This is a genomic window from Arthrobacter sp. fls2-241-R2A-172, from assembly GCF_030208885.1.
GTDB lineage: Bacteria > Actinomycetota > Actinomycetes > Actinomycetales > Micrococcaceae > Arthrobacter.
Window position 1 is genome coordinate 1 of sequence record NZ_JARVTB010000010.1, and the last position, 57,671, is coordinate 57,671.

The 57,671-nt window shown below is 61.6% G+C and carries 51 protein-coding genes and 3 tRNA genes (1 of these 54 running past the window's edge); 22 read left to right on the forward strand and 32 right to left on the reverse strand.

What is annotated here, in order from left to right; all coding sequences use genetic code 11:
• Positions 1-5,232: 5,232 nt before the first annotated feature.
• From QRM57_RS14735 to rpmH, 8 genes are all read right to left on the reverse strand, one after another.
• A complete protein-coding gene (locus QRM57_RS14735) occupies positions 5,233-6,441 on the reverse strand; it encodes a ParB/RepB/Spo0J family partition protein (protein ID WP_284987133.1) in 1,209 nt (402 codons plus the stop codon).
• Positions 6,442-6,507: 66 nt separating this feature from the next.
• Positions 6,508-7,560, reverse strand: coding sequence for a ParA family protein (locus QRM57_RS14740; protein WP_284987135.1), 1,053 nt, complete (start codon positions 7,558-7,560; stop codon positions 6,508-6,510).
• Positions 7,561-7,647: 87 nt separating this feature from the next.
• On the reverse strand, positions 7,648-8,298 hold the full coding sequence (gene rsmG, locus QRM57_RS14745) for a 16S rRNA (guanine(527)-N(7))-methyltransferase RsmG (RefSeq protein ID WP_257369970.1): 651 nt from the start codon (positions 8,296-8,298) through the stop codon (positions 7,648-7,650).
• Positions 8,299-8,304: 6 nt separating this feature from the next.
• Positions 8,305-8,856, reverse strand: coding sequence for a Jag family protein (locus QRM57_RS14750; protein WP_284987136.1), 552 nt, complete (start codon positions 8,854-8,856; stop codon positions 8,305-8,307).
• The gene (gene yidC, locus QRM57_RS14755; protein ID WP_235518111.1) at positions 8,856-9,836 is read right to left on the reverse strand and encodes a membrane protein insertase YidC; all 981 of its coding nucleotides are present in this window, start codon (positions 9,834-9,836) and stop codon (positions 8,856-8,858) included. The genes QRM57_RS14750 and yidC overlap by 1 nt, the downstream gene beginning before the upstream one ends.
• A gap of 16 nt (positions 9,837-9,852) precedes the next feature.
• The gene (yidD, locus tag QRM57_RS14760; protein WP_502868653.1) at positions 9,853-10,263 is read right to left on the reverse strand and encodes a membrane protein insertion efficiency factor YidD; all 411 of its coding nucleotides are present in this window, start codon (positions 10,261-10,263) and stop codon (positions 9,853-9,855) included.
• A complete protein-coding gene (gene rnpA / locus QRM57_RS14765; RefSeq protein ID WP_257369972.1) occupies positions 10,256-10,666 on the reverse strand; it encodes a ribonuclease P protein component in 411 nt (136 codons plus the stop codon). The genes yidD and rnpA overlap by 8 nt, the downstream gene beginning before the upstream one ends.
• A gap of 41 nt (positions 10,667-10,707) precedes the next feature.
• Positions 10,708-10,845 carry a 50S ribosomal protein L34 gene (gene rpmH / locus QRM57_RS14770; protein ID WP_011776797.1) on the reverse strand — a complete coding sequence of 46 codons (138 nt, stop codon included), beginning with the start codon at positions 10,843-10,845 and terminating at the stop codon, positions 10,708-10,710.
• Positions 10,846-11,310: 465 nt separating this feature from the next.
• Between rpmH and dnaA the strand changes: the two genes are divergently transcribed.
• The 11 genes from dnaA to QRM57_RS14825 all read left to right on the forward strand — a co-directional run bounded on the left by dnaA (position 11,311) and on the right by QRM57_RS14825 (position 23,472).
• Positions 11,311-12,729 (forward strand): chromosomal replication initiator protein DnaA, encoded by a 1,419-nt coding sequence (gene dnaA, locus QRM57_RS14775; RefSeq protein WP_211710336.1) that lies wholly within the window; start codon positions 11,311-11,313, stop codon positions 12,727-12,729.
• Positions 12,730-13,292: 563 nt separating this feature from the next.
• Positions 13,293-14,417 (forward strand): DNA polymerase III subunit beta, encoded by a 1,125-nt coding sequence (gene dnaN, locus QRM57_RS14780; RefSeq protein WP_011772783.1) that lies wholly within the window; start codon positions 13,293-13,295, stop codon positions 14,415-14,417.
• Positions 14,418-14,433: 16 nt separating this feature from the next.
• Complete coding sequence (gene gnd, locus QRM57_RS14785) at positions 14,434-15,351, forward strand: phosphogluconate dehydrogenase (NAD(+)-dependent, decarboxylating) (RefSeq protein WP_257370076.1); 918 nt, start codon at positions 14,434-14,436, stop codon at positions 15,349-15,351.
• 23 nt (positions 15,352-15,374) lie between these two features.
• Entirely contained in the window at positions 15,375-16,568 is a 1,194-nt protein-coding gene (gene recF / locus QRM57_RS14790; RefSeq protein ID WP_284987138.1) for a DNA replication/repair protein RecF, read from the forward strand.
• Complete coding sequence (locus QRM57_RS14795) at positions 16,555-17,109, forward strand: DciA family protein (protein ID WP_284987139.1); 555 nt, start codon at positions 16,555-16,557, stop codon at positions 17,107-17,109. The genes recF and QRM57_RS14795 overlap by 14 nt, the downstream gene beginning before the upstream one ends.
• 337 nt (positions 17,110-17,446) lie before the next feature.
• A complete protein-coding gene (gene gyrB, locus QRM57_RS14800) occupies positions 17,447-19,525 on the forward strand; it encodes a DNA topoisomerase (ATP-hydrolyzing) subunit B (protein WP_257369975.1) in 2,079 nt (692 codons plus the stop codon).
• Between the two features lie 61 nt (positions 19,526-19,586).
• Entirely contained in the window at positions 19,587-22,256 is a 2,670-nt protein-coding gene (gene gyrA, locus QRM57_RS14805) for a DNA gyrase subunit A (RefSeq protein WP_284987140.1), read from the forward strand.
• Positions 22,253-22,972 (forward strand): DUF3566 domain-containing protein, encoded by a 720-nt coding sequence (locus QRM57_RS14810; protein ID WP_284987141.1) that lies wholly within the window; start codon positions 22,253-22,255, stop codon positions 22,970-22,972. The genes gyrA and QRM57_RS14810 overlap by 4 nt, the downstream gene beginning before the upstream one ends.
• Positions 22,973-23,085: 113 nt before the next feature.
• Positions 23,086-23,159 (forward strand) — tRNA-Ile (locus QRM57_RS14815).
• 47 nt (positions 23,160-23,206) lie between these two features.
• Positions 23,207-23,326, forward strand: a complete 120-nt coding sequence (locus QRM57_RS14820) for a DLW-39 family protein (RefSeq protein ID WP_284987142.1) — start codon at positions 23,207-23,209, stop codon at positions 23,324-23,326.
• Positions 23,327-23,396: 70 nt separating this feature from the next.
• Positions 23,397-23,472: transfer RNA gene (locus QRM57_RS14825), tRNA-Ala, on the forward strand.
• 77 nt (positions 23,473-23,549) lie between these two features.
• Here QRM57_RS14825 and QRM57_RS14830 read toward each other — a convergent pair.
• Entirely contained in the window at positions 23,550-25,538 is a 1,989-nt protein-coding gene (locus tag QRM57_RS14830; RefSeq protein ID WP_284987143.1) for a glycoside hydrolase family 84 protein, read from the reverse strand.
• Positions 25,539-25,655: 117 nt separating this feature from the next.
• Here QRM57_RS14830 and QRM57_RS14835 point away from each other — a divergent pair, with 117 nt between their 5' ends.
• Positions 25,656-26,564: a DMT family transporter gene (locus tag QRM57_RS14835; protein ID WP_284987144.1), complete on the forward strand. Its 909-nt coding sequence runs from the start codon at positions 25,656-25,658 to the stop codon at positions 26,562-26,564.
• A gap of 17 nt (positions 26,565-26,581) precedes the next feature.
• Here the strand turns inward: QRM57_RS14835 and QRM57_RS14840 are convergent, their stop codons facing one another.
• Together QRM57_RS14840 and QRM57_RS14845 are read right to left on the reverse strand one after the other, a co-directional pair.
• On the reverse strand, positions 26,582-27,457 hold the full coding sequence (locus QRM57_RS14840) for a glycosyltransferase family 2 protein (protein WP_235518098.1): 876 nt from the start codon (positions 27,455-27,457) through the stop codon (positions 26,582-26,584).
• A 121-nt stretch (positions 27,458-27,578) separates the two neighbouring features.
• The gene (locus tag QRM57_RS14845; RefSeq protein WP_284987145.1) at positions 27,579-28,523 is read right to left on the reverse strand and encodes a hypothetical protein; all 945 of its coding nucleotides are present in this window, start codon (positions 28,521-28,523) and stop codon (positions 27,579-27,581) included.
• 153 nt (positions 28,524-28,676) lie between these two features.
• Here QRM57_RS14845 and QRM57_RS14850 point away from each other — a divergent pair, with 153 nt between their 5' ends.
• Together QRM57_RS14850 and QRM57_RS14855 are read left to right on the forward strand one after the other, a co-directional pair.
• Positions 28,677-29,219, forward strand: coding sequence for a peptidylprolyl isomerase (locus QRM57_RS14850; RefSeq protein WP_257369980.1), 543 nt, complete (start codon positions 28,677-28,679; stop codon positions 29,217-29,219).
• Positions 29,220-29,228: 9 nt separating this feature from the next.
• Positions 29,229-30,083 carry a rhomboid family intramembrane serine protease gene (locus QRM57_RS14855; RefSeq protein ID WP_235518093.1) on the forward strand — a complete coding sequence of 285 codons (855 nt, stop codon included), beginning with the start codon at positions 29,229-29,231 and terminating at the stop codon, positions 30,081-30,083.
• 1,051 nt (positions 30,084-31,134) lie between these two features.
• Here QRM57_RS14855 and QRM57_RS14860 read toward each other — a convergent pair.
• The 6 genes from QRM57_RS14860 to QRM57_RS14885 form a co-directional block, all read right to left on the reverse strand.
• Positions 31,135-31,734: a DNA-3-methyladenine glycosylase I gene (locus QRM57_RS14860; RefSeq protein WP_284987146.1), complete on the reverse strand. Its 600-nt coding sequence runs from the start codon at positions 31,732-31,734 to the stop codon at positions 31,135-31,137.
• Positions 31,735-31,841: 107 nt separating this feature from the next.
• Positions 31,842-32,528, reverse strand: a complete 687-nt coding sequence (locus QRM57_RS14865; protein ID WP_284987218.1) for an alpha-ketoglutarate-dependent dioxygenase AlkB family protein — start codon at positions 32,526-32,528, stop codon at positions 31,842-31,844.
• A gap of 23 nt (positions 32,529-32,551) precedes the next feature.
• A complete protein-coding gene (locus tag QRM57_RS14870; RefSeq protein WP_284987147.1) occupies positions 32,552-33,178 on the reverse strand; it encodes a methylated-DNA--[protein]-cysteine S-methyltransferase in 627 nt (208 codons plus the stop codon).
• Positions 33,175-33,705 carry an RNA polymerase sigma factor gene (locus QRM57_RS14875; protein WP_284987148.1) on the reverse strand — a complete coding sequence of 177 codons (531 nt, stop codon included), beginning with the start codon at positions 33,703-33,705 and terminating at the stop codon, positions 33,175-33,177. Before QRM57_RS14875 ends, QRM57_RS14870 begins: the two co-directional genes overlap by 4 nt.
• Positions 33,705-34,214 (reverse strand): methylated-DNA--[protein]-cysteine S-methyltransferase, encoded by a 510-nt coding sequence (locus QRM57_RS14880; protein WP_284987149.1) that lies wholly within the window; start codon positions 34,212-34,214, stop codon positions 33,705-33,707. The genes QRM57_RS14875 and QRM57_RS14880 overlap by 1 nt, the downstream gene beginning before the upstream one ends.
• A gap of 44 nt (positions 34,215-34,258) precedes the next feature.
• Complete coding sequence (locus tag QRM57_RS14885; protein WP_235518085.1) at positions 34,259-34,513, reverse strand: cell division protein CrgA; 255 nt, start codon at positions 34,511-34,513, stop codon at positions 34,259-34,261.
• 156 nt (positions 34,514-34,669) lie between these two features.
• Here QRM57_RS14885 and QRM57_RS14890 point away from each other — a divergent pair, with 156 nt between their 5' ends.
• Both QRM57_RS14890 and QRM57_RS14895 read left to right on the forward strand, forming a co-directional pair.
• On the forward strand, positions 34,670-35,497 hold the full coding sequence (locus QRM57_RS14890) for a class E sortase (RefSeq protein WP_416404072.1): 828 nt from the start codon (positions 34,670-34,672) through the stop codon (positions 35,495-35,497).
• Between the two features lie 170 nt (positions 35,498-35,667).
• The gene (locus QRM57_RS14895) at positions 35,668-36,309 is read left to right on the forward strand and encodes an aminodeoxychorismate/anthranilate synthase component II (RefSeq protein WP_284987150.1); all 642 of its coding nucleotides are present in this window, start codon (positions 35,668-35,670) and stop codon (positions 36,307-36,309) included.
• 97 nt (positions 36,310-36,406) lie between these two features.
• Here QRM57_RS14895 and pknB read toward each other — a convergent pair whose 3' ends face one another.
• Genes pknB through QRM57_RS14930 form a run of 7 tightly spaced genes read right to left on the reverse strand, consistent with a single transcriptional unit; the run spans position 36,407 to position 45,985 of the window.
• On the reverse strand, positions 36,407-38,317 hold the full coding sequence (gene pknB, locus QRM57_RS14900; protein ID WP_284987151.1) for a Stk1 family PASTA domain-containing Ser/Thr kinase: 1,911 nt from the start codon (positions 38,315-38,317) through the stop codon (positions 36,407-36,409).
• A gap of 10 nt (positions 38,318-38,327) precedes the next feature.
• A complete protein-coding gene (locus QRM57_RS14905; RefSeq protein WP_284987152.1) occupies positions 38,328-40,181 on the reverse strand; it encodes a protein kinase domain-containing protein in 1,854 nt (617 codons plus the stop codon).
• Positions 40,178-41,635: a penicillin-binding transpeptidase domain-containing protein gene (locus tag QRM57_RS14910; protein WP_257369988.1), complete on the reverse strand. Its 1,458-nt coding sequence runs from the start codon at positions 41,633-41,635 to the stop codon at positions 40,178-40,180. The genes QRM57_RS14905 and QRM57_RS14910 overlap by 4 nt, the downstream gene beginning before the upstream one ends.
• Positions 41,632-43,062, reverse strand: a complete 1,431-nt coding sequence (locus QRM57_RS14915; RefSeq protein WP_257369989.1) for an FtsW/RodA/SpoVE family cell cycle protein — start codon at positions 43,060-43,062, stop codon at positions 41,632-41,634. The genes QRM57_RS14910 and QRM57_RS14915 overlap by 4 nt, the downstream gene beginning before the upstream one ends.
• Positions 43,059-44,747 (reverse strand): PP2C family protein-serine/threonine phosphatase, encoded by a 1,689-nt coding sequence (locus QRM57_RS14920; protein ID WP_284987153.1) that lies wholly within the window; start codon positions 44,745-44,747, stop codon positions 43,059-43,061. Before QRM57_RS14920 ends, QRM57_RS14915 begins: the two co-directional genes overlap by 4 nt.
• Positions 44,748-44,750: 3 nt before the next feature.
• Positions 44,751-45,230 (reverse strand): FHA domain-containing protein FhaB/FipA, encoded by a 480-nt coding sequence (locus QRM57_RS14925; RefSeq protein ID WP_235518677.1) that lies wholly within the window; start codon positions 45,228-45,230, stop codon positions 44,751-44,753.
• A 5-nt stretch (positions 45,231-45,235) separates the two neighbouring features.
• A complete protein-coding gene (locus QRM57_RS14930; protein WP_257369991.1) occupies positions 45,236-45,985 on the reverse strand; it encodes an FHA domain-containing protein in 750 nt (249 codons plus the stop codon).
• A gap of 372 nt (positions 45,986-46,357) precedes the next feature.
• Between QRM57_RS14930 and QRM57_RS14935 the strand changes: the two genes are divergently transcribed.
• A tRNA-Leu gene (locus tag QRM57_RS14935) sits at positions 46,358-46,440 on the forward strand.
• A 215-nt stretch (positions 46,441-46,655) separates the two neighbouring features.
• Here QRM57_RS14935 and QRM57_RS14940 read toward each other — a convergent pair.
• From QRM57_RS14940 to QRM57_RS14960, 5 genes are all read right to left on the reverse strand, one after another.
• Positions 46,656-47,354 carry a FadR/GntR family transcriptional regulator gene (locus QRM57_RS14940; protein ID WP_284987154.1) on the reverse strand — a complete coding sequence of 233 codons (699 nt, stop codon included), beginning with the start codon at positions 47,352-47,354 and terminating at the stop codon, positions 46,656-46,658.
• A gap of 10 nt (positions 47,355-47,364) precedes the next feature.
• Positions 47,365-48,492 carry an L-talarate/galactarate dehydratase gene (locus tag QRM57_RS14945; RefSeq protein ID WP_284987155.1) on the reverse strand — a complete coding sequence of 376 codons (1,128 nt, stop codon included), beginning with the start codon at positions 48,490-48,492 and terminating at the stop codon, positions 47,365-47,367.
• 109 nt (positions 48,493-48,601) lie between these two features.
• Complete coding sequence (locus QRM57_RS14950; RefSeq protein WP_284987156.1) at positions 48,602-49,510, reverse strand: EamA family transporter; 909 nt, start codon at positions 49,508-49,510, stop codon at positions 48,602-48,604.
• Positions 49,503-50,108 (reverse strand): helix-turn-helix domain-containing protein, encoded by a 606-nt coding sequence (locus QRM57_RS14955; RefSeq protein WP_284987157.1) that lies wholly within the window; start codon positions 50,106-50,108, stop codon positions 49,503-49,505. Before QRM57_RS14955 ends, QRM57_RS14950 begins: the two co-directional genes overlap by 8 nt.
• Positions 50,109-50,184: 76 nt before the next feature.
• Positions 50,185-50,901, reverse strand: coding sequence for a TetR/AcrR family transcriptional regulator (locus tag QRM57_RS14960; protein ID WP_257369996.1), 717 nt, complete (start codon positions 50,899-50,901; stop codon positions 50,185-50,187).
• Positions 50,902-51,009: 108 nt separating this feature from the next.
• Between QRM57_RS14960 and QRM57_RS14965 the strand changes: the two genes are divergently transcribed.
• The 3 genes from QRM57_RS14965 (at position 51,010) to QRM57_RS14975 (ending at position 54,875) form a co-directional block, all read left to right on the forward strand.
• Positions 51,010-52,383 carry a flavin monoamine oxidase family protein gene (locus QRM57_RS14965; RefSeq protein WP_284987158.1) on the forward strand — a complete coding sequence of 458 codons (1,374 nt, stop codon included), beginning with the start codon at positions 51,010-51,012 and terminating at the stop codon, positions 52,381-52,383.
• Between the two features lie 90 nt (positions 52,384-52,473).
• Positions 52,474-53,340, forward strand: coding sequence for a universal stress protein (locus tag QRM57_RS14970; protein WP_257369998.1), 867 nt, complete (start codon positions 52,474-52,476; stop codon positions 53,338-53,340).
• 23 nt (positions 53,341-53,363) lie between these two features.
• On the forward strand, positions 53,364-54,875 hold the full coding sequence (locus tag QRM57_RS14975) for an APC family permease (protein ID WP_284987159.1): 1,512 nt from the start codon (positions 53,364-53,366) through the stop codon (positions 54,873-54,875).
• Positions 54,876-54,958: 83 nt separating this feature from the next.
• Here the strand turns inward: QRM57_RS14975 and QRM57_RS14980 are convergent, their stop codons facing one another.
• Positions 54,959-55,510: a hypothetical protein gene (locus QRM57_RS14980; protein WP_284987160.1), complete on the reverse strand. Its 552-nt coding sequence runs from the start codon at positions 55,508-55,510 to the stop codon at positions 54,959-54,961.
• 105 nt (positions 55,511-55,615) lie between these two features.
• On the opposite strand from QRM57_RS14980, the gene QRM57_RS14985 reads away from it, so the two are divergent.
• Positions 55,616-55,999, forward strand: coding sequence for a VOC family protein (locus tag QRM57_RS14985; RefSeq protein WP_284987161.1), 384 nt, complete (start codon positions 55,616-55,618; stop codon positions 55,997-55,999).
• 71 nt (positions 56,000-56,070) lie between these two features.
• Here QRM57_RS14985 and QRM57_RS14990 read toward each other — a convergent pair whose 3' ends face one another.
• Positions 56,071-56,520, reverse strand: coding sequence for a DUF5997 family protein (locus QRM57_RS14990; RefSeq protein ID WP_211710371.1), 450 nt, complete (start codon positions 56,518-56,520; stop codon positions 56,071-56,073).
• 33 nt (positions 56,521-56,553) lie between these two features.
• Here QRM57_RS14990 and QRM57_RS14995 point away from each other — a divergent pair, with 33 nt between their 5' ends.
• Positions 56,554-57,279: a LysR family substrate-binding domain-containing protein gene (locus tag QRM57_RS14995; RefSeq protein WP_284987162.1), complete on the forward strand. Its 726-nt coding sequence runs from the start codon at positions 56,554-56,556 to the stop codon at positions 57,277-57,279.
• On the opposite strand, the gene QRM57_RS15000 is transcribed toward QRM57_RS14995, so the two are convergent.
• Positions 57,280-57,671 carry the 3' portion of a GntR family transcriptional regulator gene (locus QRM57_RS15000; RefSeq protein WP_284987163.1) on the reverse strand. 307 nt of this gene lie beyond the right edge of the window, so the window shows 392 of its 699 coding nt (coding positions 308-699); the start codon falls outside the window, past its right edge — the gene reads right to left on this strand; it ends in the stop codon at positions 57,280-57,282.

The following is a 57,671-nucleotide window of genomic DNA, read 5'->3' on the forward strand; positions in this document are numbered from 1 at the left end:
GGCCCCTTCCCGCCAACCCTCACCCACATCCCGGCCCCTTCCCGCCAACCCTCACCCACATCCCGGCCCCTTCCCGCCAACCCTCACTCACGTCCCGGCCCCTAGGATGCGATACCGATCCTAGAAGGGTGATGACTGCTGGACCCAGAGGCAACTTCTTCTGCTTCCGCTTCTCTGCTGTTTGACGCACCCGATGTGGGCACAACCAAGGGTTAGCGTAGGTCGTGTGGGGGATTGCTGAGAGTGCTGGTGGCAGAACGGTACGGGCCTGGCAATCTCGCGATCGTCGGCCCGTTGTCCTCGGCGTCGAAGGATGTTTCACGTGAAACCGATCCATCCATCCGTGACTCGGGGCGGAACCCGTCGGGGCCAGATCTAACCGGCGGCGCTCCCAGACTCTGTTTCAGGGATTCGACTCGTTTCGCGTGGCAGCCACCGACGCGGCCCGAGAAACCCCTGAAGAGGGTGATCAACACGCTAGCAAGCTCACCAAATTGCTTCTTGCGTTTGTCAGCTAAGAAGTAGTGCGCGGAGTCCTGCACGTACTAACCATCCTTCGGCGCTCGTAGTTTCGAAGAACGGTAAAGGCCACTCTGCTGTATCGAGTGCCCTGGCTAGGCTTCGGTCTACTGGTTAGGGCGTTTGTGCCCCTCCAGCACTCCCTAGGCATTGCGAAACATAAAACTCGCCAGATACCGCGAGGAGAATCCGACGACTTATGCGCCTCCCGTACAACGTAAATCTAGTGGTCCGTTCCGTCTGTAACCGTAACGCTCGAGGACCTTCCACCTACGACACGCGACACCTACCGCAGACGCGGGGCGGGGGTGTCCCGGCCTCAAGCAAGCCCATAAAGACAGTGATGGCCCGTGAACCTACTCCACGATGATTGCTGAACCCTGGCAGCACTTTACCTGCTGCCTGGCCCTCCCCGTCCCTCACAGACCGCCGCAGAATCATCAGCAGCTCCGGTCCGGGCGGGTGTCCAAAGGCAAAGGAGCGTCAAACATCCATGTTTCACGTGAAACAGACCCCTAATGAAACTTCAGCGGGCCCTCCCCAGGGCAAGTACAGTGAACTCCGCATAGGTCTGCGACTCACCGAAAGCTCAATGGGGCATCCGGCAAACTCCCGAAGGTACGCATCGTGCATGTCACCCACAAGGAGCCGTGGGAAGCGAACTGTTGTGTCGTTCCGCCCGCGGGCGAGCCCCTTTACGATACATCGACAGAATCGGGTGGCTCATAACCACAGTTCTCCGTCGTTCCGTCGGTAGTCGGCTCCCGGCCGATCCGGACTGCACTACAGCCGACTCTCACAATTCCTGTCGACCACCCGCCACGATGCCAGCTTTTGGACTGCTGGAGGAGGACTCACGACCCCTGTAATGCGCGTTTGGCTCAGGGATCTCATCGGAGTTTGGCTGAGCTGTAACTGCGGGAGACAAGGCCCTGACTCGTACGACGCTGCCGCACTTCTACCTTCGTTTCGTGCCCGTATCCTCGACTAGGAAACTGCTATCGTACTCAGCGGGGGCAGGTTCACGATCATGGGAAAGTAGGGGCAAACAACAGATCAGCGGACTTTCTTCGGTCGGTAACGTCCTCGGCGGATTGCAGCGGATAAATTGATCCTCCATGGTCATATCGGCGCCACCGCCAACCCTAAGCCGCCCAGCCGAACCTTTGAACGTGCGCTCGGAGAGCGACACCGTGTCTTTCCATGACTCGTCCTTCTGACCAAGACAGACACGTCAACTCACAGCAGGCATGCACAGCAACCGGAGCGGCCAGGTCAGGTACCTCACCAGAGGCCTTGCCAATCAAGACATCAAGTCGGGTCCCTTAGACATGCCTTCCGGAAGGATAGTCGCGGTGAGACGTTCTAGGCGACCTGTCGGCCATGCAGCCCAGATAGAGTCGACCAACGGAGGTCTTCCGGTCAGGACGGGCCGGTTGTTTCGCTCAAGGCGGCTCCCGGTCGGGGCATGAGCACGACGACCACGTGAATGTTTCACGTGAAACGGGGCAGCCCGAGGGCGCGTGACCCACGTAGCCCGGGGAGAGCCGCCAGCTGCCCGGCTACCGTACTAGCTCCGAGCACAGCTCCTTCGGTCGGCGGGCTAAGAATCACCCGCCTAGCACCTACACTCTAGGGAACCGTCTACACACTGTGGCGCTTAGGAGAGCCCTCTCCATGTAGGTGCTCGTCGCCAATTCATGCCATATGCCCGCAGGACCTGTAATGCGGCCTATCGCGGACCGACTGGCAACGCCCTATCAGGTTCAAGCAGACCGGCTAGCGATTCACTCGCATGGTACTTACCGATTTCACTGCTGGCGGCCAGAAACGAACTACCCTCCCCGCCGCCGCAGCCCGGAGCACGAACCCAAGACAAAACTCCGGCCTCTCAAGACATCCGATCAATAGGCTTCGATCTGCACCCAAACATCAGGCCACAACGCTGGAGGCCCCATGTATCTGAAACCTTCGTATCTACCCCCGGAATTGCGAGACCTAACGTCAGGCCTCATGTAGGGACCTGGGCCACGTGGCATCTAGCAATGGCGCTCAGATGCCACGACGCTCTGAAGAGAAGTTTCTGTTCTGCCTGGACAATCGCAAGGCTAGGGAGCCGCGGCGTGGGACCCGAATGCCTGCGCGAAGGGGTAAGTTGTTCACAAGGTTATCCACAGGCTTTTCCACCGTCCATGAGATTGCCCACAGCATGCTCGGAGCATCATGCTGAACGTTGGAAGGAAGCGCCTCGACGCAGGAAAGTCGATGACGCTTCCCTGCCGATTTCAAGGTACCGACCTTCAGTCCGAAATCCCCAGATTCAATACAAATTGGGCCAATTTGGTCCGCTGTAGGGGTACACGATCTTCAGCAAGAGGGTACTGATAGGTTCTGTGGTGTGTACGGATCCACCGCACTGCAAGTAGAGAATCCGGCGCCCTGAGCCCAGGCTCCTGAATTGCTAATGCTGCACTTGGATGGGTAAGTTATCCCCAAAGTTATCCACAGCGATATCCACCGGCTTTTCCACATGATGTATCCCTAGTTTGAATTGCTCCGGGCGAACGCCTCGACCACACTGCGGCAGCGTTTCACGTGAAACACCACGGTAGCCCATCGCGGTCCGGTGCCCTTGCTTGGGCTACTGGGCGCCTAGGGTTCACCCCACCCAGGGCCGAAGGTCCTAGGGGGCCCTGACGGTGGCAGTGTAGCTTTGAAAAGCACAGACTGGCACCGACCCCAACATCGGATCAATCCGACCGTGGACCAAGCCAGGGGAGAGCGCCCAAGTTGCTTGTGACCTACGAGCAATGGCCTCGCCGGGCAGAGTTGTTAGGCCTGAGGTACGGATAATTTTGTCCTCGTGTCTGGATAACCAGGCATATTCAGGGGATCCACCATGGGAGCCATTGGTACCAGATGCCCGCTTAGGACCGAGAAGCTGCACTCCGCAGGTCTTTGTCCCCAGCATCACATCAACCGCACACTTGGCCAGTCACGAATCTCATTCATTGGCAGGCAGTCATGGTGGCTGCTGGATGGGTGAACAAGAGCTGACAGGATTTGAGCGCCACATTGCCCTCCACCGCGTCTCAGTCCCGTTGGCCTCCATCCCGACTCTGGCCACAAGTGTAGATAAGGCGATAGCACGAGCACCAAATTGCCCGGACCACAATCGGCAACACGGCCACACGGTGCCCCTCATGCGGTTTCCTACGCTGTCCACGGTCCAAACACTGACCAACGCAGAACCTGGGCCTTGTACGTCGGTGCCAACCCTACCGTGGGACTTTCGGCTTCAAACTTTACCAATGCGTTGGGATTCAATAGTTGACTCTCTGATTCACCTGCCGAGAGCAGTGAAACCTTTGATTGATTCCGATGTGCGCATCGTCGCGCAGTCGTCTGTACGTTGCTTCCATCTAGACAGCCATCCGCACCCTGGTTCCACTTCGAGGACTGCCTCTTGGACATCACACCCGGCCCTACTGACCGGTACATTCCTGCCCATTTATGGTCTCTTCGGAAGGCTGTGACTGTTCCCTTATATTTGGTCTTGGTGCTGTCCGCCAGCGGGTCTTGTAACAGCAGGAGGCGCCGAATGTAGAGGTGCTGGTGCCGCTCACAAGAAGAAGTGGTACGAACAAGGGCATCGGCTGGCCCCCCAAGGGGCTTGATGCCAGATTGGCCACTCCTGGGGCAATTTCCGAAGACTGCTCACCTACCGTTGGAACACTCAATTTACCGCTACAGCTTCGACAGGGCTGGAGACAGACCGAGCTGCTTGAATTGCGACGGCAGAGGTGAACGACTCGGACAAGGGACGCTTTAGGCGAGCTCGAAATAGTCGAATAATGCCAGCGTTTCACGTGAAACATGGTCGGGAAGCCTCGCAGCACGCATGGCCACACCAAGCAGCGGGGTCCTACGGAACCGATACTCGCCGGCGGGGTCCATGAAGGGGTTCCGCAAAGCAAACAAACCCCTTACCCCGCAGCGGACTAACAAGGGGCCGTTTCACGTGAAACATGATCGCTCACCTCACATGCCCAGCTCTAGGCAGAGCAGCTACCTATGTCTGTTTCGCAGATACGACAGAAGTCGACCATTGCCCTGTCCGATCTTGAGCAGACTGTATTCTTTCCTACCCTTCGGTGGATCGACCGCATGTGGCAGCTTGCAGGCCCTATTTCAAGGCGGTACTAGCTCCACATTTTGGCTGCTTCAACGGGCGTGCATCTCACCGTTTCACGTGAAACACCTGGAGACATTCAGCTTTCCCCATCTACTATTCGGCACCAAGACACATTGGTCACGCCGGCTACGTATAGTTTGAACCGAAGAGTACGAGTTATCAGCCGGTAAAACATGGCCCGGGAGGTGTGAAATGGCCGAAAAGTGGCCCACCGGCCTCCCGCGTCGATTAGCCGGGCCACGGCGGGAGGACAGAGAATGCTGTAATACCTACCAGACTCATCCAATCAGACTCGGTAGTGGGCCACATTGAGTTCCCGAACGCACGTCCGAGGGAATGGCTAAGTCGGAGGCCCAGACGCAGCGAGAGTAGCGCTCCCCAGGCCACTGTTTCACGTGAAACGCAGATCCTCCAAGGCCCAGGCGCACCCCACACAACAGACGCAACAGCTCCATATTCCAAGCAACAAAAATGGGGCCTGCTCTAGGAGCAGACCCCATCACTTGGGTGACCCAGTGCTAATCCTCAGACCCAGGTCCCAGAACATCCATAATTCGGTTCAAATCTTCAACACTCGCAAATTCAATACTGACCCGACCCTTGCGAGCACCCAAAGTAATCTTCACGTTGGTGTCCAAACGATCCGAGAGCGACGAAGCCAGGTAATCCAAGCGTTCGTGGCGAGCATTTGGCTTGGGAATGGAATTCTTCGCTGGCGCGGCGGGGTCTTGATACAGTGCCACGGCTTCTTCCGTAGCACGGACCGACATCCCTTCAGCGACAATCTTCTGCGCCAGGCGCTCCATTGCTGCTGCATCAGGAAGGGACAGCAGGGCGCGTGCGTGGCCGGCAGAAAGAACACTGGCAGCGACACGTCGCTGGACCAACGGGGGCAGCTTCAGCAGACGAAGAGTGTTGGAGACCTGGGGACGGGACCGGCCAATGCGATCTGCCAACTGTTCATGGGTGGTACCGAAGTCTTCAAGGAGTTGCTGGTAGGCCGCCGCTTCTTCCAACGGGTTCAGTTGGCTGCGGTGCAGGTTTTCGAGGAGCGCATCGCGGAGAAGGTCGTCATCCGTGGTGTCACGAACGATTGCAGGAATAGTCTCCAGTCCAGCGGCCTGCACAGCCCGCCAACGACGCTCGCCCATAACCAGTTCATACGGTTCTCCACCCTTTTCGGTTGAAGTCCGTACGACAATTGGCTGGAGGACGCCTATTTCCTTGACGGAGTGCACCAGCTCAGCCATGTCGTCCTCATCGAAGACGGATCTAGGCTGCTTGCGGTTTGGATGAATGTCTCCAACAGGAATTTCAGCGAAACGCGCACCGGGAACCTCTACCAGCTCAACGCTTGACGAGGCAGCAACTGAAGGCGCGTCCGCCGTCGAGCCTTCTTCAACCTCTACGGCATCGGAGGCAGCTGCGCGTTTCGTAGCCGGCTTGCTGGGCGAAGTCTTGGCTGACGACGAAGTCGCCTTAGCAGCGGGCTTCGCGGCGGGCTTTGTCCGTGCTGTGGCGGAAGACCTGGCGCCGGACGCTTTTGGCTCATCAACGGGTACGTCGGCGTGTGAGGTGGCAGCCTCAGGTTCTGCAGCTTTCCGTGCCTCCGGAAAGAACAGGTCCACTGGACGGGAAGCTGCGGCACCATTTCCCTGGGCAGCACCAGGCGCGCTGGGAATGAGAGCCCCAAGACCCCTGCCGAGGCCCCTTCGCTTTTCGCTCATTGATTCATCCCTCCGATGGATAGCCAAGCACGGTCCGGCTCAGGCTGTTGCAGTGTTTCAAAAATTCTAGCGTTCAGCGATTTCGGCGGCGGCTTCCATGTAAGACAACGCGCCGCTCGACGAAGGATCGTAGGTCATAACTGTCTGCTGATAACTCGGAGCCTCGGAGATGCGGACGGATCGGGGTACCACGGCACTGAGTACTTGATCGGGGAAGTGCTGTCTCACCTCAGAAGCTACCTGGGCGGCGAGGTTGGTGCGTCCGTCGTACATGGTCAACAGGATGGTGGACACAACGAGGTCGGCGTTCAGGTGCTTCTGGATCATTTCGATGTTCTTGAGCAACTGGCTCAAGCCCTCAAGTGCGTAGTACTCGCACTGGATCGGGATGAGTACTTCACTGGCAGCACAGAATGCATTGACTGTCAGCAGGCCGAGGCTTGGAGGGCAGTCGATAAAGATGAAGTCGAGGCGACCTTCACCGTTCTTTTCCCGTTCCTTGGCGTAAACATCGATGGCACGGCGGAGACGCTGTTCGCGAGCCACCAAAGAGACCAGCTCAATCTCGGCCCCGGCCAGGTGAATCGTGGCGGGGGCGCAGATGAGGTTGGGGATGTCCGGGCACGGGGCCACGACATCCTTGAGGGGCAGGTCATTGATCAGGACGTCATAGATGCTGTCGACGTCGGCATGGTGTTCAATGCCGAGTGCCGTAGAGGCGTTGCCCTGGGGGTCGATATCGATGACCAGGACATTGAGTCCTGCCGAGGCCAAGGCAGCTGCGATGTTGACTGTGGTTGTGGTCTTGCCAACGCCACCCTTTTGATTGGATACCGTGAAGATACGGGTTCCTTCGGGCTTAGGCAGTTCGCGTCCAATGAGACGCTCGCGCCGGCGCGTTTCATTGGCCAACTGGCGGGCAATGGGGCTGGAATCATCAATGGAATCCATGACGTTTCGCCCTCCATCTGTGACAGTTTCACGTGAAACGGCGTTCTCAACCGAATGAGTGCGCACTATTGCGGATTGAAGGGACGCAGAGGGTGTGGCCATTGCCCGCGCGGAACCCAAAGACATAAACGGCGGGATCCGCTGCGTGGAGGTTTCACTACTGCCCACTGGTCACACTCTCACTCTCATTTGGCGCTTGCTGCCGTTCTCTAGCCTAACCGCTCGGCCGCCGACACGCGGGAAACAGGGCGGTAGCTACGCGCTCTTTCCCGGCTTGTTGACGATGATCCGCACCACGGTGGTGGGTTCCTCCAAAAGTTCCTGTCCACAAACCACAACGGACGTTTCCACGCCCCCGAGCTTGCGGATAACTTTCTTGGCCTTCTCTATCTCTTCGCCTGCGCTTCGGCCCTTAATGGCCACCACTTCACCACGGCCATTCAAGAGCGGAATGGTCAGCCCGGCAAGGTTGGTCAGTGCCGAGACTGCCCGGGCCGTTACAACGTCGGCGTCAACCAGGCCCACTGCCAGTTCAGCCCGGGTCCGCATGATGGTGACGTTGTCCAGCCCAAGGTCATCCACGACCTCCTGGAGCCAAATGACGCGGCGTTCCAAGGGCTCAATCAAGGTAAGTTCAAGATCCGGCCGCGCGATTGCCAGGCACAAGCCCGGAAGGCCCGCGCCGGACCCTACGTCGGCCACGTGGCTGTCCATGGCGATGGCCGATTCGATGACCGCGCAGTTCAGGACGTGACGGCTCCACAAGCGAGGGATCTCGCGGGGACCGATCAACCCTCGTTCAGTACCGGATGTAGCCAGGTGTTCAACATAGCGCTTGGCAAGATCCAAGCGCTCCCCAAAGATCTTCTCTGCCGCTTCCTGTTCAGCTGCGGTGATATCAACCATGAGCTTCTAGTCAGCCGAGACGACGATGTGGCGGCCGGCGCCTTCGCCCTCGGATTCTGAAACCAGCCCGAGATCAGCGACGACGTCGTGGACAATCTTGCGTTCGTAGGCGCTCATGGGTTCCAGGGCGACCGTCCCGCCATCCGCCTTGACCTTGGCCACGGCATCCTCGGCAATCTGCTGGAGTACGCCTGCGCGCTCCTTGCGGTATCCGTTGATGTCCAGCACCAGGCGGGACCGGTTCTCGGTAGCGGACAGCACCGAAAGGCGTGCCAGCTCCTGCAGTGCTTCGAGCACCTCGCCGTCGCGGCCTACGAGGCTGTCCAGGGCTGCGGACTCCTCGTCTGCAACGATGGAGATATAGGTGCGCCCGTTGCGTACCTCAATGTCGATGTCGCCGTCGATGTCGGCGATGTCCAGGAGCTCCTCGAGGTAGTCGGCAGCGATGTCGCCTTCCTCTTCCAAGCGGCTGGCCGTCTTGGACTGGGTTTCTTCCTGGGAGTCGTCCTGGTCTTCAGTTACGGCGTTGGTAACTTCTTCGGTGCTCTCGGCAGACATTACTTCTTCTTCCTGTTCTTACGTTGTGGCTGGACGCGCTGGGCACGGGCTTCGGCGGCTGCAACCGCCGCAGCTTCGGCCTCGGCAGCGGCGTCAGCGGCTGAAGTCTTCTTTCCACCCAACAGCGGCGGGAGGCCCTTCGCAGCACGGCGCTCCTCCAGCGCCTTTGCAGCGGGTGAACCCGGCGTAGGCATGCGGCGGATGACGAAGAACTGCTGGCCCATGGTCCAGAGGTTCGTGGTGGTCCAGTAAATAAGGACACCAATCGGGAAGTTAATGCCACCGATGCCGAACACGAGGGGCAGGATGTACAGCATCATCTTCTGCTGACGCATGAACGGGCTGGCCATGGCCTCTTCGGACATGTTCTTGGCCATGATCTGCTTCTGGGTGATGAACTGCGAGGCCGTCATGGCAACGATCATGATGACGCTCAGGACCACGACGGAGACGTTTCCCGCGCCACCGTGAAGCAGCGCGGAGGACAACGGGGCACCGAAGATGCTCGACTCATCGAACTCCACGACTTGCTGGGCACTCATGGCCCCAATACCGTTGCCGGCATTCTTCGCGTTGGAGATACCGGAAAGCACCTGGAACAGGGCGAAGAAGAACGGCATCTGGATCAGCATCGGCAAACATGCCGAGAACGGGTTGGTCCCGTGCTTCTTGTACATCGCCATCTGCTCCTGCGCCATGGCCTGGCGGGAGAGCTGGTCGGTTTTGCCTTTGTACTTCGCCTGCAGCTTCTTCAGATCCGGCTGCAGGAGCTGCATGCCGCGCTGGGCCTTGATCTGCTTGACGAACACAGGAATCAGGGCTGCACGGATCACCAGCACGAGGCCAATGATGGACAGAGTCCAGGTCCAGCCATTTGCGGCGGGCAGGCCAATGAAGCTCAGTCCCTCGTGGAAGCCGACCATGATGATCGACACCAGCCACTTGAACGGGAACATGATTGTCCCAAAGAAGTCATCCATTAGTTATCCCTATTCGTTAGGCCGCCGTGCGGCCTTCTTCATCAGCCTGAGCAGCCAGGAACTGGTCCGGGTTGTTCAGTACAACAATTGTGGGCGTCCGGCCTTCAGGCCAATGACGATGTCCAGCGGGGACATGGTCCACTCCGCCGGCGTTCCACGGGTGGCATTTGGCGAGCCTCTTGGCTGCGAGCCAGCTACCCTTCACAGCGCCGTGCACCGTGACTGCTTCCAAGGCATAAGCCGAGCAGGAGGGGAAGAACCGGCAAACCTGGCCGTACAGGGGCGAGACGACCTTGCGATACGCCTTCAGCAAAAGAATGAGGATATTCCGCGGCAGCTCCCACAGGAAGATACCCACCGCTGCGGGCAGGGTCCTGTTGGAGGGCACACTTGAGGAAGGAACGACGGCGGTGCTTATGTCATGCACGCGGTGTCCCTTCCGTAGTGGTGCCGTTGCCGTCCGGCGAAGCGTTGCGTGGATTGGAGCCACCCAGTCGCTTCGTCGTCACTGCCAATGCGGCGTTGTAGTCGGAGAGCAACTGCTCCCAGCTGGCAGATGCAGCTGCGGGCAGAGCCCGGACCACCACCGCCAGGCCAGTTCCATGCGTGTGCAAGGAAAGTGCGCCTGCTTCTCTCAGTCTCCTCTTAACGAGGTTCCTGGTCACGGCGTTCCCGACGGCTTTGGAGACAATGAAGCCGATTCGACTCGGCTCCCCGGCCCCGATAGAGGCCGTATATAACACTAAGTTCCGGCGTCCATTGCGGACGCCGGAACGTACAGTTGTTGAAAAGTCGGTAGACGTCCGCAGACGGTTAGGGGTGGCTAGCACCGTCGAATCCGCAAAAAGACCCTGACCGACAAGTCAGTTATTTACGCCGACAGTTCGACGCGGCCCTTGCCGCGACGGGCAGCCAGGATGGCGCGGCCGGCACGGGTGCGCATACGAAGGCGGAAGCCGTGCTTCTTGGCCCGACGGCGGTTATTCGGCTGAAAAGTCCGCTTGCTCACGTTAGTTACTCCAGTGGATCAAAGGTGCGCCCACCCGATCAAAAAAGGGGAAGAACTGGCCGACGCTAAGTTTTGTATGTGCCGCCGCCGTTGCCTCCCGCACGATGAACGTACGGAGTTACAACTGATCTCAAAAGCGGACACAAAGGACTTCACAACGTTAGGGCAAAAAGGGACCCACAGTCAAACCGGCAGCCTGCCGCACACATATCCACAGCTGTGTCCAGACCCTGCTTGCAGCCTGTGGATGAAGTGGCTCACAAGCCGTATTCCGGAACCACAACGGTGTAATTATCCACAGGCAACTTCCCAGCTATCTTCTGGCGATTGCATCCCCTAGAGTGGCTCAGTAGCCCATTGTCCACCCGCTGTGCATAACTCTGTGGATTATCACCCGGAACAAGCAACGCCGGAGACACTTCGGCTGCCAGCAACGCCGGCAAGCAAGTATTTAGGAACTGATTGATGACAGTAGACGAAGCCAACCACGCCAACACTGTCGGAAGTTCCTGGCGCAGGGTGCTGACCCTCCTGGAACAGGACGATCGGGTCACTCCCCGTCAGCGTGGTTTCGTCATCCTGGCCCAGGCACAAGGCCTCATAGGTTCGACCCTCCTGGTGGCAGTTCCCAACGAGCTCACCCGCGAAGTCCTGCAAACGCAGGTCAAGGATGCCCTCGACGATGCCCTGCGGAGCGTCTTTTCGGATGACATCCGCTGTGCAATCGACGTAGACACCGATCTGGTGCCGGTCCATGCAGAGCCGGAACCCGCCGTCGAGCTTTCCGCAGTACCGGACTTTGCAGAGCCGAAGCCCCAGCCGACTCCGCCGAGCACATCGCACGAGTTCGGCCGCCTGAACCCGAAATACATCTTCGACACGTTCGTGATCGGCTCCTCCAACCGCTTCGCCCATGCGGCCGCGGTTGCCGTCGCGGAAGCGCCGGCCAAGGCATACAACCCGCTCTTCATCTACGGTGACTCCGGACTGGGCAAGACCCACCTGTTGCACGCCATCGGGCACTATGCACGCCGTCTCTACAGTGGTATTCGCGTCCGCTACGTGAACTCCGAAGAGTTCACCAATGACTTCATCAACTCCATCCGCGACGACGAGGGCACGAGTTTCAAGACCACGTACCGCAACGTGGATGTGCTGCTGATCGACGACATCCAGTTCCTGGCAGGCAAGGACCGTACCCAGGAAGAGTTCTTCCACACGTTCAACGCCCTGCACAACGCCAACAAGCAGGTGGTTATCACCTCCGACCAGCCACCCAAGATGCTTGCGGGATTCGAAGACCGTATGACGTCGCGCTTCGAATGGGGCCTGCTGACGGACATCCAGCCGCCGGAGCTTGAGACCCGTATCGCCATCCTCCGCAAGAAGGGCCTCAGCGAGGGCCTGTCAGCGCCGGACGACGCCCTGGAGTACATCGCGTCGAAGATTTCCAGCAACATCCGCGAACTTGAAGGCGCCCTCATCCGCGTCACTGCGTTCGCGAGCCTCAACCGCCAGCCGGTGGACGTTGCCCTGGCCGAGATGGTCCTCAAGGACCTCATCACGGATGACGGTGCCCAGGAAATCACGGCGAAGCAGATCCTCGACCAGACAGCGGACTATTTCAAGCTCAGCATGGAAGAGCTTTGCAGCAAGTCCCGTACACGGACACTGGTGACAGCCCGGCAGATCGCCATGTACCTCTGCCGGGAGCTGACTGACATGTCCCTGCCCAAGATCGGCCAGGAGCTCGGGGGCCGCGATCACACCACTGTGATCCACGCGGACCGCAAGATCCGTGAGCTGATGGCTGAGCGTCGTGTGATTTACAACCAGGTCACCGAACTGACCAACCGCATCAAGCAGCAGCAGCGCGACTCCTGAATCCACATCGCGACCGCCACTACATACCTTATTAACAGGTGCATGTGGATAAGCCTGTGGATACTTAAGGGGACAAGCGTGCTTAATGGGCTTAAAACCCTTAAGCCGCCTGTGGATCGTTAAAAACGCTCCTGGGAGTTGTCCCCATCCACACCCTGTTTAAAACCCAGTTAACGCACACTCCGTGAACAGGGCTTAACCGCGGAACTTCGCGGCGAGATGGGGTTATCCACAGTTTCCACAGCAGTTATTAACACTACGAATCCCAAAAAATTGAAATCCCTCAAATAACAATCTCGTTCTGCCACACTCCGAGCCCGGCCAACGGCCAGGCCGAGGCCAGCCTGCGGCTGTCCACATACGAGGGGTCCGGCCGATCGGGGATGGGTTAATCGCGGATCTTCCGGCTAAGCTGTCAGCAGCGCTCCCATCCTCGGGTCTGTTTGTAGTTCGCTCAGTGCGGACCATGCAGGTTCCGGTGCGGGAGTGCGGAGATTTAGCGGCTTCCAAGCAGGAATCCGCAGCTACTACATGGCAGCAGCAATGAAAGGCGGCACCCCTCCGTGAAGTTCAGAGTCGACCGCGACGTCCTGGCAGAAGCCGTTACGTGGACCGCGCGATCGTTGTCTCCGCGGCCGCCTGTTCCGGTGCTTTCCGGTCTCCTCCTCAAAGCCGAGGCGGGAACGGTAAGTCTGTCGAGCTTCGATTACGAGACGTCGGCGCGCCTGGAAATCCCGGCAGACATCGCTGTTGAGGGCACCATCCTGGTATCCGGGCGCTTGTTGGCTGACATTTGCCGAAGCCTCCCCTCCGCACCGGTCGAGGTCGAAACCGATGGCAGCAAAGTCACACTGACCTGCCGCCGAAGCAGCTTCCACCTGGCCACCATGCCCGAATCCGAATACCCGGCCTTGCCGGCTTTGCCGGCAATCAGCGGCACCTTGCCTGGCGACGCTTTTGCGCAAGCCGTTTCGCAGGTCATCATCGCTGCGAGCAAGGACGACACCTTGCCGATCCTCACCGGCGTACGTATGGAGATCGAAGACGATCTGATCACGCTCCTAGCCACAGACCGTTACCGCCTCGCGATGCGCGAAGTTCCCTGGAAGCCTGTTACTCCGGGAATTTCCACCAGCGCACTGGTTAAGTCCAAAACCCTGAACGAGGTTGCCAAGACCCTCGGTGGCAGCGGCGACATCAACCTCGCCCTCGCGGACGATGACAGCCGCCTGATCGGCTTCGAAAGTGGAGGACGTACCACCACGTCACTCCTGGTGGACGGCGACTACCCCAAGATCCGTTCCCTGTTCCCGGACTCCACCCCTATCCACGCGACAGTCCAGACCCAGGAACTCGTCGAGGCCGTACGCCGTGTATCGCTCGTTGCTGAACGGAACACTCCGGTCCGCCTCGCCTTCACCCAAGGTCTGCTGAACCTCGACGCCGGTACGGGCGAGGATGCGCAGGCTTCGGAAGAGCTCGAAGCCCAGCTTTCCGGCGAGGACATCACCGTTGCGTTCAACCCGCACTACCTGGTTGAGGGCCTCAGCGTTATCGAAACCAAGTACGTTCGCTTCTCGTTCACCACAGCTCCCAAGCCGGCCATGATTACTGCCCAGGCGGAAGCCGATGGGGAAGACCAGGACGACTACCGGTACCTCGTGATGCCGGTCCGCCTGCCCAACTAGCAGACGCCACGGACACATCAACCCTCATTCCCAGAAAAGAGTTCACACTGTGCACATCGGACTGATCGGCCTCGGAAAAATGGGTTTCAACATGCGGGAACGCATGCGGAACGGCGGCATCGAAGTCACGGGTTTCGACCGGAATCCGGACATCACGGATGTCTCTTCCGTCGATGAACTCATTGCGGCCCTGCCCACCCCGAGGCTGGTCTGGGTGATGGTCCCATCTGGTGCCATCACTGACGCTGTGATCACAGAGCTTGGTGAAAAGCTCAGCCCCGGCGACATGGTCATCGACGGCGGCAACTCACGTTTCACCGAGGACCAGAAGCACGCCGCGGCACTCGCCGAAAAGAGCATTCGCTTTGCGGACTGCGGCGTTTCCGGTGGCGTGTGGGGCCTGCAGAACGGCTACGGCCTGATGGCCGGCGGAGCGGACGAGGACATTGAACTGGCAATGCCTGTGTTCGACGCACTCCGCCCTGAGGGTGAGCGCGCCGACAGTTTCGTCCACGTCGGCGGTGTCGGCGCAGGTCACTACGCCAAAATGGTCCACAACGGCATCGAGTACGGCCTCATGCAGGCATACGCCGAGGGCTACGAATTGCTCGCCGCCAAGGACATTGTGAAGGACCTCCCAGGTACCTTCCGTGCTTGGCAAAAGGGCACCGTGGTCCGCTCCTGGCTGCTGGACCTCATGGTCAAGGCATTGGACGAGGATCCGGGCCTTGCATCCATTGACGATTACGTTGAGGATTCGGGAGAGGGACGCTGGACCGTGGAAGAGGCAATCGCCAACGCCGTTCCGGCCCCGGCAATTACCGCAGCGTTGTTTGCCCGGTTCGCTTCCCGCGAGGACAACTCTCCGGCCATGAAAATGGTCTCCGCCCTGCGTCATCAGTTCGGTGGACACGCCACCCGTCCGGCCAGCTAGGCCGCAGGAGTCCTGCGAACGGCGTGTACCTCGAACATCTTTCACTGACGGATTTCCGCAGTTATGCACAGGTTGACCTGAAGCTTGGCCCAGGTGTGACCGTGCTGGTGGGTTCCAACGGGATCGGCAAGACCAACCTGATGGAGGCCATCGGGTACCTTGCCACGCTGAGCTCGCACCGTGTGAGCACCGACGGCCCGCTGCTCCGCTTTGGCACCGAGCGCGCCATGGTCCGGGCGCGGCTTGTCCGTGGCGAGCAGTCGACTGTCATTGAGCTGGAAATCAATGCCGGCCGCGCGAACCGAGGCCGTATCAACCGCAGTAACCCAGTGCGGGCGCGGGATATCCTGGGCATCTGCCAAACAGTGCTTTTCGCTCCGGAGGACCTGGCTCTGGTGAAGGGGGACCCTTCGAACCGTCGCCGATTCCTTGATGAGCTGTTGGTAAGCCTGGTTCCGCGGCATGCTGCCACACGAAGCGATTACGATCGGGTCCTTAAGCAGCGCAACGCGCTCCTGAAGTCTGCACGGACAGGTAAGTTCACTGCGGGCCATGAAGCAACCCTGGATGTTTGGGACCAGCACATGGCGCGGGCAGGTGCTGAACTCCTGCACGCCCGCCTTGAGCTCGTGGAGCGGCTGCGTCCGCACCTCAACAATGCCTACGCACAGCTGACCGATGGTTCCAAGGAAGCCGGCGCCATCTACCGTTCCACTATCCAGGACATCCTGGATGACGACGGCGGTCCGGCGGATCGCGCAACGGAACCGTCGTCGTCGGCGGAGGACCTCCGGGTACTGTCCGTGGACGATCTCACCGAACGGTACATCCAGGCCTTCGCTGCGTCGCGGAAGAAGGAACTGGAACGGGGGATCTCCTTGGTGGGGCCGCACCGGGACGAGCTGGAACTCGTTTTGGGTCAAGCGCCCGCAAAGGGCTACGCCTCCCATGGCGAGACCTGGTCCATGTGCCTTTCCCTGAGGCTTGCTTCCTACTACGTCATGCTGGACGACTCCCGCACGGGCGGGACCGCGCCGATCCTTATCCTGGACGATGTCTTTGCCGAACTTGATGTTCAACGGCGGCGTAAACTGGCTGCAATAGTGGCCGGCGCCGAGCAGGTGCTGGTGACGGCCGCCGTCGACGCCGATATCCCTGAGGAGCTGGCCGGACGGCGCGTTACCGTTGTTCCGGGAGGCATCGATGGCGAAGGATAGCGCGGACGGACTCCAGCCCGGCCGGGATCCCGACGAAATTGACGCGGCCCAAGCAGCGCTGAACCGCATGCGCGAGGCTGCTGCCGCGCGGGGCGAAGTAAGGCAACGCGCTCCCCGCTCCGGATCAGCCCCCCAACGCAAAGGCCTCCGCAATACCAGGGGTTTCACCCAATTCCATGGCAGCGGCCGGGATCCTTTGGGCCTGGGCAAAGTTGTTGGGCGCTTGGTGGCTGAGCGGGGATGGACGTCACCGGTTGCCGTAGGGTCCGTGATGGCTGAATGGGAAACCTTGGTTGGTCCGGATATCTCGTCCCACTGCACTCCGGAGAGCTTCACGGACACGACGCTCCACGTCCGCTGCGACTCCACGGCGTGGGCCACCCAACTGCGGTTGCTCAGTTCCAGCCTGCTCGAGATGTTCCGGAATGAACTCGGCGAAGGCGTAGTAACGAGCATTCAGGTTTTGGGTCCGTCGGCTCCAAGTTGGCGAAAAGGCGGGCGAAGTGTCAACGGGCGGGGCCCCAGGGACACTTACGGCTGAAAGGCGTGCAGGGCGATTCAACGCCCCTGGGCCGTATGGACCCCCATCGGGACCACCGCAGGGCCATTGAAGATAGGGCCAGCGGCCTCCCACGGGCATATTCAGCTCTCGGCTGCCCCCGTATTTGCAAGGATTCGAGCGTATCCACGATAGAATTGGCGTAGATCACTGAGCGCCGGTGAAACGTCGTCCAGGTCCTGAATCCACTCTTGTGGTCTCAGGGACCCCTTCGTCGGAGTAGTCGGCGCAATCAGTCACGTGCCCGTTGACGGCCTCGGTTCGCCGTGGACAACACCGGGAACGGCCGACATCGAGTACAGAGGAGTCGAAAGCGCCTGTGGCTAACGACAATGCAGAGACCTTGGCAGTAGAGCCCGAAGAGGAGACTGTTCCCACGCCTGACACGCCCGCCGAGGCGCCCAGGGAGTACGGTGCCAGCGATATCACCGTGCTGGAGGGCCTCGAAGCCGTGCGCAAACGCCCGGGTATGTATATCGGTTCCACCGGTCCCCGTGGTTTGCACCACCTTGTTTACGAAGTGGTGGACAACTCCGTCGATGAAGCCTTGGCCGGCTACTGCAGCCATATCGAAGTTACTCTTCGCGCGGATGGTGGCGTCCGGGTAGTGGACGACGGCCGCGGTATCCCCGTGGACATCCACCCCACCGAAGGCAAGCCGACAGTCGAAGTCGTCATGACCATCCTGCACGCCGGTGGCAAGTTCGGTGGCGGCGGATACGCGGTCTCCGGCGGCCTTCACGGTGTGGGCATCTCCGTGGTCAACGCTTTGTCTCGTCGCGTGGACACGGAAGTCCGCCGCCAGGGCCACGTCTGGCGGATGACCTTCGCAGACGGCGGTAAGCCACAGGGCGAACTCGTCCAAGGCGAGGCTACGGAAGAGACCGGTACTTCCCAGACGTTCTACCCCGATGGCACCATCTTCGAGTCCACTGAGTTCGACTTCGAGACGCTGCGTGCCCGGTTCCAGCAGATGGCCTTCCTTAACAAGGGGCTGAAAATCACGCTGACCGATGAACGCCCCGTCACGCGGGACGGTGACGACGACCTTGACCTTGACGCCGTGGCGACCGAGGGTGAAGTCAGCGCCGAGCACCGCACGGTGGTGTACCAGTACCCTGACGGCCTGCTGGACTACGTGAAGCACCTGAACTCGAACAAAAAGGTTGAAATCGTCCACGAGGACGTCATCGCCTTCGAAACTGAAGACACTGAGCGGCACATCGCCGTTGAAGTTGCCATGCAGTGGACAACCGCCTACTCGGAAAGTGTCCACACCTACGCCAACACCATCAATACCCACGAGGGCGGAACCCACGAAGAGGGTTTCCGCGCTGCGATGACCTCGCTGATCAACCGCTATGCGCGGGAGAAGAGCATCATCAAGGAAAAGGATGACAACCTCACCGGTGACGACATCCGCGAAGGCCTGACGGCCGTTATTTCCGTCAAGCTTTCCGAGCCACAGTTCGAAGGCCAGACCAAGACCAAACTGGGTAATTCCGAGGTCAAGGGATTCGTCCAGCGCGTGGTCACCGACCAGTTGGGTGACTGGTTGGAGCGGAACCCCGGCCCTGCCCGCGACGTGATCCGCAAAGCCATCTCGGCTGCCCAAGCACGTATGGCAGCACGCAAGGCCCGCGATAACGCCCGCCGGAAGAGCCCGCTGGAATCGTTTGGCATGCCGGGTAAGTTGTCAGACTGCTCCTCCAAGGATCCTTCGCGTTGTGAGGTCTACCTCGTGGAGGGTGACTCGGCCGGTGGTTCGGCCAAGCGTGGCCGCAACCCGGAAACCCAAGCCATCCTGCCCCTGCGCGGCAAGATCCTGAATGTGGAGCGCGCCCGGCTGGACAAGGCCTTGGGGAACGCCGAAGTCCAGTCCATGATCACGGCTTTCGGTACGGGCATTGGCGAGGACTTCGACATCGCCAAGCTCCGCTATCACAAGATCGTCCTGATGGCCGATGCCGACGTTGACGGCCAGCACATCACCACCCTCTTGATGACGCTGCTGTTCCGCTACATGCGTCCCCTTATCGAGAACGGTTACGTCTACCTGGCTCAGCCGCCGTTGTACAGGATCAAGTGGTCCAACGCTGCTCACGACTACGTTTACAGCGATCGTGAACGTGATGAGACCATCCGCAAGGGCGCTGCCATGAACAAGCGGCTTCCCAAGGACAACGGCATCCAGCGCTACAAGGGTTTGGGCGAGATGGACTACACGGAGCTGTGGGACACCACCATGGATCCCGAGCGCCGCACGCTTTTGCAGGTCACCATGGACGACGCGCTGGCCGCTGACCAGACCTTCTCCGTCTTGATGGGCGAGGACGTGGAGTCGCGGCGAAACTTCATCCAGCAGAACGCCAAGGACGTCAGGTTCCTCGATATCTAGCGGCCCACCGGCCACTTAGATATTCCAGAACCGACATATACCTGAAACGGAAACTTAGATTATGAGTGACGAAACTCCCGAAGTCCCGGCCTCGAACGACGCCGAGGATGTAGTTCTTGAGGGTGATGTGCTGACTGACCGCGTCGAACAGGTGGACCTGCAGACGGAAATGCAGCGGTCCTACCTGGACTACGCAATGGCCGTGATTGTCGGCCGAGCCCTCCCGGACGTCCGGGACGGGCTCAAGCCGGTTCACCGCCGCGTCCTGTACGCAATGTTCGACGGCGGCTACCGCCCGGACCGCTCTTTCAACAAGTGCGCCCGCGTGGTCGGCGATGTCATGGGTACCTATCACCCGCACGGTGACATGGCGATCTACGACGCCTTGGTCCGCCTCATCCAGGACTGGACCATGCGCTACCCGCTGGCGCTTGGCCAGGGCAACTTCGGTTCCCCCGGTAACGATGGAGCCGCTGCGCCGCGTTACACCGAAACCAAAATGGCCCAGCTGGCCATGGAAATGGTCCGGGATATCGACGAGGAAACCGTCGACTTCCAGGACAACTACGACGGCAAGAACCAGGAACCCACCATCCTGCCGGCCAGGTTCCCCAACCTGCTGGTCAACGGTTCCTCAGGCATCGCCGTCGGTATGGCCACCAACATTCCGCCGCATAACCTCCGCGAAGTTGCCGAAGGTGTCCAGTGGGCGCTGGATAACCCCACGGCCACCCGGGAAGAGCTCCTTGAAGCGCTGTTGCTCCGTATCAAGGGACCCGATTTCCCTACGGGTGCCACGATCCTCGGCCACAAGGGCATCGAAGACGCCTACCGTACCGGCCGCGGCTCCATCACCATGCGCGCAGTGGTTAACGTCGAGGAACTCCAGGGCCGCACCTGCCTGGTAGTCACGGAGCTTCCTTACCAGGCAAACCCGGACAACCTGGCCATCAAGATTGCCGAACTGGTCAAGGACGGCAAGATCCAGGGCATCGCGGACCTCCGTGATGAAACCTCTGGACGCACGGGCCAGCGCCTGGTGATCGTGCTGAAGCGCGATGCCGTCGCCAAGGTGGTCCTGAACAACCTGTACAAGCACACGCAGCTGCAGGACAACTTCTCGGCGAACATGCTTGCCATTGTCGACGGCGTTCCGCGCACCTTGAGCCTGGATGCATTCATCCGGCACTGGGTTGCGCACCAGATGGACGTCATCGCGCGTCGCACCAGGTACCGCCTGCGCAAGGCCGAGGAAGAAGCACACATCCTGCGTGCACTCCTGAAAGCACTGGACATGTTGGACGAGGTCATCGCCCTCATTCGCGCGTCCAACACCACGGAGGCTGCCCGCGAGGGACTCATGGAGCTTCTGGAGATCGACGAGCTCCAGGCCCGGGCCATCCTGGACATGCAGTTGCGCCGTTTGGCTGCCCTGGAACGCCAGAAGATCCAGGACCGTCATTCCGAGCTCGAAGCGATGATCCAGGAATACAACTCGATCCTGGCTTCCGAGGAACGCCAGCGGCAGATCATCAGCGAGGAACTCGCCGAGATCGTGGCCAAGCACGGCGACGACCGCCGCACCCACATCCTGATGGGCTTCGACGGTGACATGTCCATGGAGGACCTGATCCCCGAAGAAGAAATGGTCGTCACGATTACCCGCGGCGGATACGTCAAGCGGACCCGCAGCGACAACTACCGTTCGCAGCAACGCGGCGGCAAGGGAATCAAGGGCGCGCAGTTGCGCGGGGACGACGTCGTGGAGCACTTCTTTGTGACCACCACGCACCACTGGCTGTTGTTCTTCACCAACCTGGGACGGGTCTACCGTGCCAAGGCCTACGAGCTGGCGGAAGCCGGCCGGGATGCCAAGGGCCAGCACGTTGCCAACCTCCTTGCCTTCCAGCCGGATGAGCACATCGCGCAGGTCCTGGATCTGCGCGACTACCAGCAAGCGCCGTACCTGGTTCTTGCAACCAAGAACGGCCTGGTCAAGAAGACTAGGCTGGAGGACTACGACACCAACCGCACGGCCGGCGTCATCGCCATCAACCTGCGCGACGAAGACGAACTCGTTTCCGCCCAGCTGGTGAGCGAAACTGATGACCTCCTCCTCGTGTCACGCAAGGGCCAGTCGATCCGCTTCACGGCAACAGATGACGCTCTGCGCCCCATGGGCCGTGCAACGTCGGGTGTGACCGGTATGAAGTTCCGTGAAGACGACGAGCTCTTGGCTGCTGACGTGGTACAGGACGGCTCGTTCGTGTTCATCGTGACCGAGGGCGGCTACGCCAAGCGCACCGCCGTCGACGAATACAGGCTCCAGGGCCGTGGTGGCCTCGGCATCAAGGTGGCCAAGCTTGCCGAAGACCGTGGCGACCTTGTGGGTGCCTTGATCGTGCAGGAAGAAGACGAAGTCCTGGTGGTCATGGAGGGCGGCAAGGTAGTCCGCTCTGCCGTCACCGGAGTCCCTGCAAAGGGCCGCGACACCATGGGCGTCATTTTTGCCAAACCTGACAAGAATGACCGCATCATCGAGGTGGCACGAAACAGCGAACGTGGTTTGGAAGTCGAAGAATCTGAGGACGGACTCGACCATGACGTAACGTTGGCTGAAGACGACGGCGCCGCTGAGGCGACCGTCACGCCCGAAACGGAAAACGACGCAGACCCGGAAACCGATACGGGCGCGGAGCTGAACGAAGACAATACCGGAGGTAACGAGTGAGTAATTCCGACTCATATCCCAAGCCGAGCACAGGTGTCCCCGGCGGACTCCGGCAGCCCGCGGGCAGCGCGCAGGCAGGAACCCCTGCACGGCCGCAGCAGCGTCCAGGCGCCGCGGCCGGCGAGACCGGGGCACGCCCTGCAGGCGGCGCCAACTCAGCCCAGCGCCCCGCTGGAGCTCCCGGGCAGCGCCCTGCACAGCCGGGCCAGCGTCCCGCAGGAGCAGGCGGCCAGCGGCCCACAGGTGCTCCCGGACAGCGGCCCGCACAGGCTGGACAACGTCCGGCAGCAGCAGGCGGCCAGCGCCCCGCCCAGGGCGGACCCGGTTTGGTGAAGCCCGCTCCCAAGGCCAAGGTTCGCCGCGCACGGTTGCTTGTCAGCAAGGTCGACCCCTGGTCGGTCCTGAAGATGGCATTCCTTTTGTCGGTCGCACTGGGCATTGTCACAGTGGTGGCCGCGATCGTGCTCTGGACCGTCCTGGACCTGACTGGCATCTTCAACCAGGTAGATAGCCTCCTGGGTACCCTGGCCGGTTCTGAAGGCAGCGGATTCGAATTGAAGAAGATCGCTTCCTTGGGACAGGTGGCTTCCTTCGCCACCATCATTGCTGTGGTGAACGTGGTCCTGCTGACCGCCCTCTCCATGCTCTCCGCCGTGCTGTATAACATTTCGGCAACTTTGGTTGGTGGCGTCGGCGTCACCTTGACCGACGACTAGCAAAAAACCGCGGAAATACGCTGAAAATGGCTGAAATCCGTGGTGGGAAAGCCTCGATTTGAGATCGGGCCGGGATGTGCTGTACAGTCATATCTCGGCCCGATGAGGCATCGGGGCGTATAGCTCAGGCGGTTAGAGCGCTTCGCTGATAACGAAGAGGTCCCAGGTTCAAGTCCTGGTACGCCCACGGAACCAAAAGTGGTTCAGGTAAAACTGAACTGGAATGAGGTACTTGTGAAGAGGTTGCTTGTTGTACTGGCAGCAGCGGTCGCAGGTGTCCTGGCCTATAAAAAGGCACAGGAATCCGAAGCCCGGAAGAATGTCTGGAGCCAGTCGACCGATAAGGTCGATTAGCCGAAGAGCCCGGTTTGAACTGGTAATTGACAGTCAAAACTTAGGGTATGATAGACGGGTTGCTTCTTATGGGGGCATGGCGCAATTGGTAGCGCACCTGCTTTGCAAGCAGGGGGTTCGGGGTTCGAGTCCCCGTGCCTCCACCATAAGAAAAGTCCCGGTCAGAAATGACCGGGACTTTTGCTTTAACGGCTTCTGCCCTCATCCAGCCGAAACATGTCCCTCATCCGGCTGGAACCCGCTGAAGGGCCTGCTCGAGGAATGACTTCAACTCGCTGCCACCCAAGACCGGCGTGACAACTCCAAGCTCCAGGGTTGGTTGGCGCTTTTCCTCCGCTGAGGCCAGGGCGGTCTCAACATTCTTGCGGGCCGTAGCGGCCGCCTCTGTGTCGCCTCGTTTCGTGGCCTCGAGCATGTCCAGCGCGGCCTCTACACCGCGTCCATATTCGGCCGCCGCAGCAACCCACGCCGCGGCATCCTGGGCGAAGCCTCGTTGCGCCATCCGCGGGAGAAGTTCGGGCAGCCGCTGAAGTAGCGCTGAGCGGGCCTTCAAACCACCTGAAGGCGCCCGCCCGGCGTCGTAATCCGTCCAGAACCGGTCAATATCGCGTCGCAGCTCGGGAGCGGAAGGTGAAAGTTCGTCGTCCTGCCAATCCTGGTTCAGATCCACGAAAGCCCGGACACCTTCCTGGACGGCGGGATCCGGCCCCGCTACCAGGGATAAGGCGGCGTTCATGGACTTCGCAGCGTCGTAGGCGGGCCCGTTCCAAGACAGGTCGGCGTAGTTGAAGATAGCAGGCAGGGAAAGATACGGCTCGATCATGGGGTTGGTGACGATGCCGCGGATGGACGTGTACAAGTCCGCGTCCCGGCCGAGCACCGGTGCCATGAACAAGTGATCCTGGGAGAAATCGTTGACCGGGTAGTTGTCCCAGATAACGAGGGTCCTGAGTGCAGACGAGGTCCCGTAACTGCGCCGGGCCGTATCCACTGATTCCTTGGTGATGCGGTGCGAAACCACGTCCTCACCGGTCCACTGCACCACAATGTCCGGGTTCAGTGCCTTGCCGAGTTCCCTTTTGTAGGCGGTGCTGTCGGAACCGTTGTAGAAAGTGGGGACTGTTTCCAATGGTTGGACGCCCTGTTTGCCCACGATGAACTTCTCGTTGACGTCGTTAATGAATGAGGCCTGCGCCTTGGCCAGGTTGGCTTGGCCGGATCCGAACTCCTTCACATCCTCGGCACACTGGACTTTGGTGGCTATGTCGTCAAGGGGTATCACGAAGGATCGAACGCCCAGCGAATACAACGACTCGAGCTTGGTTAAGGCATCGTTCAAATCAGATGTGCGCGAGTAGCAAACGTCGATCCCGGGCGATAAAGCGTACGTAAAACGGATGTGACTGGCAGCAGCGGCGTCAATAAGCTCCCGCAGTTCACCAAGTTCCTGGTTGGAATATAGATCGCGCCACCTCTCCCTCAGCAGGGGATCGTCCTTGGGTGAATAGATGTAGGTATTCATCTTTTGCCGGCCAGCGAACTTGATGACGTCGAGCCGGGCCTGGTGAGACCAAGGCGTGCCGTAGAAGCCCTCAATAACGCCTCGGGTTTCCATCAATGGCCAGTCACTGATGCGTACGGCCGCCAGACTGCCGTCCTTGAGCAGTTGGCGAAGTGACTGCACTCCGTGGAAGATGCCGTCGGCGTCCCGGCCGGCAAGTACCGCCGTCGGGATCCCATCGATTTGGCCGGTAGCTATCGCGTAACCCTCGGGCCGTTCGAGTGCGGTCCGGATCTCCGGATCACCGTCCAAATGCAGCGCTCTGAGGGCGCCAGCGGAATCGGTCCCCGCACGAACGGCAGAGGAGCCCTCGCGGGGAGTGGACAGTGTGGTCACAGTCTCGGCCGTTCCTCCGGCTCCGGAAACCAACTCCACCAGGGCGTCGATCGAGGCCTGGTCCGTTCCCTCCGAAGCTACAACGTACACATGGCCGCTGAGAGGTATGGACCCTCCGGTTCCGACGTGGGTGTGTTGCGGCACAGGGAAGATATCGGGAACGGCTCCAACATCTCCGCCCTTCCCGTCCGGGCGGTCATGTGCAATAACAAACCACCCGCTCATGACCATAGCGGCGGCGAGTGCCGCGGCTGCGATCAGGATGAGGAGGGACCGCCTGCGTCTGGCACCTGCGGAGTTGGGTGCGTTGTTCAATGAGTTACCCCTTGTGTATGCCGTACGCGGCTTACTGGAATGCTGAGTCAAGACAATCACACTGTCCCTGCATCAGATAGGGAGAGAAGCGCTTGCCGGCCACACTAAGGTTGATCCGTGACCCTTCTCATCGCCGCCCTCGGGGTACTGGGAGTCGCCTCCTCCGGCCCGCTGATGGCCGGCACCTTGGGGGCCACCTCCGTGACCGCTCTGGCCATCGCTTTTTGGCGCAACGCAATCGGGGCTTTGGTCATGGCCACTCCTGTGGTTGTCCGCGAGCCCAAGGCTTTCGGGAAGATCACACGCAGGGAGCTTGGCTGGTCCGTGACGGCCGCTGTCGCTCTGGCCTTCCACTTCGCCTGCTTCATCACGGCCCTGCAACTGACGTCCGTTGCGGCGGCTACGGCCTTGGTATGCCTGCAATCGGCGTGGATCGCCGTTTTCCAGTTGTTCCGCGGCACCAGGCACCGTTGGCCGGTGCTGCTGGGCCTGGGGATTGCGTTTGGCGGGGTGGTGGCCATTACCGGGTTCGATATGGGTTCCTCGCCCGAGGCGCTGCTGGGCGACCTCCTGGCGCTTGCTGGCGGTGCGCTGGCGGGGCTCTACACGCTGGCGGGCGGGAAAGCCCGCCAGTCGATGGGTATTGGCACCTACACCACCCTCTGCTATGGCATCTGCGCGGCGATCGTTGCGGTGCTGGCTACCTTCAACGGCCAGGCCCTTGTAGGGTTCGACGCCGGAGGCTGGCTGGGGATTATTGCCATCACCGTCTGCGCGCAGCTGGTGGGACATACAGCCTTCAACCACCTGCTGGCCACGATGAGTCCGTTGCTGGTGTCGATGATTATCCTGTTGGAGATTCCGGGTGCGGCGATCCTCGCAGCAGTCTTCCTGAATGAAACGCTGCCGGCCGGCACATACGCGGGATTGGCCCTGATTCTTGTTGGACTGGCAGTGGTGGTGGCCGGTCAGCGCCGTGGACGGCCCGAAGCAGACCGGCGCGAAGCTGAGCTGGGAACCGACTAGCCTCCCGGCGTCGTGCGTTAAATCCCGCCGCGCCGAACGCCCTGGGCGGAGTTGGCAGTGTGGATGGCGCGCAACAGCTTGGCCGGGAAGTACACGGAAAAGAACACCACCATGGGTGCTTTCAGGGCCATCTTCTTCACATTGTGGGCTTTGTACGTGCGATCAAACCGCTGGACGTAGTAGCGATAGTCGCGCGGCGAGTCCTCAAGCCGGCGTGCGGACATGCCGGAGACCATCTGCGGCAGGTACTGCACTTTGAGGTCGTGATCGAAAAGATGCAGCGACAGATCGATGTCCTCGTGCATCTCGTCCTTGGGATCCAGGCAAGCCTCATCGCGGATGGTTTCCCATGCGGAGCGGCGAAGGGCCATGTTTGAACCGAAGAGGAAATGGTACTGGTGCTTGGCCAGCCGCAACATGAGTTGGCGCATCTTGTCGTCGGCTTTGAGTCCGAAGCGCCGCATGGGCATGTCGTAGTAGACCACGGGGCCGGTCGCGGCGGCGACGGTCGGATCCGTGAATGCCTTCTGGACCTGCTCAACCCAGTCGGGTTCGAGGACGGAGTCGGCGTCGATCCGTCCCACTACTTCTCCCGTGGCGTGATTAAGGCCAAAGTTCCGGGTGGGAATGAGTCCCTGCGAGGCAGACTGCTGGAGAAGGATGATGGGGCTTTCCGGGTACTCCTGCTGCATCTGCCGCACGATCCTGGCCGTTCGATCCGTGGACAGATTGTCAACGACGATGATTTCGGCTGCCGGGACTGATTGATAAATGGCCGCAATGAGGCACTGGCGAATAACGCTTTCCTCGTTATACGCCGGGATGACAATGGATACGTCCGGCGGCTCCGGAGCATCCTTGAGGGAACCCGCAACGGGTCTATCGGCTGACATCCCTCCAAATCTAACACCCACGGCAGGTGCACCGAAGGAGGCTTTGGTGACATGCGGGGAAACACTAAGGGGACCCCGGCATTGGCCGGGATCCCCTTAGAGAGGGTAAGAACAGCTTGAGTTAGCTGTGGGTGCCCTTGCTTTCGGAGTCCGAAGCATCAGTGTCCTTGTGCAGGCTCGCAGCGATGTTCTTGACCGCAGTCTTGGCGTCGGTTGCGACCTTGGCGCCGGCGTCGCCAACATTCTCGAGGGCGTCCTTGGTGGCCTGCTCAGCCTCGGCAGTGGCGTCCTCGGAGTTGGTTTCCGAGGCCTTGGCCTCGCTCGCGGTGGATGCGGTGGCCGAAGCTGCAGCGTCAGCGGGAACAGGGGAAGGAGTCACCGGTGACGGCGTCTTCCACGGATCCTCGACAGGCTTGGAAGCCTTCCAGGCAGCCACGCCTGCAGCCACAGCGGCTGCGATGACGGTGACGATCAACCAGCCACGCTTCTTGGGCTTTGGTTCCTTGCCCAGCTTGGTGCTGACGGCCTTACCGGCTTCGTCCGCGACAGCCTTGATCTGCTTGCCAGTGGCTTGGGCCTGCTCCTGCACACTGTGGACAACTCCGGAGTCCACCAGCTTCTGCGCTACGGCATCAACCTGCGCCGGGGCGTTCTCCAGGGCGTGGTGGACAGCAACAGACGCTTGACCGAGCTGCTCGGACAACTTGGGGAGGTATTCATCCACCACTTTGTCCCGGGCCTGGCCCAGGACAGGGGTTGCCTTGTTGAGGGCTTCCTGAATCCTGGGAGTGGCATCTTCCACTGCGTCATGGATCTTCGGTGCCAACTGAGCGAGGCCGTCCTGGAGCCGGGGCGTTACGACAGCAACCCCGTCTGCGGCCTTGTGTGCAGCAGTCTTCAGCCCCTCCTGGATCCTGGGGGAAGCGGTATCAATGCCGTGCTGGATGCGAGGAACAGCCCAATTCACGGCAGCCTCCACGCGGGGTGCGGCCCAGTCGCGGGCGTTTTCCACACCGTCCGCTACGGATTGTTCGATGTCGCGGGCAATACGGTCTGATTTCTTCACAACTACCTCCCGATACACATGCTGGTTTGTTGCTAGCCTACGTCGCTTGGGGAACACCGGCTATTCATCTGCCGGATTAGGCACGGATTTCACCGAGCGCGGAACCGGCTTTACAACTCCAAAGGCGTTGACCCTGCATGGAAGAATGGGGCCATGACCATCGCAACCGCAAAAGCAACGATCCACACGACCCTCGGCGATATCAAGGTTGACCTCTTCGGCAACCACGCGCCCAAGACGGTCGCCAACTTCATTGGCTTGGCCACGGGCGAAAAGTCCTGGAACCACCCGGAAACGGGCGAGGACAAGACCGGCACGCCGCTGTACAACGGCACGATTTTCCACCGCATCATCAAGGACTTCATGATCCAGGGTGGCGATCCCCTGGGCCGCGGCGTCGGCGGACCGGGCTACCAGTTCGACGATGAAATCCACCCGGAACTGACCTTCAACGCCCCGTACAAGCTGGCCATGGCCAACGCCGGTATCCAGATGGGCAAGGGCACCAACGGGTCACAGTTCTTCATCACCACCGTTAACACCGACTGGCTGTTCGGCAAGCACAGCATCTTCGGCGAGGTGACGGACGAAGAATCCCGCAAGGTTGTGGACTCCATCGAAGCCGTCCGTACGGGCATGGGCGACCGCCCCGTTGAGGACGTCGTCATCAACAGCATCGATATCGAACAGCTCTAGCCTGCATTCATGAGTTACGGAATCCCGTCGGCTGAGCCGTCTGCTGATGTTCCGGTGTGCCCCAGGCACCCGGACAGGCCCTCCTACGTGCGGTGCCAGCGCTGCGGGCGCCCCGCGTGCCCGGAGTGCCAGCGGGCGGCCGCCGTCGGGTTCCAATGCGTTGACTGCGTCAACGAACAAAAACGTTCGACGCCGGAATACAAGTCGCCCTATGGCGGCACCTTGGCCATTGGCCGCCCACTGGTGACGTACCTGATCATCGGTGTGTGCGTGCTGGTCTACATCCTCCAGTGGGTGCTCCCGGGCGATGTCATCTTCCAAAATTTCGCGTTCGCCAACATCTTCGCGGACACCGAACCCTGGCGGATGCTGACATCGGCATTCCTGCACTCGCAGGGATTCCTCCTGCACATTGTCCTGAACATGTACACGCTCTGGATCTTTGGGCAAGCCCTTGAGCCTTTGCTCGGGCGCATCCGATTCCTTGCGGTGTATCTCATCTCAGCAGTTGGTGGCTCCGTGGGCTATCTGCTGCTCACGCCAAGCTTCCCTGTAGTGGGCGTGGTCGGAGCATCCGGGGCCATCTTCGGACTCTTCGGAGCCATGCTGGTGGTGCAACGCCACAGAGGTGGCGAAACCAAGCAACTGTGGGTTCTGATCGCCATCAACGGCGCCATTGGGTTCTTTGTTCCCACCATTGCCTGGCAAGCACACCTGGGCGGCTTGATCGCCGGAGGTCTGGCCGCCGGTGTCATTGCCTACGCCCCGCGGGGTAAGAACCAGGCCCTGCTTCAAACAGGTGGACTTGTCCTCGTGGTGGCACTGTTGGCCATTGCCACGTTGGTCCGGGTCACTGCCGGCTGACACCACCGTCCTTATCGGCGGCGACTGGTTGCCGCAGAATCGTCCTTAGCTTCCCCGGAGCAGAGCGCGTGGATCTCTTAGATAGATCGCTTCCAGGCGTACCTCTTTCTCTTTCGGCGCTTCCCCACCTCTCTTCCTGGTGAGCGTTTCCTGAGCCCTTTCCATGTGCTCGGCGCCGAGCCAGTCCGGAACCATGGTCATCAGGGTCCAGTCCCACCACGAGTTATCCCGAGCGTCGGTGAAGGAAAACATGAAGTGGGTTTTCACCGTGGGTCATCTCCAGTCGTCTGTCATGGACGACCGATGCGGGCTTGGTGTCAGTTTTCCACAGGACTTATCCACACTGTGAGTAACTTACATGCTTGTAGTTCCATGCCAATGGCACTCTGTGGGCGGTAAAAGAGCTAGATATCCCCCGAATGGCATGAATCTGTCCACACCTGTGGATAACTTTGTCCCCGGTAGTCCTGTATATGTGGAAAAGTAGGGAAGTTTTAGGCGGGGTGTGGACAACCCTGTTAATTGCGGCGTTGTGCTGTATCTATCAACAGGCTTATCAACACTGTTAATAACTTACATCGCTGTAGTTCAGGCCTTAAGGGGCGGCGAAAACCCCGGATTGCCGGGGCTAACCCGGGTGAAACCCACACGTTGTCCCCAATTGTGGATAACTTGTGGGTACTGGCCTGTTGTTAAGTGGGTAAGTGTTCCAGTGATGGGACCCGGGCCCGCCCTCCAAGGCAGCGGCAACGAGTCGGCGTACACGACGGCCTCATTCACTTGCCGTGCCATCGAACCTGGTTTCGGCAACGCCGGCAACGCGGAGTAGTTGAACTTTCGGTGAAGCTTGGAGCACTATCCACAGCTTGATGCACAGTGGGTATAACTGTCCCCCGGAGTACCGCTGTCCGCCGATCGGCAGCATCGCAAGGATAAACAGCGTAAGTCCGTGGATGTCCACAGAAGTTATCCACGCCTGTGGATAAAGTTACGCACTTCTGTGGAAAGCAGTGTGGGGTTGGTGTTTTGGTGGTCCCGGCATGCCTGCCTCCTAAGACCACACCCCGGAAGTGCCCCGCCGGTGGCTGTCCATCAGGTGGGTGTCGATAATTCCTATCGCCTCCATGAGTGCATACATGGTGGTTGGGCCGACGAAGGCGAAGCCCTTTTTCCTCAATGCCTTGGATAAGGCGATCGACTCCGGGGACGTCGTGGGGATATCGGCGAAGGTACGCGGCGCTGGGGTACTTGCCGGTTGGAAGGACCAAACAAAGTCCACCAGGCCGCCTTCTTCGCGTAATGCGATAGTGGCTTTTGCGTTGGTGATGGCAGCCTTGATCTTCAGCCTGTTACGGACAATCCCTGCGTCCAGCATGAGCCGTTCAACGTCCGCTTCCGTAAAGGCCGCCACGCTCTCCGGGTGGAAATCCAGGAAGGCCCTCCTGAACGCATCCCGCTTCCGGAGGATAGTGGCCCACGAGAGACCAGCCTGGAAAGCTTCGAGGCTGATCCGCTCATACAAACCTTGTTCATCGCGGACCGGCATACCCCATTCATGGTCGTAGTAAGCCTGCATGAGGGGATCCGAGGCGGCCCACAGGGGACGGGCCAGGCCGTCCTCACCGATGATGGTGCCGGTGTCCGGGGTCATGAACGCTCCTCTGCGGCCGCGCCGGCCACACGGCCGGCAGGTAATCTAGCTTCCAGGGATATTCTGCCCCTACGCACTGACATTGAAGCGTTGCCCCTGCTCCGGGCTTACGACAATCCTGTAACCCGCATGGTGATGTTGATCCGGCCATGAGTGAGGCCGCAATCCGCGGGCGCAGTGCCAGGCAGGACCTTGGGTATGCCGTGATAAGCGAACCGGGACGGACCGCCAAAGACGAAGAGGTCCCCGGATCGAAGTTCGACGTCGGTGTAGGGCTTGGTGCGTGTTTTCGTGTTGCCGAAACGGAAGATACACGAGTCCCCAATGCTGAGGGACACCACCGGAGCGTCCGAACGCTCGTCCTTGTCCTGGTGCATGCCCATGGCAGCACCGTCATCGTAGAAATTCACCAAGGCCGCATCGGGAGCGTAAGCCTCTGCGGGAGGCAACCCGTTCTCCACGCCATCGGTGGAATAGGCAGCAGCGACCGCCTTCCGGCCCAGGCGCACCATCCAGTCCGGGAACTCAAGGACAGGTCGACCGTTAACGTCAATAGCTTCCCGCGTGTACTTGTAGGGTTGCCAATGCCAACCCAGGCAAACGGTACGCACGGACATTTGGTGACCGCCGGGCAGGGTGGCCGCGCGCAGGGGCACCGGTCCCTGGGTCCATTCAGCGAAGCGCGCGACTATCCACCGTTGCTGTTCCTCCGTAAGCCAGCCAGGGACGTGGACTGCACCGGGCGCGACCAGGCGGGGACCGGCGTCGTGGGTTTCTGACTGCACCAGCTCCAGGGGAAACAGGGCGTCATCGTCGCTCACGCGGCCTCCAACGTGAGAAGTGCGCGTTTGGCGTCCGCACCTCCGAGGTAGCCACCAAAGCTGCCGTCTGACTTGACGACGCGGTGGCACGGAACGATCACCGGAATCGGGTTGGTAGCGCAGGCGCTTCCTACGGCGCGCACAGCATTGGGGCTGCCTGCCGCCCGGGCAACGTCAGCGTAGCTCTCAGTCTCGCCGTACGCGATCCGGGGCAGGTGCTGGAGCACGTTGAGGCGGAACCCGCGGGACAGCCGGAAATCCAGCACAAGGTCAAACTCCCTGCGGGTTCCGCTGAAGTACTCGTCGAGTTGCCGTGCAGCGTTGTCCAGGCGCGCCGGCGCCTCGAGGATGCGGGGACTGATGGTGTTCGCGAGGACCTGCAGGATGTCAGTATGGTTTTCCCGTTCGAAGGCCACCCGTACGATTCCACGGTCTGTTGCTGCCAGCAAGAGCTTTCCCACCGGCGAATCAACCACCCGGTAGGCAACGTCCAAGGTGTGGAGCAGCTGGGCATCGCGGGCCAACCTCGCGTGAAGACTGGTGAGGGCAGGCTCCACGTCTCCGAACGTGGGTGTCAGGAGCTGGTTGACCTCGGCAAGGTCGGGGCTTGGATCCAGGGTCATTTGCTGTCTCCCTTCGGGGATGAATGTGCCAGGACCGGTTTGGGGGCAAGCGCCGTGCGCAGGGCTTTCACGCCGTCCGCTCCGGCCCGGCGCGCGGCTTCAGGGGTAACGCCAAGGAGCTCCGCGATGTCCTTGTACGGGATCCCCGCTATGTAGTGGTAGGCCACTGCTTGCCGTTGCTTCGGGGGCAGGTGGGCGACGGCGTCGAGGAGTTCCGGGTGGCCTCCACCCGGAATGCCCAGGCGGGACGACTGCTCAGGAGGGTTGTCGGTTGGCAAAGCACGACGGTTACCGGCCCGCAGGTGGTCGACGCATTTGCGATGTGCGATGGTCACCAGCCATGCCTGCACATTGGCTCCCGCCGGGAGTGCCGGATAGGACTGAAGGGCTGCCAGGAAGGTGTCAGACCAGGCGTCGTCAGCGTCATGAACGCCCAGGACTGCGCGGCACACCCGGAGTACGGTGGCGCCCTGTTCCTGGACGACGGCTTCGAACGGCTTCTTGGTGGCCAACTGCCGGGGCTGCATCAGAAAAGCTTGCCTTCCCTGACCACTGCCGGCTCCTCGAGGTCCAAAAGGTAACGCTTGTTGCGAAGACCGCCAGCGTATCCGGTCAGTTGTCCATGGCGGCCCACCACCCGGTGGCACGGGATGATGATGCTTATGGGGTTGCGGCCGACAGCTGATCCAACAGCTTGGGCAAGGTGGGGGTCGCCAAGCTCAGCCGCGAGCTCGCCGTAGGTCACTGTTTCCCCGAAAGGTATATGTTTCAACCGGTCCCAGACCCTCTGCTGGAAGGCGTTTCCGCCGGCGTCGTAAGGGATGTCAAAATCCGTTCGGCTGCCGCCCAGGTATTCTTCGAGCTCTACCCGGGCCAAGGCGAACACTGGATCTTCGACGCCAGTGGGAACGCCAAAGTACTCCTGTGGGGGCATATGCCAGTGCCCTTCGTAGAAGATACCTGTCAGGAAATCCCCGCGTGCAGTCAGGGTCAACTGCCCCAACGGGGACTCCATGGTGGTGTGCCGGTTACTCATATCCTGTAGACGTTCACGGGCACGGAAATGTGAGGTGCGGGGTCCTAGGAGCGCCAGCGCGTGGTCATCAGGAAGCCCACAATCGCAATACCGAAGCCGGCCACGATGTTCCATGACGCCCAGTCCCGAACCGGGAACTGGCCCTGCGTGATGTAGAACGTGATGATCCAGAGGAGTCCGAGGATCATGAGTCCGAACATCACGGCCTTGTACCAAACCGGGTTGGGCTTGTACTGCTTCGCGGCCGAAGTCTGCGGGGCCTGACTGGTGGGCCGCTTGCGGGGCTTGGACTCGGGCACGGATCCTCCTGCTGTTCGGTTGGCACCCGTTTCGGCCAGCCTTGGTATCCTGCAGGAAGGAAATTTCCAGCGGTTATCGGCCACACGGCGTTCCGGGTTGGTTCTAGCTGTCAAGTCTAGCCGCAACTCACGTGCAGCCCGCGCCGCCCGTGCACTATCCGAGGAGACCCTGTGGCGCACCAGCAGACGACGGCTGACCCGGCCGTGCCGTCCCGCCGCAGCGACAACGGAAGCCATCCCAAAAAACGGCTCCGCGCATCCGACGTTATCCGGAAGATCAGCCAGATCCTGGGTGAACTCCTCATTACGGCAGGGGTCGTCCTGTTGCTGTTCGTTGGTTGGGAACTATGGTGGACCAACGTGGAAGCGGACGCCAAGCAGACTGAAGCGATCCACGACTTCGCGCAGGAATTCAAGGGCCCCCTGGCACCCACCGCTCCCGCTGATCCCGCGAATTTTGGTCAACCCGTAGTGGGAACTGCGCCCGGATACGGTAAGACGATCGGCATCATGTACGTCCCCCGTTTCGGCGCGGACTACACGAGGCCCATCATCGAGGGAACCGATTCCGGTGTGCTGGACACGCTGGGGCTGGGCCACTATGGAAGCACCAGTATGCCCGGCGCCCTGGGCAACTTCGCCGTTGCGGGCCACCGGCAAACCCACGGCGCCGTCCTCGATAACATCCACACCCTTGTTCCCGGGGACAAGATCTATGTGCAAACGGCCGACGGGTACTACACCTACGCTTTCCGGAACAACCAGATCGTCACGCCGGACCGAACGGATGTCCTGATGCCTGTCCCTACCCAGCCGGGTGCGCAGCCCAAGGAGAGCATCCTCACCATGACCAGCTGCAACCCCCGCTTCGGGTCCCAGGAAAGAATCATCGCCTACTCGTTACTGGACAGCTGGCAACCTGCCTCGGCCGGTCCGCCGTCGGAAATCGCCGCCCAGGTGGCCAAGGCAAACGGAAAGGGGTAACGGATGTACGCGTGGATCTTCCGTAACCTGCCCGGGCCCGTGTGGGTCAGGATCGTGACATGCTTGGTACTGGTGGCCGTAGCACTGGTACTGATGGTGGAGTTCCTCTTTCCTTGGTTTTCCCAATTCACCGCTTTGACTGACTCAACGATTGGTTTACTGCAACAGCCATGAGCACAACAAAAATCCTTGTAGTGGATAACTACGACAGCTTCGTTTACACCTTGGTGGGATATCTGCAGGAGCTTGGGGCAGAGACCACGGTTGTCCGCAATGACGACGTCACACTTGCTGAGGCAATCGAGCTCGCCTCTACCCGCGACGGCGTCCTCGTCTCGCCGGGTCCCGGCACCCCTGCTGAGGCCGGCGTCTGCATCGAGCTCATTAAATGGTGCGGTGAAGCCAGTAAACCCATGTTCGGCGTGTGCTTGGGACACCAGGCCCTCGCCGAGGCCTACGGCGGTGTGGTGACGCACGCGCCCGAGCTCATGCACGGCAAGACTTCTCCGGTGCGGCACGAAGGCAAAAGCGTGTTCGCCGGCCTCCCGTCGCCCGTAACGGCAACGCGCTACCACTCCCTGGCGGCAGTGCGTGAGTCCATCCCGGATGTCCTGGAAATCACCGCTGAAACCACCAACGGCGTCGTGATGGGACTGCAGCACAAGACTGCTCCGCTGTGCGGCGTCCAGTTCCACCCCGAATCCGTGCTGACCGAGGGCGGCTACCAGATGCTGGGCAACTGGCTCGAGTCCTTGGGCATGACTGGAGCCGCGGAACGCGCAGCCAAGCTGAGCCCGCTGATCAAGCAGTAAGTACGTAAAGTACGGCCGCATTCGGCGACCGGAAGCCTGCGTCAAAGCGACGGAGGAGCAGCACGCGGAGGTCGGCGGATAGCGACAGCGCCGGCCGCTACTTCTTGGTGGGCGTCGGCTTCGGCGTGGCTTTGTCCGTGTCGGTCGGAGTCGGCGTTGGCGTCGGGGTGGGTGTAGGCACTACCGGAGCCTTGGCTACTGTCACGGTGACCGTCTTGCCCTGGTCCACTTCGGTATTGAACGCCTCGCTCTGACCCGTTACGGTACCGGCTGCCACCTCGGAGTTCTCCTGCTCCACCACCTGCATGACCAAGCCGTTGGCTTTGAGGGCGCCCTCTGCCTCTGCCAGCGGAAGTCCGATCAGCTGGGGCATGAGGACCTTGCCCGAAGAAATTTGCAGTTCCACCTTGGATGACGCGGCGATGGCTCCGCCGGGTGCTGGTCCTGTGTTGATGACCAGGCCCACGGGAACGGTGGCGCTGTGCGTGCGGACCGAAACGATGTCTCCGGTAATGCCCAGTTTGCGCAGGGCTTCCCGGGCGTCGCCTTCGGTGCGACCCACGATGTTCGCTGGGATGGTTACCGAACTGGGCCCGCTGGAGATCTTCAGGATCACCTCGGCGTTCTGGTCCAGCATGGCTCCGGCTACCGGTGCCGTGCCGATTGCGATGTCCTTGGCGACACTGTCGCTGGGTTCGCGCACGCTCTTGGGAACCAGCTTTGCCGAGTAGATCTCCTGGATTGCCTGGGACTCGGTCATGTTGGTCACCGCAGGAACAGAAATCTTTGCCGGGGGCGGTGGCTGCATATTCATAAGGCTGTAAAGCCAAAAACCGCCGCCGGCAAGCACCAGGAGCGTGAAGATTACCAACGTGGCGGTCCAGGCCCGACGGCGGGACTTCTGCCGTGCTGTCGGCTCACGTTCTGCAGGGAGGCCCAGGGGCAGTGCTTCCTCTTGGGCTTGCTCCACAGGTTCGTCCTTGAACTGGTCCACGTCAAGGAAACCCACGGCCGTGGCACTCAGGAGCTGTGTGGCAGGGTCTTCCGGTTCCACGAGGTCGTTCGGGTCCGTGGGGGCCTCGCTGGCCGGCAGGACCGGAACGGGGATGCCGTTGCTGGCTGCGCGCAGTGCTCGTCGGAAGGATGCGGCGTCCTGGAAACGGTCTGTCCGGTTCTTCTGCAGGGCCTTGGCCAGGACGGAGTCCAGTGCCTCGGAAACGTCAGGATTGTGGGCGCTGGCAGGGTCAGGGGTTTCGCGGACGTGCTGGTAGGCAACGGATACGGGACTGTCGCCGACAAAAGGGGGCCTGCTGGTCAGCAGCTCGTACAAGAGGCACCCGGCCGAGTAGAGATCGCTCCGGGCATCCACCGTCTCGCCCCGGGCCTGCTCCGGTGAAAGGTACTGTGCTGTCCCCACCACGGCCTGGGTCTGCGTCATGGTGGCCGCAGAATCAGCCATGGCCCGGGCAATGCCGAAGTCCATGACCTTCACATCCCCGGTATCCGCACAGACCATGACGTTGGCCGGCTTGATGTCCCGGTGGACGATTCCTGCCCGGTGGCTGTACTCCAGCGCTCCAAGGACTCCAAGCGTGTAGCCGATGGAGTCCTCGACGCCCAGTTCGTTCGCCTTGATCATGTCGCGCAGGGTCCGTCCGGAAACGAACTCCATTACGATGTAGGGCACCCGGACGTCCTCCCCGGGGCCGCCCGGCACGGAGTATTCGCCCGTATCGAAGATGGCCACGATGGAGGGATGGTTGAGCGCCGCGACAGCCTGGGCTTCGCGCTTGAAACGAGCCTGGAACTGGGGATCGCGGGCAAGATCGGCACGCAGCACCTTCACGGCGATGGTCCGACCCAGAACAGTGTCCGTGCCGCGATAGACGTCTGCCATGCCACCCCGGCCTATGAGCTCACCGAGCTCATAGCGGGAATTGAGGATGCGCTGTGAAGACACAGGTGTGCTCTCCTCTCGATGTGCAGGACCGGGCCGGGGCGTGGACATGATGGCTTACTTAGTTCTTCGGGTTTCCGGAAGCGCTGGGGTTGGCGCTCGGGGTGTTGGGGTTGGTGGGAGCTACGTTCTTGGCAAGGAAGTAGGTGACGGTGGAACCTGCATTAACCTCGGTTCCTGCTGCCGGGGACGACCGAACAAAGGTGCCAGGCTGCTGGCCCACGGCGCCGTTGACGGGATCTCCCGGGATCCACTTGAGGCCCGCGCCCTCCAAGGTAGCCCTGACCTGTGCTTCGCTGGCACCGGGAGCGATGGTGGGAACAGCAACCGTCGGCGGAGCTTGCGGACCCTTGGAGTACTGGACGGTGATGACCTCGCCCGGCTGGACGGCGCCTGACGGGTCAATGCCGGTCACGATCCCTACAGCAGCCTGGTCGTCGAAGACCTGCTCCCCTCTGACCTGCAGGCCCAGTGCGCCGAGTTGTGCACTGACCGTGTCGAAAGGCTTGCCGAGGTATTCCGCAGGGATGAGGTTGATGGTCTGCGGCGTTGACTGCGTGGGTGAGGGCGCCTCGGACGTTGGCGTAGTCGAAGGCTTAGGGGAAGCCGACGTCTGCGTAGGACTTGCACTGCGGCTGGGGCTTGTGGAGGTGATCTCGCTGGGTGCGGGGCTGGGTGAGAAGAATCCGGACTGTGAGATCAGGAAGCCAACCAGCGCGAAAAGCACCAACAGGATCAGGGCAACGAGCGGCCACGTCCACGGGCTGCGCTTCTTGCGTTCCGGCTCGGGGTCGTCGAAGTTTTCGTCATCGGTGTAGATGACTTCCTCTTCGTCGTTCAGTTGGCGTTCTGCCTCCAGCGCGTTGGCACGGGTCAGGGCGTTGTCAGAGGATGCAGCCGCAGCCCCCAGTGCAGCACCGGCGGCACCGGCGCCCAGCACCGGAAGCGCGGAAGTCGCCGTCGACGATTGCTCCTTGCCGTAAGGCGAGGTGACGACGCCGGTGGGTGCCGTTGCGGTATCGACGGGCGCCGTGATGGGGCCAGTGGTGCTTTCGAAGAGCAGCATCCCGGGAACGGCAGCGTGAGCGGTGGCGATGTCGCCATTGCGGATGGCTTCGGCGGCTTCGGCCAGCTTAATGGCGTTGGCCGGGCGGTTCTTGGGGTCCTTGGCCAGCATGGACATCAGGAGTGCGCGGACAGGTGTCGGCAGTGTCTCCGGCAGGGGCGGCGGTGCGTCGTTGACCTGGGCGAGGGCAATGGCGATCTGCGATTCCCCGGAGAACGGACGGTGACCCGTGAGGCACTCGTAACCGATAACACCCAGCGAGTAGATATCCGAGGAGCCGGTGGCAGTCTGGCCGGTGGCCTGCTCAGGCGCCAAGTACTGGGCGGTACCCATGACCTGGCCCGTCTGGGTCAGCGGCACCTGGTCAGCCAGGCGGGCGATGCCGAAGTCGGTGACTTTGACGCGGTTGTCCGGGGTGATCAGCAGGTTGCCCGGCTTGATGTCGCGGTGAACCAGGCCCTGGGCATGCGCAACCGCGAGGGCGCGGGCAGTCTGGGCGATGATCGAAAGAGTCATGTCCGGGGACAGAACCTGCTCGCGTTCCAGGATGCCGCTCAAGGGGTGGCCCGGTACGAGCTCCATGACGAGATACGCCGAACCGGCTTCCTCGCCGTAATCGAAGACGTTGGCGATGCCTACGTGGTTGAGGAGTGCGGTGTGGCGCGCCTCGGCACGGAAGCGCTGAAGGAAGCCGGGGTCTCCCGTGTACTCCTCTTTCAGCACCTTGATGGCTACGATCCTGCCCAGGATCTGGTCCTTGGCCTTCCAGACCTCGCCCATGCCGCCAATCGCAATGCGACTGGTCAGCTGGAACCTGCCGCCGAGTGTGATTCCCGAAGTAGGCCTCACTTATTCAACACCGCCTCAAAAATCTTCTTTGCGTTCGGACTGGTTAGCTTGGCACCGCTGAGCACATCCACACCTTCCATGACGATGGTGACGGCCACTTGCGGGTCGTTTGCCGGGGCGAACCCGGTAAACCATGAGTTGTTCAAACCTGAATCCCCCAGCTCCGCGGTTCCGGTCTTGCCGGCCACCTTCACACCGGGAACGGCTGCACCCTTGGCAATGCCGTTGTCCACCGCACTGGTCATCCACTCAGTGATCTGGCTTGCGATGGGGGCCGTGGTGCTGGTGCGCAGGGCCTCGGGTTTGGCTTCGCTGATGACGCGAAGGTCCGGAGCGCGAACAGTCTTCACCAGGCTGGGCTTCATCTGCACCCCCCCGTTGGCGATGGCCGCCGTCATCAGGTTGATCTGGAGCGGGGTGGCCTTGACGTCGCGCTGGCCTACAGCCGACTGGGCGAGCTGTGCCTGGTCGAGGTCCTGGGGGAAGATGCTGGGTGCCATCTGGAGCTTGAGTTGATCGCCGAAGTTCTCGCCGAAGCCGAATTTCTTGGCTTGGTCGCGGATGGCATCCTGGCCAAGGTCCAGCGCGATGCTGGCGAATGGCGTGTTGCAGGACTGCTCCAAAGCAAAGACGAACGACGCCGTCTCCCGGACGTTGCAGTTACCGCCGGCATAGTTGGGGAGGCTCGCGCTGGAACCCGGCAACGGCAGGCTGGACGGGTTGGGAAGTTCGCTGTCTTTGTTGTACTTGCCCGAGTTCAGTGCCGCTGCGGTGTCGATGAGCTTGAAAACGGACCCGGGCGATAGCAGGTTGCCGGTAGGTCCACTGACGTTCTGGTTCAGGTTGATCCCTGGAATCTGGTTCAGCTGGGCCATGTTTGCATCTGCTGCTTTGGAATCATGGGTAGCTATCAGGTTGGGATCATAGGAGGGCTTAGAGACCATCGCCAGAATCGCACCGGTCTTGGGATTGGTCACGACGATGGAGCCGCGCTGGCCGTCCGGAATGAGATCGTAGGCCAGCTTTTGGATCTCCGGATCCAATGTCAGCTCCACGGAAGCACCCTTGGGCTCGTTGCCAAGGAACATCTGGCTGAGGCGATCCAGGAACAACTGGTCCGAGTTGCCGGCCAGGACATCGCCCATGGACTGCTCAAGGCCGGTGGAACCATAGCCACGGGAGAAGTATCCAGTGACCCCCGCGTAAAGCTCAGGCTGGTTGTACTTGCGCTGGAACGCGCAGGTCTCTGTCCCGGGAACGGACTCTGCCACCGGCTTCCCGCCCACAATAATGGCGCCGCGGTCGTTGCAATACGAGGCCAGGATGGCGCGCTGGTTCCACGGGTTGGAGTTGAGGTCATCGGCCCCAATGACCTGGACGTAGCTGATGGCACCGAGGATCAGCGCGAACATGGCGACGGCGGCCATCCAGGAACTGCGGATTGCCTGGTTCATTGTTGCTTCACCGCCTCTGTTGGTGCGCTGGGTGTCTGGCCTGTGGCCGGTTTACGGACGACTGGGTTGCTGCCGGTGGCTGGGGGTTTGTTGACCATGGGGGTTGTATCCACGGGGCCGCGGGCGGTATTGGAAATCATCAGGAGCAAACCGACGATGATCCAGTTGGCCAGCAACGAGGAACCACCCGCAGCCAGGAACGGCGTGGTGAGGCCCGTCAGGGGTATCAGGCGGGTGACGCCGCCGATGACGACGAAGCACTGGAGGGCAATGGCAAAGGACAAGCCGCAGGCCAGCAGTTTTCCGAAAGCATCGCGTGTTCCCAATGCGGCGCGGAAACCGCGGGTGAAGAGCAGGAGATACAACATCACCACGGCGAACAGGCCGATCAAGCCGAGTTCTTCGCCGATAAGCGCCACGATCATGTCGCTGTTGGCGAAGGGCACCAGATCCGGTCGGCCCTGTCCAAGTCCTGTGCCTACCAGACCGCCGTCAGCCATGCCGAAGAGGCCTTGGACAATCTGCCCACTGCCGCCGGGCGATCTGCCGAAGACTTCCGGGGTGAATGCGTTGATCCAGCTGTCGATGCGGAATGCCACGTGGGAGAAAATCTGCGAGGCGACGAAGCCGCCGCCCAAGATCAGCAGGACGCCGATAACCACCCAGGAGATACGGCTGGTGGCCACGTAGATCATGACAATGAACAGGCCGAAGAAGAGGATGGAGGAACCGAGGTCGCGCTGGAAAACCAACACGCCGATGCTCACCAGCCAAGCGGTAATCATGGGGCCGAGGTCCTTGAACCGCGGGAACTGCATGGGACCGATCTTCCGGCCGGCCAGGAGGATCAGGTCACGGTTGGACGAAAGATACCCGGCGAAGAATATAGCCAAGGTGATCTTGGCGATTTCACCCGGCTGGAAGGTCATGGGTCCAAGCCGGATCCAAACGCGTGCGCCCAGGATCTCACCGGCAGAAATGCCAGGGATCAACGGCATAAGCAGCAAGAGCGCACTCACTGCCAGCGAAATATAGGTGAAGCGGCGCAGGACACGGTGGTCCTTAAGGAACCAGATCACGGCAATGGACACAGCCATCGCGATGAGGGTCCAACGCAGTTGATTATTGCCAGTGTCATCCCCGGGTCCGTCCATCCGGTGGATGAGGGCCAAGCCGAGGCCGTTCAGGGCCACGACGATGGGAAGTATTACCGGGTCTGCATATTGGGCGCGCAGCCTCAGCACCACGTGGAAGGCCAGGGCGGCCACCGCGAGAAGGCTGGACTGGAACCAGAAATCGCTGTCCAGCCCAACTTTCGAGTTGATACTTACCAAGGCGCTGGCACCGATACCCACGGAAAGTGCCAGGACGAGGAGGATCAGCTCAACATTCCTGCGGGGCTTGGGGGCGGTTTCAACCTGCGTCATTTGGCCGCCTCACAGGATGTGGGGATGGGCGAGGGGGTCGGGGTCGCGACTGCGGCCGTACTGGGTACGGGAACGCTGATGGTCGGCGACGGCGTCGGCTTGGGCCCCTTTGTGGGGCAGTTTGCTGAAGCGCTGCCCGTATTCTTCAAGTTCTCCACAATGCCCTGGGCATCGTGGAGGTCGCCCGCGGGCACGGTCTGGCGTACGCTCTGCTGGCCGTATTCCGGCAATGAATCCACCCTGATATCTGTGACGGCTTCCAGCCGGGAAAGCTGAATGGGGCCGAGCCTCTGCGAAATTCCGTTGAAGATGGCTACCCGCTGGTCGTATTCGCCCACGTAGTACCGGGTTTGGGTCCACGCATAGCCGAGCCAAAGGCCTACCACGACGCCAAGGACAACGACGGCGGCAACCGCAGGCATCAGCCATCGAACGCGACGACGAGGCGGCTCCTCAGCGTCCGCACGGTCCTGTTCGGCTTTGTGGGTCAGGACCGTTGCCGCGCGACGGGCCACCGTTCGGCCCGCGACAGTTGGAATTGATCCGGTCTCCGCTGCCGTGGCCGCTGCTCCAACCAGCTCGTGGGGGCGGCTGGCGAGTTCCTCGCGCAAAACCTCCGCAGACAGATGCTCGCCAAGATGGGGATCGGTAGTGGCCGGGGGTTCCCCCGAGTCGGACGATTCGGATGATTCCGCATCCTTGTCCATCGTGGTCGGGTCACCCGCGCTGAAGGACGATCCAGGCTCTGCGTCCCGGGCAGCCTTCGCTGCGGAGCTGTCATGAGATTCCTCAGCAGCTTTGCTTGCGGCGGGGCCGTCCGGCGACTTGGAGGCGGTCAGTGAGTCGGCTTCGTCGTCGGACGAGGCAAGCGCCGCTGCCGGGACGATGTCGACGGCGGCCGTGCTGACGTCGTCGTCGGTCTCTTCCGCTATTTCCAGCATCACTACGGTGACGTTGTCCGGTGCGCCGGCTTCCAACGTGAGGTCAACCAGGATGTCGGCGCATTCGCGCAGGTCCTTGGTCTCGCGCACCATGCGTTCCACTACGTGGCCCGCAACGTAATTGAGGCCATCGGAGCACAGGAGCCAGCGTTCGCCGGGTTCGACGTCCAGGACATCCAGATCCAGTTCGGGACTGGCATCGACGTCGCCGAGTACGCGCATCAGGACGTTCTTGTGGGGATGTGTTTCTGCTTCTTCAGGGCGAAGGCGGCCTTCATCGATGAGGCGCTGCACAAACGTGTGGTCAACGCTGACTTGCTCAAATTTCTTGTTGCGCAGGCGGTACGCGCGGGAGTCGCCAATGTGGGCGAAGTGGAGCTTGCGGTCCTCGAGCAGCAGGGCGGTGACCGTGGTGCCCATGCCGGAAAGCTTGGGGTTTTGGTGGACGAGCTCGGACAGCAGCGAGTTTGCCGTCTGGATCTCGTCGGCCAGGACGGTGTCTGCGCCCTCCGGATAGTTGTCATGATCAAGGTGGATCATGTCCAGGACCGTTGAGGCTGAGGCGACGTCACCGCCGGCGTGGCCACCCATGCCATCGGCCACGACAGCAAGATGGCGGCCCACGTATGCGGAGTCGTCATTCTTGGAGCGGATCCGACCGACATCCGAACGCGCGGCGTAGCGCATGATGAGCGGGCGCTCCGCGGGCGTGTCCTTGCCGTCGGGGGTCTCGGGGGCGGGCATGGACTACGGCCTCAATTCAATGACCGTCTTGCCGATCCTCACGGGGACGCCAAGTTCAACCGGCAACGCGCGGGTGAGCTGTTGATCGGCCAGGTAGGTGCCATTAGTGGAGCCCAGGTCCTCGATGAACCAGCGGCTGCCCTGCGGGAAGAGGCGGGCGTGACGCCCCGAGGCATAATCGTCCTCGAGGACCAACGTGGCTTCCTGCGCACGGCCGAGCAGGATGGGGCTCGCTGCCAAGGGGACCGTAGTGCCCTTGAGGGGGCCTTCCGTGACCACCAAAGTGCGTGCGTGCTGGATTGGCGGCGGCGGTGACGCAGCCAGTTCCGGGTGCTTGCGGACTTCCCGGGCTGTGGGAACGCCCGTCACGGCTTTGCGGCCGATCTGAAAGTCGCGGCGCATGGTGGACACGATGCTGAAGATCAGGATCCAGAGCAGCAGGAGGAACCCAAAGCGAAGCGCTGTAATGGTCAGTTCGCTGATGTCGTTCACGCGTGGCCACCCGGGGCTTGGGGGAGGAGGCGGAAAATGATCTTGGTACGTCCCATCGTGATGGTTGAGCCGTCAGTTAGCTCTACGCTTCCGTTTACCTTGTGTCCGTTGACGTAGCTGCCATTGGTGGAACCCATATCGACGGCCCACGTGCTGCCATTCTCGGTGCGGATCTCAAGATGCTTCCGCGAAACGCCGGTGTCATCTACAAGAATGTCGGCTTCCGATGAACGGCCAAGCACTACTGACCGGGCATTGAGGGAATATCGCTGTCCACCGATGTCGAGGACGGGCTGGAGGCGGGTGGGCTGCCGGGCGGGAGCAGCGGGAACGTGGCTGCGAGGGGCCTGGGCAGCCGGCGCTGCATCATTTGATTGCTTCTCGGTCCGGGAGGTGATTTCAAAATGGCCGGCGCGTTCCTCGTCGTTTCGACGGAACGAAATCCGGACAGATCCCTGAAGCGTGTAGCCCTGGCTGCGGACGTGCTGGATCACAACATCGCACAGTTCCTCGGCCAGGGGAGTTCCCCACTCCTGCGCCCTTGCGAAATCCTCATCGCTCAGGAGGACATCGAAAACATTGGGAGCCAGGGTGCGGCCGGCGGCGATGGTGATGGACTGGTTGTCCAGTTCGCGCCTTAGCTTGCTCGCGATCTCCACCGGTTCAACACGTGCCCGCGACCCCGTGGAGAAGACGTTTCGGACGGCTTTTTCAATGCCGCGCTCGACTTTGTCCAGCAAACCCATGGTCGTTCTCCTTTCCTTGCCGCGGCACCTGTTGTGCCTGTCCGATAGTCCGAGTGCGCACACAGCGAAGTGCGCGCCTGACGGCCCTTCCACTCCCCGATACTACTGGGACTGACTGGGAATGGCCTTAATCCACAACGCCCTACGACCCGGAAAAGTTCTCTCCGGGCCCTTGCTGGCGCGGCTGCCGGGGCGAGAAATTTCCATGGAATTCAGCCGTTGTTGAGGGAATTTTGCCGGGTGAGAGTGGTGTGCGGGACCCTCTTGGCACCCCGATTGGTGTTTTCCAGCGAATGTCCGTTATGCTTGATCTCGCTGCTTTTGAAGGAAACAAAGCTGGGAAGCCTGCTGAAGTCCGGAAAAAGAAGTTGCGCGCGAGTGGCGGAACGGCAGACGCGCTGGCTTCAGGTGCCAGTATCCGAAAGGGTGTGGGGGTTCAAATCCCCCCTCGCGCACGCAAAGGAAAGAGCCCCGGTCTTAGGATCGGGGCTCTTTTGTTTTGTCCTCTCACCTTTTACGCTCACAAGGTCGTTGGCGACCCGCTCATCCGTTGCTGGGCAACAACGGATATGCGGGCCAGCCACGGGGATGCAGCGCAGGGATTTCGAACAAGGGCCGGATTTGACCGTCCCAGGTGGGCCAAGGGTGCGGGGTGAGCCCCGCGGAACCGTTAGCTGCGTGCGGATCCGGTGAACCGGCGTCGTGAGTTATTCAGGTGCACGCGCATTGCTGCCGCTGCTGCCACCGGATCTCCCTCAGAGATTGCTGTGTATATAGAGGTGTGCTCGTGGACCACCTCCGCGAACCGCTCCGGGGAGTCCTGGTCCTCGGTGGTGACCAGGCGCGGGCGGGGCATCGTGATCATGGTTTGTCCCAATGCTGAGATGCAGTCCGTATAAAAGGGGTTGCCGGTGGCAGCCGCAATGGCCCTGTGGAATTCGAAGTCGGCCTTCATGGAGTGGGCCGGGTGGCCTGCGCTGGCGATGAATTGCTCCAAGGCGCCGTGCGCGGCCTTGAGCTGGCGTTCGGTGTGGTTGCGTGCGGCCAGGGAAGCGGCTTCTGTTTCCACCCCAACGCGGAAGTCCAGCATTTGCAAGCGGTCCTCCATGCTGGAGACCGGGCGGGTTCCGGGCGCCTGCGACGGACCCTCGGCGGGCGGAGTCAGCGCAAAGCTGCCCCGCCCACGTTCGGTTTCAACAAGTCCCTCGGCCTGCAGCCGGGTCAGGGCCGAACGGACGACGGTCCGGCTCACCCCGAATTCGCTGATGAGGGTGTTTTCGCTGGGCAGCTTCTCACCTGGCTGGATGGCGCCGTCGACGATGCGGTTGCGAAGGTCGGCGGCGAGGTCCGCGGTCAGGTTTCGGCTCATGGGTTCAAGATTACGCGCCGAATTCCACGGATTCGGTGGTCCAGGCGCGGGCCTGTCCGCTGAGGGTTACGCCCAGTCCGGGGCGGTCCGGGACGATCATGCGGCCGTTCTTGGTTTCGAGGCGCTCCTCGAACAGCGGGTCCAGCCAGTCGAAGTGTTCCACCCAGGGCTCGCGGGGATACGCCGCGGCCAAGTGGAGGTGGATTTCCATGGCAAAGTGGGGCGCGAGGCCCAGGCCTCTCTCATCCGCCAGGGCCGCGAGTCGGAGGAACTGGGTGATGCCTCCCACCCTGGGCGCGTCCGGCTGGATGATGTCGCAGCTGTTCGCGTTGATAAGGCCCTTGTGTTCGGCCACGGAGGCCAGCATTTCGCCCGTGGCGATGGGCGTGTCCAACACCTGGGCCAAGTGCGCGTGGCCTTCGAAGTCGTAGGCGTCCAGGGGTTCTTCAATCCAGACCAGGTTGAATTCCTCCAACTGGCGGCCCATGCGCAGGGCGGTGGCCCTGTCCCACTGCTGGTTGGCATCCACCATGAGTGGCACGTCCCAGCCGATGTGTTCGCGGATTCCAGCGACGCGGCGCAGGTCTTCCTTGGAATCGGGCAGGCCCACCTTGATCTTGATGCCGCCGATGCCTTCGTCGATGGATTGCGTGGCGCGTTCCTTGACCTCGTCCAGGGTGGCATTGAGGAAGCCGCCGGAGGTGTTGTATGTCTGGACGGAGTCCCGGTATGACCCCAGCAGCTTGGCCAAAGGGAGTCCGGCACGCTTGGCTTTGAGGTCGTAGAGCGCGATGTCAATGGCGGCGAGGGCCTGGGTTGCCACCCCCGAGCGTCCCACCGAGGCGCCGGCCCAAAGGAGCTTGGTGTAGATCTTGCCGATGTCGTTGGGGTCCTCGCCGATGATTCCTTCTGCCACTTCCTTGGCGTGGGCATACTGCGCAGGGCCGCCCGCACGCTTGGAGTAGCTGAAGCCCAGGCCGGTGTGTCCCTGTTCCGTGGTGATCTCGGCGAAAAGGAACACCACTTCGGTCATCGGTTTCTGGCGGCCTGTGAAGACCTTGGCGTCGCTGATCGGCACGGAAAGGGGAAGCGTAGCGGTGGACAGCTTGATGTGGCGGATCAGATCTACGGTGCTCATGGTTCTCCTAAGTGGTTTTACTTAGAATACAAGTTGGCTACTTGTTCTACAAGCTTTCCTGCCGATCAAAGCCCACTGCGCCTTCACCGGGCAGGCGAAGCCCGAAGACCTAGGGGGCCGCGGGCGACGCCGGAACGTCAGTCGTCATCGCCGGCGTGGGAGACCGGCGGCCACCTTGCTGCGCCGCAGTCCCCGCAACCACAACCAGGGCGACCCCAACAAGCTGCAAGACAGTGGGTGCCTGAGCCAGAACGAGCACGCCGATCAGCACGCCAAACGCCGGTTCAATGGACAGCAGCGTGCCAAAAGCAGTGTGCGTCATGCGCCGGAGGGCAAGCATCTCCAGCCCGAAAGCAATCACCGGAGTTATCAGCGCAATCCCGGCTGCAACAGGCAGCACCCACCACTCAAGGGATCCTCCGAGGACCTGCGGCAAGCCAATGGGCAGCGTGGCCAGGGCGGCGACCGGAATGGTGAGCGAGAGTCCGCTGATGCCACCGAAACGATCGCCAACATGTTGGGTGAGTACGTTGTACAGCCCCCAGCATGTCCCGGCCGCAAGGGCGAATCCCACGCCGGCCATGTCGATGGTGCCGTGCCACGGCTCCGTCAGCAGCACCACACCCATGAAGGCGAGGAGTGGCCAGATAAGCGCCTTCCGGCGCTTGCTCATGAGGCCGGCCACGGTGAGGGGACCCAGGAATTCGATGGCGACCGCGGTTCCCAGTGGGATGCGCTCGACGGCGGCAAGGAAGAATGTGGTCATGAAGCCCGTGACCACTCCGAGTGCGATCAATGCGGGCAGGTCGCGGCGTCGCAGTGACCGGATGGCCGGACGGCTCACCAGCCACAAAAACACGACGCCAAAGCACATGCGCAACCAGGCCGTGCCTGCGGGTCCCACCTGGTGAATGACTGCAACAGACAGGGCATTCGAGAGCTGTACCGCCATCATCGCGGCAACGGCCATTGACCATGGAGGAAGGCCGCCGATGGTTCCGGACAAACGGTCACGCATTCGGGGTCTCCGTCCGATGTGCTGCGCCGACCCCTGGTTCCAGGACGGTCAGGGTGAACCGAGTGCGCTGCCGGGAGTCATTGGAGTACGCATGGCCGACGTCGCCAAAGAAGGTTAAGGCGTCGCCGATGCTGAGTACGTGGATTTCCTCCGAGACGCTCACCGTCAGCGAGCCTTCCAGAACCTGCAGCAACTCGCGGGTACCTGCGGAGTGCGCTTCGCTTTCGTGCCGTTCGCCGGGCGCCAGTGTCCAGTCCCAAAGCTCGACGACGTCGGGAGACTCGGTGCCCGCGACCAGGACGCCCCGGCCCCCGGACGGCCCTGTCCACAGAACGGCGCCCTCACCGGACCGGGTGATCTTCGCCGACCGGGATGCTGGAGGCTCAACCAGGGCGGGCAGCCCGACACCCAAGGCATCGCTGAGTCGCAGCAGGGTTCCGATGCTCGGATTAACCGCACCCTGCTCGACATTGACCACCATGCGGCGGCTGACCCCCGCAATTTCGGCCAGCTGGTCGAGGGTCCAGTCCCGGCCCTTGCGTTCCTGTTTTACGCGCTCGCCGATTGCCCGCGCTAAAGTTTCTGCATTGTCTTCCACAAAGTGCAGCATAGTGCACTATCTTGGCAATGAGTATTCCGTGGTGGATCTGAAGGGGCGGCCCCTTCGGTAAACGTCAGGCGCGCAACGCCCCGAAGCCGCTGATCAGCGCCTCGAGTCCCAGGCTGAACGCAACATCCGTCGGCCGCGGGTGATTCTCCAGTGCCAGTCGGTCCACGGCTGCGGTGAAGTTGGGGACCTGGCTGGCGAGGCTGCCGGCGTCGAAAATGTCGTCCGGGGCGGTGACGTCGTACGCGGCGCCGAACACAAAGGCTTCAAGCGCTACGATCGCGGAAATGATGCGGTCCTCGGGGAACCCGGCTTCGCGGAAGCCCGCAGTGACGGACTCGTACATGGCGAGTGTCTTGGGGGCGTTCGCAACGGGCAGCACCGCGATGATCGGAATCAGGGGAGTGTGCTCAGAGAAGACATCGCGGTAGGACCAGGCCCAGCGACGAACGGCGGATTCCCATGGTTCGCTGCCGAATGCCGAGACGTCCACCATCGCGGCCAGGTGGTCCATAAGCAGGATGAGCACGTCGTCCTTCGATGAGACGTGGTTGTACAGCGCGGACGGTGCGACACCCAATGAGCGGGCCAACGCGGCCATGGTGAGTCCGTTGTAACCCTTGGTGCCGATCAACTCCAGGGCCGCCGTCGTGATGCCGCCTTGGTCCAGGACCGCGGCCGTAGGCCTGCCGGCGCGGCGGCGTACAGGGCGCGCCGGAGTGGCGGACGTTGCGGGAGTCGGTGCGGGCATCGGGAGCCTTTCTGCTGCCTGTGTCCCCAGCATTATTCCACCGGGTCTTCACAGCCGGGGTCAGGGCGGCTACTATTGGATATAAATGAATGGCATTCATTTATTGGTCAGCCGCCAACGGACGGCCACGGAGAGGACATCATGCAGAATCTTGATCGCGACGTTGTAATCGTCGGTGCCGGACCGTCAGGGTTGACGGCGGCACGCGAATTGAAGAAGGCCGGACTCAGCGTCGCAGTGCTCGAAGCACGCGACCGCGTGGGCGGCCGCACCTGGACCGACACCATCGACGGCGCCATGCTGGAGATCGGCGGTCAGTGGGTTTCACCGGACCAGACGGCCCTCATGGCCCTGCTGGATGAGCTTGGACTGGAGATGTACTCGCGCTACCGCGACGGCGAGTCCGTCTACATCGGCGCCGACGGCAAGCGCACCCGGTACACCGGCGACTCCTTCCCGGTCAACGACACCACCAAGGTCGAAATGGACAAGCTGGTGGCCATCCTTGACGAACTGGCGGCCGAAATCGGCCCCACCGAGCCCTGGGCCCACCCCAAGGCCCGCGAGCTGGACACCATCTCCTTCCACCACTGGCTCCGCCAGAACTCCAGTGACGAGGAAGCCTGCAACAACATCGGCCTCTTCATCGCCGGTGGCATGCTCACCAAGCCCGCCCACGCCTTCTCGGCACTTCAGGCAGTCCTGATGGCTGCTTCCGCGGGCAGCTTCAGCCACCTGACGGACGAGGACTTCATCCTGGACAAGCGCGTGGTAGGTGGCATGCAGCAGGTCTCGTTGCTGCAGGCAGCAGAACTGGGTTCCGACGTCATCCTCAACAGCCCTGTGCGCACCATCAACTGGGAAGACAACAAGGTCACCGTGGTGTCCGAGCAGGCCACTGTCAACGCGCGCTACGTGATCATGGCTGTTCCGCCGAACCTCTACTCGCGTGTCTCCTTCAACCCGCCGCTGCCGCGCCGCCAGCACCAGATGCACCAGCACCAGTCGCTGGGCCTGGTCATCAAGGTGCACGCCGTCTACGAGACCCCCTTCTGGCGTGAAGACGGACTCTCCGGCACCGGCTTCAGCGCCGGCGCACTGGTCCAGGAGGTCTACGACAACACCAACCACGGCGACACCCGCGGCACCCTGGTGGGCTTCGTCTCCGACGAAAAGGCCGACGCCGTGTTCGAGCTGAGCGCCGAGGACCGCAAGAAGGCCATCCTCGAATCCATCGCCGGATTCCTGGGCGACAAGGCCCTCACGCCCGAGGTCTACTACGAGTCCGACTGGGGCTCCGAGGAATGGACCCGCGGTGCCTACGCCTCCAGCTACGACCTGGGCGGCCTGCACCGCTACGGCAAGGACCAGCACGCCAACGTCGGCCCGATCTACTGGTCCTCCTCGGACCTGGCAGCCGAGGGCTACCAGCACGTTGACGGCGCAGTCCGGATGGGCCAGGCGACCGCCGCGCGCATCGTCGAAGCCAACAAGCTGGCGTCGGTCAGCGTCTAACCACCCTGTGGTAATCACACCGGCAGGCCGGGGGAGCAGCATTTCCCGGCCTGCCGGCAGCACCGTTTAAGAGCAGATCCAAGGAGAGCCATGCGCTACGTAGTGGGGTACACCGCCAACGCGAGGGGGCACGACGCCGTCCACCTCGCCGTGGCGCTTGCCCGGAACCACGATGTGAGCCTTGACCTGGTCCTGGTGATCCCCGAGGACTCTCCCTTCAACGCCGTCTACCCGCCGGAGACCGGCTACGACGACATCCTCAACGAGCAAGCGCAGCGTTGGCTGGACGAAGGCCTGGCCCTGGTCCCCGCGGACATTACCGCGCGGGGCCACATCCGCCGCGGCGATTCCGAAGCCCGGACGTTGATTGATGCCTCCGTGGAGATGGATGCTGCGGCGCTGGTGATCGGAGCCACCAACAGTGGCCTGCTCAAGCGCTTCACGATTGGTTCGGTGGCTGGTGCGTTGCTCCACTCGGCGCCGTTGCCGGTTGCCCTGGCGCCGCACGGATACCGTCGCACGGAACCGATCACCCGGATGAGCTGCGGTTTCGGCACGCGACCCGGGGCCGATGAGCTCCTGGACCTCGCTGTGGAGTCTGCGCGTGATCGCGGCCTTCCGCTGCGGCTCGTCTCCCTGTTGGCGCTCGACGGCGGCGACTCGCCTGAGTTGCTCGACGCGGCCTGGATGCATGCCGCCCAGCGGATTGCCGCCGTCGAAAGTTCATCCGCGGATGAGCTGCTGCCTGAACCCGAGATCGTGGTGGCCAAGGGCCGAACCATCGAGGAAGCTGTGGACCGGCTTGACTGGGAAGACGGCGAAATCCTGTTGATCGGCTCCAGCCGCCTCGCCCAGCACCGGGCTACTTTCCTTGGCACCACCGCAAACCGGATCCTGCGTGCCCTACCCGTTCCCATGATTGTGGTCCCCCGCGACTACACGCGACAAAGCTCATAGCAATCGCCTGAGAGGCAATACCCATGTCAACTGCACCAAAGACGGTCCAGTCGAAAGAATCTTCCCTGAGTGAAAAGGGACTGAAAGCCGGATCGGTGGGCCTGATCGGCGCCGTCGTGATCGGTGTTTCCTGCATCGCGCCCGCCTATACCCTCACCGCAGCGTTGGGCCCCACGGTCTCGGAAGTGGGCGTGCATCTTCCCGCCATCTTCCTGGTGGGCTTCATCCCCATGCTGCTGGTGGCGCTCGGCTACCGCGAACTGAACAACGCAATGCCCGACGCCGGTACCTCCTTCACGTGGGCGACGCGCGCCTTCGGTCCGTGGATCGGCTGGATGGGTGGTTGGGGGCTGATCGCAGCGACCATCATCGTGTTGTCCAACCTTGCGGCCGTTGCGGTGGACTTCTTCTACCTGATGCTCGGCCAGCTTTTCAGTAATCCGGAACTGGCCGGCCTCAGCAAGATCCTGCCCCTGAATATCGCCACCACGTTGGTGTTCATCGCCATTGCGTGTTGGATTTCCTATCGTGGAATGGAGACCACCAAGGGCGTCCAGTACGTATTGGTGGCCTTCCAGCTGCTGGTCCTGGGCTGGTTCGCAGTATCGGCGTTCGTGCACGTTGCCAACGGAACCGCGTTTGATGCCACAGCCATTTCGCCCGACTGGTTCAACCCTTTTGCGGTGGACTCGTTCTCGCAGTTCGCAGCAGGCGTTTCGCTCTCGATCTTCATTTACTGGGGCTGGGACGTCACCCTGACCATGAATGAGGAAACCAAGAATCCGGAGAAGACCCCGGGCCGTGCCGCGACCATCACTGTGCTGGTCATCGTGATCATCTACATGACCGTTGCGCTGGCCACCCTGTCCTTCGCGGGCGTCGGTGACACCGGGCTGGGTGCCGGGAACCCGGAAAACCAGTCCAGCATTTTCGCCGTCCTGGCGGGCCCGGTGATGGGTCCGTTCGCGATCCTCATGTCGTTGGCCATCCTGAGCAGCTCGGCGGCATCCTTGCAGTCCACGTTTGTGTCCCCGGCCCGGACCATGCTGGCCATGGGCCACTACCGTGCCATTTCGCCGCGGTTCGGGAGCATCAGCCCCACGTACAAGTCCCCCAGCTTCGCCACGATTGCTGCTGCAATCGCCGCAGCGGCGTTCTACGTGATCACCCGGACGGTGTCGGAAAACGCCCTTTGGGACACCATTACCGCGCTGGGCATGATGATCTGCTTCTACTACGGCATCACGGCCCTGGCCTGCGTCTGGTTCTTCCGGGCCGTGGCTTTCAGCAGCGTGCGCGCCTTCTTCTTCAAGCTCCTGGCGCCTCTGGTGGGCGGGGTGATTCTGCTGGTGATGTTCGTAAAGACCGCCATGGACTCGATGGATCCGGAATATGGTTCCGGATCATCGGTTGGCGGGGTGGGCCTGGTGTTCATCCTGGGCATGGGCGTGATCCTGCTGGGCGTGGCGATCATGTTGGTGATGTACCGGCTGCGGCCCGAGTTCTTCAAGGGCAAGGTGCTGACCCGAGCGTAAACCTGGGGCGCGCCCGCCTTTACGTGCGCGTTGTGGGGCCCGCTCTGCGCGCTAAATCCACGCTTCGGGGCGCAGAGTGGGCCTCACAACGTAGGTTCTGGGACTCCCGCAGCGCGCTCGGCCGCCTTCAGGGCTTCGGCCAGGCGTTCGACGGCGGATCTGTAGTCCGTGCCGGCGGTCACCTTGCAGTATTCCGCCTCGCGCATGGCCCGGGCGAGCATCGCCGTTTCGGTGATCCTGACGTCCGACATGGCCGGAAAGTCGATGGTCCGGCCGGGGTCAAGCTCGTAGCTCTGCCACTGCTGGAGGAGGTTCTGGTGGCGGGCGGTGTCCTGGACAAAACCAGCACGACGCCGGGGTTCGGCTGCGTGGATCCGCTCCACTTTGCGGATACTCGCCAGGGTTCCGCCAACGGTAGCCACTCCCACCAAGACCATGATGAGGCCGGCGGGGGACCACTGGACTGCCGGGACCAGGATGGCGGGAAGGATCACCACCGACCCTCCGAAAACGTCCCAGAAGATCCCGTCCGGCTCCGGGTCGCGACCATGCATTAGTTTGCTGTGCAGGGCGTACGTGGTTGCTGCGGTTGCAAGAACCAGGGCTGCACCCCACAGGAGCATCATGGCGGGCATCGGACCACCTCCAGGCGACATCACATGGCTTTGATTTCAGTATGCGCCAGTGCCTGCGTGGGCGCGAGGGGCCAGGTTGTCTGACCCGGCGCGTAGCCTAGGCGCATGAGACTGAAAATGTGCAGCATCCATGTCAAGGACCCCGCAGCAGCCCACGCGTTCTACACGGAGACCCTGGGCTTTGAGACGCTCATGGCCATGCCGGAGTACAACCTGTTCATCATCAAGGATCCCGGGGCGGACAACAACAGCTCGCCCGGGTTGTTGCTGGAGCCGAGTGACAACCCCATTGGTGCCAACTACATGAACGCCGTCTATCAGGCAGGGATGCCCGCAGTGGTTTTGGGCGTGCCCGATGTGCGGGCCGAGTACCAGCGGTTGCTCGCCGCTGGGGTCACCTTCAAGAGTGAGCCCGCTGAGGACCCCTCCGGCGTCAGCGCAGTATTTGACGACGGCTGCGGCAACTTCGTCCAGCTTCATCAGGATTAGAACAGCTAAAAAGCAGTGGCCTTAAAAAGCAGTGGCCGGGACCCAGGTCCCGGCCACTGAAATGCTAAACGTTACGCGTGGTCCCGCTTGGAGGCTTTGGGGGCGTCGCGCTTGGCGGCGGCGTTCTCCCTGGCTTCCTTGGTGGCTGCTTTCTTGTGGGCTTCGTCCTTGACGCGCTGGGCTTCGCTGCGGACCGCGGCGTGCGTGGCCCGTTCGGTGACCAGCCACTGCGGGGGAGACTGCAGCAGCTCGCTGATTTCCGCCGTCGTGAGCGCTTCTTCCACGCCGCCGCGGGCGAGGCCACTGATGGAGATGTTCAGCTTCTGCGCTACAACCGGCCGCGGGTGGGGGCCGTTGCGGCGCAGTTCGGCGAGCCACTCCGGCGGGTTGGCCTGAAGTTCGGCGAATTCGTCGCGGGAGATCGATGAATCCTGGAACTCCTGCGGTGTCGCCGGCAGGTAGATGCCGAGTTTCTTGGCAACTGTTGCCGGCTTCATGGACTGGGAGTCTTTGGGGGTCATGCTTCAAGGGTATCTGGCCGGTACTGTGAGTGTGTGCCAGCCACTGAAGAAACCGCAGAATCCGCCGAACCCCAACCGGGCCTCCGGTTCGCCTATGTTGCAGGGGTGACACCTGGGAAATGGATCCGCCGGTGGGAAGAGCGGATGCCGGAATACCCGTTGCACGCGTTCATGTCCGACGACGCCGCCCAGCTTTCGGTGCTGCGTGATGGTTCAGCGGACCTTAGTTTTGTTCGGTTGCCCGTGGATCGTGAAGGCCTCAACGTTATCCCCCTGTATGAAGAGCAGCCGGTGGTGGTGGCTCCCAAGGGACATGAGATCTCCGTGTTCGAGGAAGTCGCCCTGGACGACCTTGCCGAGGAAAACTTCCTGGACATCGACGAAATGGGCGGCCCTGACATGGCGCTGCAGGTTGTCGCATCGGGCGCGGGATTGGCGATCCTGCCCATGTCGGTTGCCCGGCATCTGAACGTCAAGGACACCGTTATGCGCCGCTTGACCGGTGCGCCCGGCACGCAGATTGGATTGGCCTGGCTGGTGGGTACGGATAACCCCGTCATCGAGGAATTTATCGGGATCGTGCGTGGCCGTACGGCGCAAAGCTCCAGGCAACCGTCTGCCCAGCAGGAGAAGCCCAAGAAGGCTCCCAAGCCGGATCGCCGCGGCGGTGGTCCCAAGAAGCCAGCCGTCGCACAGCGCTACGCCCCGAACCCGGACAAGGGCCGCGGCAAGGGATCGCGCAAGAAGGGCAAGCGCTGACTAGTCCCCGTGGATTGCGGTCTGCTGCTGCTCGGAACGGTTGAGGTAAGCCAGGAGCAGGTCCCCGGCCTCTTCCAAGTGGCCGGCTTCCAGCGCTGCGCAGATCTGCTCGTTTTCGGCCAGCCAGTCGCTGTAGAAGTGGGCGTTCATGGTGGCTTTGTGAAAGTAGAGCCGCATTTCCGCCAGGATCTGGGCCATGATCGTGTCCAGCCTGTTGCTTTCGGCGAGGGCAACGATTGCTCCATGGAAATGCTGGTTGGCGCTGCCGAGTCCTTCATTGTCGTCGGCTGCTGCTGCGCGCTTACCCTCCTCGACGGCGGCCCTGACGGCAGCAATGCGCTCCGGTGAGCCACCTGCGCGAATGGAGCTGACTTCGATGGCACGGCGGACGG

What these genes read in the sequence shown, in the direction of transcription:
- QRM57_RS14915 (WP_257369989.1), bottom strand. Translation starts at nt 43,062, where the DNA reads ATGACGCAGGTTGAAACCGCCCCCAAGCCCCGCAGGAATGTTGAGCTG.
- QRM57_RS14965 (WP_284987158.1), top strand. Translation starts at nt 51,010, where the DNA reads ATGCAGAATCTTGATCGCGACGTTGTAATCGTCGGTGCCGGACCGTCA.
- QRM57_RS14860 (WP_284987146.1), bottom strand. Translation starts at nt 31,734, where the DNA reads ATGACCCCGGACACCGGCACCATCATCGGTGAGGACGGCCTGGCCCGT.
- gyrA (WP_284987140.1), top strand. Translation starts at nt 19,587, where the DNA reads ATGAGTGACGAAACTCCCGAAGTCCCGGCCTCGAACGACGCCGAGGAT.
- QRM57_RS14735 (WP_284987133.1), bottom strand. Translation starts at nt 6,441, where the DNA reads ATGAGCGAAAAGCGAAGGGGCCTCGGCAGGGGTCTTGGGGCTCTCATT.
- QRM57_RS14975 (WP_284987159.1), top strand. Translation starts at nt 53,364, where the DNA reads ATGTCAACTGCACCAAAGACGGTCCAGTCGAAAGAATCTTCCCTGAGT.
- QRM57_RS14850 (WP_257369980.1), top strand. Translation starts at nt 28,677, where the DNA reads ATGACCATCGCAACCGCAAAAGCAACGATCCACACGACCCTCGGCGAT.
- QRM57_RS14940 (WP_284987154.1), bottom strand. Translation starts at nt 47,354, where the DNA reads ATGAGCCGAAACCTGACCGCGGACCTCGCCGCCGACCTTCGCAACCGC.
- QRM57_RS14930 (WP_257369991.1), bottom strand. Translation starts at nt 45,985, where the DNA reads ATGGGTTTGCTGGACAAAGTCGAGCGCGGCATTGAAAAAGCCGTCCGA.
- QRM57_RS14875 (WP_284987148.1), bottom strand. Translation starts at nt 33,705, where the DNA reads ATGCAGCCCCGGCAGTTGGCCACCAAGAAGCCGTTCGAAGCCGTCGTC.
- yidC (WP_235518111.1), bottom strand. Translation starts at nt 9,836, where the DNA reads ATGGATGACTTCTTTGGGACAATCATGTTCCCGTTCAAGTGGCTGGTG.
- QRM57_RS14950 (WP_284987156.1), bottom strand. Translation starts at nt 49,510, where the DNA reads ATGCGTGACCGTTTGTCCGGAACCATCGGCGGCCTTCCTCCATGGTCA.
- QRM57_RS14870 (WP_284987147.1), bottom strand. Translation starts at nt 33,178, where the DNA reads ATGACCCTGGATCCAAGCCCCGACCTTGCCGAGGTCAACCAGCTCCTG.
- pknB (WP_284987151.1), bottom strand. Translation starts at nt 38,317, where the DNA reads ATGTCCACGCCCCGGCCCGGTCCTGCACATCGAGAGGAGAGCACACCT.
- QRM57_RS14960 (WP_257369996.1), bottom strand. Translation starts at nt 50,901, where the DNA reads ATGCTGGGGACACAGGCAGCAGAAAGGCTCCCGATGCCCGCACCGACT.
- QRM57_RS14880 (WP_284987149.1), bottom strand. Translation starts at nt 34,214, where the DNA reads ATGAGTAACCGGCACACCACCATGGAGTCCCCGTTGGGGCAGTTGACC.
- QRM57_RS14945 (WP_284987155.1), bottom strand. Translation starts at nt 48,492, where the DNA reads ATGAGCACCGTAGATCTGATCCGCCACATCAAGCTGTCCACCGCTACG.
- QRM57_RS14980 (WP_284987160.1), bottom strand. Translation starts at nt 55,510, where the DNA reads ATGCCCGCCATGATGCTCCTGTGGGGTGCAGCCCTGGTTCTTGCAACC.
- QRM57_RS14910 (WP_257369988.1), bottom strand. Translation starts at nt 41,635, where the DNA reads ATGAACCAGGCAATCCGCAGTTCCTGGATGGCCGCCGTCGCCATGTTC.
- QRM57_RS14990 (WP_211710371.1), bottom strand. Translation starts at nt 56,520, where the DNA reads ATGACCCCCAAAGACTCCCAGTCCATGAAGCCGGCAACAGTTGCCAAG.
- QRM57_RS14840 (WP_235518098.1), bottom strand. Translation starts at nt 27,457, where the DNA reads ATGTCAGCCGATAGACCCGTTGCGGGTTCCCTCAAGGATGCTCCGGAG.
- QRM57_RS14895 (WP_284987150.1), top strand. Translation starts at nt 35,668, where the DNA reads ATGAGCACAACAAAAATCCTTGTAGTGGATAACTACGACAGCTTCGTT.
- dnaA (WP_211710336.1), top strand. Translation starts at nt 11,311, where the DNA reads ATGACAGTAGACGAAGCCAACCACGCCAACACTGTCGGAAGTTCCTGG.
- QRM57_RS14920 (WP_284987153.1), bottom strand. Translation starts at nt 44,747, where the DNA reads ATGCCCGCCCCCGAGACCCCCGACGGCAAGGACACGCCCGCGGAGCGC.
- QRM57_RS14855 (WP_235518093.1), top strand. Translation starts at nt 29,229, where the DNA reads ATGAGTTACGGAATCCCGTCGGCTGAGCCGTCTGCTGATGTTCCGGTG.
- QRM57_RS14795 (WP_284987139.1), top strand. Translation starts at nt 16,555, where the DNA reads ATGGCGAAGGATAGCGCGGACGGACTCCAGCCCGGCCGGGATCCCGAC.
- QRM57_RS14985 (WP_284987161.1), top strand. Translation starts at nt 55,616, where the DNA reads ATGAGACTGAAAATGTGCAGCATCCATGTCAAGGACCCCGCAGCAGCC.
- QRM57_RS14750 (WP_284987136.1), bottom strand. Translation starts at nt 8,856, where the DNA reads ATGTCTGCCGAGAGCACCGAAGAAGTTACCAACGCCGTAACTGAAGAC.
- QRM57_RS14970 (WP_257369998.1), top strand. Translation starts at nt 52,474, where the DNA reads ATGCGCTACGTAGTGGGGTACACCGCCAACGCGAGGGGGCACGACGCC.
- rsmG (WP_257369970.1), bottom strand. Translation starts at nt 8,298, where the DNA reads ATGGTTGATATCACCGCAGCTGAACAGGAAGCGGCAGAGAAGATCTTT.